Below are 57671 nucleotides of genomic sequence, written 5' to 3' on the forward strand. Positions count from 1 at the left end.
GGATAAGGCGCAGACGGCCCGGCTCAGCCGCTCCAAGCGCCGCGAAGAGCTGCTGCGGGCCGTACTGCATGGCGGTGCGGCAGCGGAAGGCGTGGGACCCGAGGAGCTGGAGGAATTGACCGGAGGTCAGGGCCGTATCTGCGGCATTCTGCTCCTGGCGGTGAGCTCGAGTGCGAGTGCCGGTGCGGGAGGGGCGCCTACGGCGGCGGAAGCTTATGGGACCGCGAAGAGCTGGCTGACGGAGGCGTTCGACACGTGCGGCTGCGGCTTCGTGTTCCCGGCGGAGCCTTACATCGGCCTGCTGCTCTACGAGAACCCGGGCATGCCGAAGGTCCGGCAGCGGCTCTACGATGAGCTGAGCGAGGGACTCGGCGCGCTGGGCCTGACCTTCACGGCAGCGGCCGGTCCGGCGGCAGGCAGCCCGGAGGGCCTGGCGGCCTCCTACGCGGGGGCGTGCCGGCTGCTCGGGCAGCGCTTCCTGCTGGGCGGCGCCGAGATTCATACGCGGCTCGGCGCGGAAGTCGAGGAGCTGCTGGCTGCGGAGGCGGAGCCCGCGGAGAAGGCGGCGGCCGCTGCGGAGAAGAGCGCCGAGAAGCTCTACTTTGCCCTGGACCTCGGGGACAAGGAGGGGGTGAGGGACGCACTGGCCGAGGCCGGGCGCTGGATGCTGCGCCAGGATCCGGCGGAGCAGGCGGTGAAGACCCAATTCGCCCAGCTGATCACGGTGGTGCTCGGCAAGCTGTCCGCCGACGGGACTGCGGGGATGCCCCGCGTCCAGGAGGGCATGCCGGTCGTGACGGGGATCTACGAGCAGCCGAGCTATCAAGACCTGCTCCGCTATGTGGGCAGCGCCTTCGACAAGCTGATCGACGCGGCCGGCAGCACGAGCAGCGAGCCGGTACTGAAGCAGATGCTGCATTTTATCCAGCGGCACTACAGCGAGAACCTGAAGCTCGAGACGCTCGCGGAGCTGTTCAAATACAACAGCGGCTATCTCGGCAAGCTCTTCAAGAACTACACCGGCGACAGCTTCCACACTTATCTCGACAAGGTGCGCATCCGGCGGGCGATCGAGCTGCTCGGCGAAGGGCTCAAGGTGCACCAGGTCGCCCAGCTCGTCGGCTATGCCAATGTCGACTACTTCCACAGCAAGTTCAAGAAGTACGTCGGCATGCCGCCGTCCGCGTACAAGGAGAAGCCGCAGCGCGCCGAAGTGAAGGTTGGCGGAAACGTCTAGGACCTGTCTTTGTCCGGGAGCATCCAATATAAGTAAAAAGGGCCTACTCAATTCTTCCCCTCCATGTTATGTTACTAGGATATCTAAGGGGGAAGAGGCATGAAGAACAAGGGCGTCATCATGGTATTAGCCGCGGCCGTTGCCTGGGGATTGTCGGGCATCGGGGCGCAGCTGTTTTTCTCGCATTTCGATTCGACTCCCGGCTGGCTCGTATCCGTGCGCATGCTGTGCGCCGGAGGGCTGATGATTCTGCTGCATAGTCTGCTGCAGGGAGTGAAGAGCACCTTCTCTGTATGGTCGCATAAGAAGGACCGCCGTTCGCTGCTCGTTTTCGGGCTGGTCGGCATGCTGGGGGTGCAGTATACGTTCTTCGAAGCGATTGACAAGGGCAATGCGGCCACCGCTACCCTGCTCCAGTACCTGGGGCCGGTCTTCATCATCGCTTACGTGTCGGTTCACCGGCGCCGGATGCCCGGCGGCCGGGAGCTGTCGGCCTTCGCGCTGGCGCTGATCGGCATCTTCCTCATGACGACCGGAGGCTCTTTCGGCTCCCTGACCATGTCGGTGGAAGCTTTCGTATGGGGGATCGTGACGGCGCTCGCTGCGGCGTTCTACACGCTCTACCCCGGCCGGCTGATCGCCGCCTGGGGCTCGGTGCCTGTCGTCGGCTGGAGCATGATCATCGGGGGAACGGGACTTTCCATTCTGCATCCCCCCTGGGTATTCGACTGGAGCCAGGCTTCGCTGTACATGGGCGGTCTGCTCGCTTTCATTGTCATCATCGGAACGATTATCCCATTTTTCCTGTTCCTAGAGAGCCTTCGCTATGTGACGGCCGCCAAGGCAAGCATCCTGAGCAGCGCAGAGCCGCTGACTTCCGTGCTGGTCGGTACGCTGTTCCTTCACATCCCGATGGATGCGGTGCAGCTGCTGGGGAGCTTGTGCATTATTCTTACCGTTATCGTCCTGACCCTGCCGTCCCGCCGCAAGGAGGAGGCTGCCGAAGAGCCGGCGGTCACGGGGTAGCGGGAGATGTTTCGGGAATGCAGAGAGCCTCTGCCCAATGGGGCGGAGGCTTTTTGGCGCATGCACGAATGGGTGTCAGGTACGGGCAGCGGCCCGGGTGAGGGCCCCGCCGCCGGCTTTTCTTTTGCGCAGGGAGAAGGAGACGAAGGCGGCGAGCAGGCTGAGCAGGGCCGCCAGACTGCCGATCCAAGGGTTGTAGTGGACGGTGGACGCCCAGTTGACAGCAGCCCCGCCCGCACCGGCACCTGCCGCAAGTCCCAGGTGAATCACGGACAGATTGAGGCTGAGCACAAGATTGCTCGACTGGGGCGCCTGCTGGATGAAGTAGGTCTGAAGGGCCGGCGCACTCATAAAGAGGGAGCTGAACCAGAGCACGACGAGGAGGAGGCCGGCGGTCAGCGAGGCGGTGACCAAAGGGAGCAGCCCGAGAGTGACGGCTGCAAAGGCGATGGTGGAGACGAGCATGAACACGCTGCCCCACCGGTCAACCCCGATCCCGCCCAGCCGCGACCCGAGCATGCCCACCAGCCCAAGGGTCAGCATGACGGCCCCAAGCAGGGAAGCGTCCAGATGAAGAACTTCCTGCAGATAAGGGGTGAGATACGTCAGTAACACCGAATTGCTGCCGTTCTGCAGCAGGGAGATGAGCAGGCCGCTCAGAATGACCGGATTGCCGAGCACCGAGAACCGCTGGCGGAACGGGACGGGCGCATCGCCTTCGATCTGGGGGAGAAGCCGCAGGAGCAGCAGCGTGACGGCGAGACTGACTGCGGCCAGACCGGCGAAGATGGCCTGCCAGCTCCACCACCCGGTGATCGCGATCCCGATGGGCACGCCGAGGGCCATGGCGCTTCCGAAGCCGAGCGCGATCATGGAGATGGCGCCGCCCATCCGCTCCGGGGGCACCAGTTTGGTGACCGAGGAGACCGCGACGACCGTATAGACGCCTGCGCTCAAGCCCAGGATGATCCGGGAGACGAGCATGAGGGCATAGCCAGTGCTGGCCCAGGAGAGAAGAGAGCCGGCGATGAAAACGGCCAGTGAGCCAAGGAGCAGGGATTTGCGGCCGAGACGGGAGGTCAGGGCGATGAGAATGGGGGTTCCGAGGGCAAAAGAGAGGGAATAAGCTGTAATGAACTGGCCGGCGAGTGCGATGGAGACGCCGAGGTCTTCGGCCATGGCGTGCAGGACGCCTCCTACCACAAGTTCAGCCGTTCCCACCAGGAAGGCGCCAAGGGCAAGCATCAGAATAGGCAGTCGGTTCATAAACCATCATCCTTTCGATTTCGGACGTTCCGGCACTGCGGTCCTGCTGGAATCCGATGGATCTCGTTTGATTGACAGTATAATACAGCTGCTATATTCTGGTAAGAAGGCAAAGCTTTTGGACATTGTCCTGTTATTTTGACTAACTATACTTTAGTAAGCGGGTGATGGTATGGAGCAGTCTTGTCCTGAGGTACAGAAGCACTCGAACATCTGCGACGTCCTCCAAATTCTCGGTGCCAAATGGGCGTTCCTCGTGATTGATGAACTGCAGAAGGGACCGCAGCGGTTCAAGCAGCTGCAGCGTAGTGTCGCTGTGGTCAAAACCCAATCCCTGACCGATACGCTGCGCCATCTGGAGCAGACCGGCATCGTCCGGCGCGAGGTGTTTCCGACCGTGCCCGTCACGGTCGAGTACTCGCTGACCGAGAAGGGGCAGGATTTCCATGGGGTGCTGAAGGAGATGGACCGCTGGGCCCTGAAGTGGCGGATCCGCGATAGCCAGGCATAAAATCCAAAAAGCCGCTCCCGAAGGAGCGGCTGACATCATAGCCCGAATGCGGGTATATCAAGGAACCGGAGCTGCCGCTGAAAAGCTGAAAAGCTGAAAAGCGAAAGCCTCTCCGGTTCCTTATTTGTTTGGGTGCCGCAGGCCGGGGTACTGGATGGGCAGGAAGGCTGCCATCCTGAGTGCTGACGGCCTTAGCCCCTGACGGCCACGAGGGCCGAGCGGGGAGCGGTGCTTCCGGGCAGATGCGGCCAGGAGCTGACCTGCGGCGTTCCTTCGCCCGAGGCAGCGCCTGGATGCTGCACGGACAGGAACAGCGTCTGCTCCCCCGGCGTAAACGCCGGCGAAGCAAAGGCCGCTCCGACGGGCGCGGAGGCGAATGGTGTGACCCCGCTGCCGGCCGGTGCCTTCAGATCGAGCACATACAGACCGTTGCTGCCGTACCGGCGGAAGGCGGAGCGCAGCAGGCGGTCCGGCGCCACATCCGCGGCGATCCAGAGCCGGCCGCTGCGGTCGAAGGCGAGATGCCCGGGCGAAGTGAACCCGCTCTGCGGACCGCCGGTAGCCGTGATCTCGAACTCGAATGCGGATGCTCCCGCATCTCCCTGCTCCTCCACGATCCGCAGAATCTGGCCGTGCACGCTGGTGTCCACGAGCGATACGTACAAGCTTCCGTCCAGCGGATGGAGCGCCGCATCGCCCTGGCGGCCAAGCGGTGTCGCCCCCAGCAGGAGGGCCGCCTCGGCCGCATGAACCAGCACGTCCGCCTGCTCCCGGAACAGAGCTTGAAGCTGCTCCTGCGTATACTTGACCGCATGCGGCAGATCCAGGCCCGGGGAGCGCAGCACTTCCTTCACCGCGTCGACTGTGAGCTCGATCCACCGCCCGTTCTCCAGATCCGCCGCATACAGGGCACCGTCCGTCAGCAGATCCGAATTGGCCGTGCCGCGATTCTCATCGAACCGGCCGCGGCTTATGTACTTGAACAGCGGCGACTCGGCGGCCGTGTCGCCCATGTAGACGGCAGCGCGTCCGTCCCGAGTCAGCTTCATCGGTGCGCCGGAGTGGCGGAAGCGCCCGAGCGCGGTATGCTTGCGGAGCTTGAAGGCAGGATCTGCAGGATCGATCTCCGCCGCCCAGCCGTAATGGCTCGGGTCCAGCCCCGCATCGTGGCAGGTGCCGTCCCAGCTGCCCTCGGAGGTCAGCACCGTTCCCCACAAGGTCACGGCGCCCGTACGGTTGCCGAGCGTACCCTGCACTTGGACGGCGCCGCGCACGGCAGCCGCACCGCGGGCGGGTCCGGTCAGCTCGAACGGGTCAAGACCGGTGATGCGTCTTGCCGCAGGGGAAGCGGTGTCCATCCGCCACCGCCCGTCCGCACCGCGGTACACTTCCAGGACGGACGCTCCCTGGTTGTACAAAGAGCTGTTGATCTGCCCTGCCGTGTATACGCCTTCACTGCGGCTGCCGTGCGCCCACTGCGGGCTGGAGGTCTCGTGGTCGACGTACAGAAGACCTTTGACGCGTGACCCGTTCTCCGGCAGGAATACCGCGGAGGTGCTGTCATAGCCGAAGGTATCGCCTTTTGTATTGATGACGTCCCCGTACGCCGCAATGACGTCATACTGGAAGCCTCCGGGAAGCGTCAGCTCGTCGGTGGAGACGGGCTTGCCTGCGAGGGAACCGGAGGTTACTACCGGTGTCTCCTGGTCGAACAGAGAAGAGGCCGCCTTGGCCGTGCCGCTGCCGGTAAGAAGAGAATCGAGCCCTGAAGCTGCCGTGACAAGTGTGGCAGCCCCCGTGCCCAGGTAGGCAAGGAAATGACGTCTGGAAATGGGTTTATTGGTACTCATATGCTCTCCTTTTGTCGATTAATGGTTTATCGTGTCGTATGGTGGAAGATGAAGAAAAATATATAGTAGGATCGGCCTGCTTTCATATATAATAGATTAGCATAAATATCCAACCACAACTAGGACTCATACCATAAAATTATTCGCCCTGATTTCATGCGGCGGAGTTTGATACACGGCGGCTGCCGTATAAGGAGGGGCACTATTGAGGATGGAACCGGTTCGTCCGGAAGACGAGGCCCTGCTGTATTCGCTCTATGCCGGTTCACGGCAGGAGGAGCTGGATACCTGGGGCTGGGAACCGCAGGCAAGGGACCTGTTCCTGAGCATGCAGTACCGGCTTCAGCAGCAGTCTTACCGGTCGCAGTATCCGGAGTCGGACCATCGGATCATCGTTCATGAGGAGCAACGCGTAGGCCATGTGCGGATTGACCGGAGCGGGGACGACCTTAGGCTTGTCGATCTCTCGCTGCTGCCGGCTTGGCGAGGCAGGGGGATCGGAACGCAGCTTCTGCGGGAGCTTCAGATGGAAGCGGGAGCCGCAGGCCGGTGCATCCGTTTGAGCGTGCTGGAGGGCAGCCCAGCGGCCCGGCTGTATGAGCGGCTCGGGTTCGAGACCGTGGGGCAGCCCTCAGTCTATCACCAGATGCGGTGGAAGCCTTAACTGGGCATTCTCTCGGTTAAGCCGGCCACGATGAGCTGCAGGATGTCCATCTTCTGGAGGACCCGGTTGTAAACGCAGTCATCCGATTGCTTTTAAAGGGGATGCCCGGGGACTGGGTTGAAACCCGGAAAGAGGAATAAAAATCAAGATCAGGATGTGATTCCATGTCAGAAGCTTATATTGGCGAGATTCGAATGTTCGGCGGCAATTTTGCTCCGGTTGGCTGGGCCTTTTGTCATGGTCAGCTGCTGCCGATTTCGCAGTATGATGCCCTATTCACATTGATCGGCACTACATACGGAGGCGACGGACAGACGACGTTCGCCCTGCCGGACCTGCGAGGCAGAGCTCCGGTCCACCAGGGTCAGAATCCCATGACGCAGAGCAGCTTTGCCCTTGGGCAGACCAGCGGTGTGGAGAACGTGACGCTCAACCAGGGGAACATTCCGTCGCATACCCACCCGGTGCGGGCACAGAAGGAGCCGGGTACGACCGGCAGTCCTGCAGGCGGTCTGTGGGCGGCCTCCGCAGTCAATCCTTATGCGGTACCCGGCGGTACACCCAGCGGAACCATGCATCCGGCAGCGGTATCCCCTGCGGGCGGGAATCAGCCGCATGACAACATGATGCCGTATCTCGCGGTCAATTTTATCATATCCCTCGAGGGGATTTATCCGTCTCAGAATTAGTACATTGAAGTTTTTTGGCAAAGGAGCATGCGGTAATGAGCGAAGATTTTATAGGCGAGATCAGGGCATTCTCTTTCGGTTATGCCCCCAGAGGATGGATGCCGTGTAACGGTCAGCTGCTGGCGATTAATCTGAACCAGGCCTTGTTCTCCATCCTTGGCACCTATTACGGCGGGAACGGGCAGACCAACTTTGCGCTGCCTGATCTTCGGGGCCGGGTGCCCGTCCACGTGGGCACAGATATCACACTCGGCATGATCGCGGGTGAGGAAGCCCATACGTTGACATTGAACGAATTGCCCTCTCATACGCATCAAATCATGGCGAGTTCTTCCGAAGCTTCGACGAATCAGCCGGCAGGTGCCGTCTGGGCTAAGCAGACGGCGGCAGGCTATGATACGGCGGCTCCGAACACGGTTATGGGTTCCGCCGCACTGTCTTCCGCTGGAAGTTCGCAGCCTCACACCAATATGCAGCCCTACGGAGTAGTTCAATTTTGCATCTGCGTCGAAGGGATATATCCATCCAGAAACTAATAAATTTACCGAGAGAAAGGAGTGGATATCGTTTTGGAACCGTTTCTTGGTGAAATCCGGATGTTTGCGGGGAATTTTCCGCCGAAGAACTGGGCTTTCTGTAACGGACAGCTGATTCCCCTTACCCAGAACACCGCGCTGTTCTCTCTGCTTGGCACGATGTACGGCGGAGACGGCAAGACGACCTTCGCGCTTCCGAACCTTATGGGCCGGGCCCCTATCGGCTTCGGTCAAGGCCCGGGGTTAACGAACCGGACGCAGGGAGAGGCGGGAGGCAGCGCAGCGGTTACGCTGTTGAATTCGCAGATGCCTTATCACACGCACTTGGCGGCAGCCCATTCTTCATCCACGCAGTCCAGCCCGGAAGGAGCGGTCTGGTCGAAGACGGGGGGCCGGCAGGGGCCTGCCGCTTATGCCGCTGCCGCGCCGGACACGCCAATGAGCCCGCAGGCGCTGGGCATTGCGGGAGGCAACCAGCCGCACAACAACCGGCAGCCTTACCTTGGGGTGAATTACATCATCGCCTTGCAGGGCATATTCCCGCAGCGTAGCTAATCCGTTGAGCCAATAGTTGAGATCCCGGTGCCGGATTGAAGGGTGACCGGGAGGACCAGGGAGGTCACACATTTGAATCGGACACTTGCTCCGAATGCCGCATCGGCCGCTTCGGCGGCCTTTCGTCTGATGCGGTGGAGTTTATTTTGTTTATGGGCGGTGCTGGTTTTCCTGGTTGTGCCGGATGAAAGCGCTCAGGCCGCGACTTTTACCGTCAATCATACAGCTGATACCGTTGACGCTGCACCAGGCAACGGGGTGTGCGCCGATGCATCCGATGCGTCCGGGAAATGCACGCTCCGTGCGGCGATTATGGAGTCCAATGCTCTCCCAGGGGCGGATACCATTAACGTGGGTCCGGGCGTATATACGCTTATCTTGGGCGGAACAGGGGAAAATGGAGCAACCACAGGGGATCTGGATATTCTGGGGGATCTCGTGCTTGTAGGTGCGGGTGGCAATGCAGAGGGTGATCCTGCAGCGACGGTGATCCAGGCGGGTGAGAGCAGCAGCACGGGCATTGACCGGGTCATCGATATCAATCCCAATCTCGACCTGAACACGAACGTAACGATTCAGGCGCTGACTGTCCGTTACGGACGTGGGACGGATGAGTATGGCGCCGGGATTGCCGCCGATTCAGGCAGCGGAACGATTCGCATCTATAATTCCGTGATCACGAATAACCATAACGTGGTGGCAGGCGGGAACGGAGCCGGTTTGTATCTGTCGGGCGGCAATCCGGCGGGGAAGCTCCTCGTCGACAAGAGCAGGATCGACGGCAACACCTCATATAACCGCGGGGGCGGGATTTTTGTGGAGGGCGTAACGCCTTTCATCATGACGGACACGACCGTGGAAAACAATACGGCAACGGCCGGGAGCGGGGGCGGCCTCTTCCTTATAGGAGGCGGTCAGCGTACGATCTTTTCCAGCACCATTGCAGGGAACTCTGCAATTGGAACAGCCGGAAGCAGTCTGGACGGTCTCGGCGGAGGTGTCTATTCCATATCCAAGCTGAACCTGGATAATTCCACGGTCAGCGGCAATGCGGCCGTGAAGGGGGGGGGCGGTCTGCAGCTGGCTTACGCGGGGGAAGGCGCCTACCTTGTCCGCAATGCGACGATCTACGGAAACACGGCGGATTCGGACAATAATGCTTCCGGCAGCGGCGGGGGGATCGGGGTCCAGGCCGGCACGGCCGCTCCGCTGCTCCACAATACCATTGTGGCAGGCAACCGTCTCGGCTCCGAGGCGGCAAGCGATATATTCGGATCGGCCGCTGGGGGAAGCAGCTATAACTTAATCGGTACCGGCGGATCCGGCGGGCTCGTCACCGGGGCGGCCGGGAACCAAACCGGTGTCAGCGATCTGCGGCTCGGTGCGCTTGCCGATAACGGCGGTCCGACCAAGACCCACGCGCTGCTGGCCGGCAGCCCTGCGCTCGATGCGGGTACAGCTGCCCAGGCGCCGGGAGCGGCCGACCAGCGGGGTACGGCATTCGCCCGTACAGCCGATGCGGCCGATGCCGACACGGCGTCCGCTGTCGATATCGGGGCGTTCGAAGCACACCCGAGCGTTGAGGATCTGCAGGATGTTTCCATGGCAATGGGCGGCGCCAGGCAGATAGAATTTCACATTGGAGATGCCGATCTCGGTGTGGATACGGTCACCGCAGTCTCGAGCGATCCGCAGCTTATTCCCAATGCAGCGGAGAATCTCGCCGTCTCGGGCAGCGGAGGGGCACGGACACTCACGGTTAAGCCGGCCCCCGGACAAAGCGGGAGTGCGACGATTACCGTCACGGTCAGTCATCCGGTCGGCGGCGCCCTTCGCTCGATGACGGATACGTTCCTGGTCACGGTTGCCCCCCAGCCTGATCTGGCGATCACGAAGACGCATACGGGCAATTTCCGCAAAGGGCAACCCGGCGCGTATACAATCACGGTAACGAACGTGGGCTCGGCATCGACAAGCGGCGGGATTACGATAGAAGATTGGCTCCCGGCGGGACTAACCTTCTTGAGTGTGGAAGCTGCCGGCTGGTCCTGCGAATATGGACAAGAACCGACGAAGTGTACTTCGGGGAAAGCATTGGAACCGGGGGAAAGCTTTGACCCCATCGTGCTGACCGTGAATGTACAGGAGGATGCGGCCTCGACGGTAACGAACCGGGCTGTCGTCTCCGGTGGCGGGGATGTCAACCTGGATAATAATACGGCTTTGGATAGCACGGTCATCAAGTCATCCACGTCGGTTAGCTTGAACACCTCGAAGACACCGTCAGATTACGGCGAAAGAGTCACCTGGACGGCCAACGTTTCCGCCGATACCGGCACGCCGATCGGGACTGTCACGTTCAAGGACGGCTCCGATGTGCTTGGCGTCGCCTCTCTGAGTTCGGGCAAGGCGGTCTACAGCTCTGATTCGTTGGCGGTGGGCTCGCACAGCATTACGGCGGAGTACAACGGTTCGGCCGATTATCTGGGCAGCGTATCCCCAGTTGTGGAACAGGCGGTTCTGTCCTTAGCCACAAAGACAGTGGTTACCGCGCTGCCTACGTCTAGTGTCTTTGGCCAGCCGGTTACGTTCACGGCTGTAGTTACAGCAGCGGCTCCAGCAAGCGGAACTCCTACCGGTACGGTGACCTTCAAGGACGGGGATACCGATCTGGGTACGGCATCGCTGGACGGAGCGGGGGTGGCAACGTTGCCTGTGAACGGGCTGATAGCCGGGACGCACCGTATTACGGCGGTCTATAGCGGCTCGGCGACGTTTGCCGGCAGTGTCTCCGAAGGTCTCGACTATATGGTGGAACGGGCGACTACTACCTTGCTGAAGAGCTCGGTAACGGAATCCGTCTATGGCGAGAAGGTTACTCTGACGGCCGAGGTGAAGTCTGCAGGCGGGACGCCGACAGGAGAGGTTATCCTCCATAGTGGCTCTACAGAGCTCGGGCGCGGCGCCCTTGGGGCGGACGGTACAACCGTAATTAGCCTGATAGAGCTTGTTCCCGGGACTTATGACATCATCGCATCTTATTCGGGCGATGGTCTCCATGCGGGAAGCGTGTCTGCACCAGATCTTACCCTGACCGTAGACCGGGCCGCAACTACGACGTCCGTGTTGTCGGTGAGCGATGCGGTTTACGGAGAGAGCGTCACCTTGACAGCCGAGGTGAGGGTCATAGAACCGGGCGCCGGTAAAGTAGGCGGCACGGTCAGCTTTCTGCGGGACGGCGGGCTTCTGGGCGACGCTCCGCTGGACGCGGGGGGCACTGCTGTTCTTAAGGATATTACCCTGCCGCTGGGAACCTCGGCGATCACGGCAGTGTATGGAGATGGCAGTCCACTGTACAAGGGCAGCATCTCCTCTCCAGTGGAGGTAACGGTAAGGAGCCCGAAGCTGGAGCTCGACAGCTACAACTACACTCTTCGTCTCGGCGAGAACCATACGACGGTAGTCAGAGCCGTCTACGGAGCCGACGATCTCCGGGACGTGACCGGACAATCCTTCTTCTTCAGCTCGAACCCGTCGGTTGCTGAAGTGGATGCGGCGGGCAAGGTAACGGCGGTCGGCTTCGGTACGGCCAACATTACGGTCGTATACGGCAGTGAGCAGGCAGTGGCTCTCGTAACGGTACCGATTCCTAATGCGCTGAACTCGAATACGGCGCTGAAGTCGCTGACCCTGACGGAGGGCATGGCCGTTCTTGTGCCGGGCACCGACACCTACGAAGCGACCGTGGGCAGCGGTGTCGGCAGCATCGGTATCCAAGCGGAGACAGAGGATGCCGAGGCTCTGGTATCGATCAACGGCTCCACAGCCGTAGAGGGAACGGCATCACTGACAGCCGACCTCTCCGAGGGTCTGAATACCTTCGACATCGCTGTCACCGCGCCGGATGGGTCCAAGAAGCAGTACAGCCTGAAGATCACCCGTGAACGTTCCAGCACGGGAGGCGGCGATGGCGGATCGGATAATGGCGGTGGAGGCGATAACGATGGCGGCACGGGCAACAGCGGCAGCGGTCAGCCAGGCGAAACACCGAAGCCGGAAGAACCCGAAACGCCTGAAGTGCCGTGGCTGATTCCCGTACGGCCGGGCGGTACCGTATTCGTGCCTCTCGCGGTTACCGTGAGCCATAATGGCTCGACCACGGTAGTCAGCCTGAGCGATGGAGCCGTCAAGGATAAGCTCGACGGCAAGAAAGGACCGAAGGTGTTCCTGATCGCATTGCCGAAAGGCGCCCAGCGGTCTCAGATCGAGATCAGCAGCGGCATTATGGCTCTGATCCGATCCGGCCATCAGGCCAGCAGTGTGGGTATTGCCGCAGACGGGGCCTCGTTCGATCTGCCGGTGCGTCTCTTCACTCCGGACGCATTGGCTAAGGCGCTGGGGATCAGCGCAGCGGACGCGGAGAAAGCCCGCATCCTGATCACGGTCACCGCCAAGGCAGCGCCTGCCGGCGTGGATGCGGCATCCGCCCGCCTGTATGACTTCTCCATCGTGGTGGAAGCAGGCGGCCGGACCTATCCGTACGATCAGTACAAGGGCAGCTACCTGGCCAAAGCCTTCGGGCTCAAGCCATCGGCTGACGTAAAGAAAGCTGCCGGTATTACCATCACCGGAGAAGCTACGGCGTACCCGGTTCCTTTTGAGAAGGCTGAGGTAGAAGGCTCCCCTGTACTCGTTCTGAAGGCGGATCACAACGGAACTTTCGGCATTATTACGCAGCAGCGAAGCTTTACGGACACCGACGGAACATGGGCCCAAGATGCGATTGAGGGGCTGAGCGGCCGGCTCGTCGTGGATGGTTATCCGGACGGAAGCTTCCGGCCTGAGGTTCCGGTAAGCCGTTCCGAATTCGCAGCGATGCTGGCCCGCGCACTCGGTTGGGTGCCCGATAGCTCGGCATCCGTGCAATACACGGATGTGGATCCTGCAGCGTGGGATGCCGGCTATATTGCTTCGATGTCCGAGAGAGGGCTGATCTCCGGCTATGAAGACGGCTCCTTCCGCGGCAGCCAGCGGATTACCCGCGAAGAGGCTGCCGTACTGCTGACCCGGGCCCTCGCCTATGTGCAGACTGAGGCTCAATCGGCAGGCGCAGGCACGGGTTCAACCGCAGCCTTCGCCGACAGCGGCGAAGTAAGCAGCTACGCACGCGAAGCGATTGCCAAGGCGCAGGCCCAAGGCCTGCTCTCCGGCTACGAGGACGATACGTTCAAGCCGCAGGGCCTGACGAACCGTGCCGAGACGGTCACGCTGATCTCCAAGCTGCTTCAGCTGACCGGCTTGGCCGGAAGCTGAGGCGGGAGAGCTGTAACCGGAAGTGAGTAAGAAGAGGCTGTACCGCCCCAAGATTGGGGGGTACAGCCTCTTTCTTTTGTACCGGGAAGGGTCAGGGATCATGCTGGACTGGGTTCGGTGCCCATGGGGATGGGCAGGCCGATATTCATGCACCTTGTTTTAGATTTGTCGAACATTGGACAGTAAGTCGTATTTCATAAAAATGGTTATAATGTAAAAATATTTATTGACTGCGTAGTCAAGAACCGATACGATAATCCCATGAGCAGACCCAGAGAATTTAACATCGAGTGTGCCCTTCAGCAGTGCATGGAAGTATTCTGGACGAAGGGATTTAAGGCGACCTCCTTCGAGGATCTGACCCGTAGAACGCAGGTCAAGAAGCAGAGCTTGTACTGTGCCTTTGATGACAAGCGGGCCCTGTTCCTGAAGACGCTGGCCTTGTATCGCGAGCAGCATGCCGCGAAGATGGAACAGTTCGTCTCCCAGGAAGGGTCACCCTTGCAGAAATTGGAGAAGATTCGCGATGCTACTTTTACCCCAAGTGCTGAAGGGAGCTGCAGAGGATGTTTCATGGTGAACTCCGCCCTGGAATTCGGAATCAGCGATGAGGAAGTCACCCGTCAGGTTGAGATGATGTTCCGCGAAGTGGAACGGATGATTGAGCAGTTGATCCGAAGTGGTCAAGAACAGCAGATGATTACGAACCGGCATACCGCCGAAGCGCTTGCCGCCCATTTGACCAATTCGCTTCTCGGTGCACGGATGATGGAGAAGTCAGGTGCGTCAAGGGAGCGGATTGAAGCGGTCCTACGAACGTCTTTTGCGCTGATCCTGCCTTGAAAAAAAATGACTTGGAGGCTCTAATGATGAATACGAATGCGTCGGTACAATCTTTGTTCAGGCCTTTTGCTTTCGGGAATGTAACTTTGTCCAGCCGCATCGTGATGGCCCCGATGACCCGCCAGTACTCTCCGGACGGTGTGCCCGGCCCGAATGTCGTTGACTATTACCGCCGCAGGGCGGAGAACGAAGTGGGTCTCATCGTGACGGAGGGCACCGTAGTCCCTCACCCGGATGCATCGAATCAGGCCAACATCCCGCACTTTTTCGGTGAAGCTGCATTGAACGGATGGGCCAAGGTAGTGGCCGCGGTGCACGAAGCGGGCGGTCGGATCATTCCTCAGCTTTGGCACATGGGGGCAAAGGGGAATGTCGGTGAATATACGGAAGAGGAAGTCGCCGCCATCGTGGAGGCCTTCGCTCAGGCTGCATCCGAAGCCAAACGGATCGGTTTCGACGGGATTGAGCTCCACGGAGCACATGGCTACCTGATCGACCAATTCTTCTGGGAGCAGACGAATCCCCGGACGGACCGTTATGGCGGCGATGTGGTCAAACGCACCCGGTTTGCGGTGGAGGTCATCGAGGCCTGCCGCCGTGCCGTCGGACCCGAGTTCCCGATCGTACTCCGCATCTCGCAGTGGAAGCCGACGGACTATTCGGCGAAGCTGGCCGGCACGCCGGCGCTGCTGGAACAATTCCTGGCGCCGTTGTCCGCTGCGGGCGTCGATGTCTTCCACTGCTCAACCCGCCGTTTCTGGGAGCCCGAGTTCGAAGGCTCGGAGCTGAATCTGGCCGGATGGACCAAGAAGCTGACGGGGAAACCGACGATTACGGTTGGATCGGTCGGTCTCGACGGGGATTTTACGAATCTCTTTACCAATGGGGAAGGCGCAGGCAATGCCAAGGTCGACGGCTTGATCGAAAGGCTCGAACGCGAGGAATTCGATCTGGTTGCCGTAGGCAGAGCTCTGCTGGTGGATCCTGCCTGGGCAAGCAAGCTGCGCGACGGCCGGACCGATGAGCTGACTCCCTTTACGCCCGAGGCATTGAAGACACTGGTATAAAACCAGAATCGGCCGGAAGCTTGTTCTTCCGGCCGGTTGATAAATATAACGTTCCAAACGAAAGCAGGCTGCCCCCGGCAGCCTGTTTGTTGTTTACGTATGGCGGCCCGGGTGCCCGCTTCAAACAGATCCAAGCTCCTTATACAGCACGGCATGCTCCTTCGGGATATAGCCGGACCGCACGTAGGTCTTCAGGGCGGCTTCATTGCTCCCGCCGGTGATGACCTTGATGCTCTGAACCCCCTGCCTGCGGAGGTGCTCCTCCAGCAGGAGCAGCAGTTCACGGGCCAGTCCTTGCCCGCGGGCCGTCTCCATGACGAAGAGCTCCGTGATTTCGGCCTGCCGCTCCCGGTAACAGAAGGAAGTGAAGCTTTGGGCACAGGCAAAGCCGCTGAGCACTCCGTCAAGGATCGCCACAGCGACCAGCTCGGGGCCCAGCCGCAGGCTGCGGCTCACTTCTTCTGCCGTGATGTCCACCACTCCGTTGAACTCCCGGTTGAGCCGCACAAGGCCGTCTGCATCCTCGGGACACGCCAGCCTGACAGTTCGCTGCATTTTCGTCGCCTCCGCGTGATCAGCTTTCGAACGCTCCTGTCCTGCTCGCCGATGCGTCCCCGCTTCCCGCTTCCGGATTCCTCGCCACCACCGTCACGAAAATATCCCCGTAATACCGCTCCGTCCTCTTGATCTCCAGCCCGGCCTGCTGCAGGGTGTCCAGCGTGCTGCGGTTCAGGCAGCAGCCGTCGCACAGGCGCTTCCACGCCGGCGTGAGCCAGTCCTGCAGCCGGCCGAGCGCCGCATGTTCGAGGCGGACGTGCTCGAAGAACAGCACGGTCCCTCCGGGTTTGCAGACCCGGCGGATCTCCCGCAGCGCCCGCAGAGGATCGGGGATGGTGCAGAGCACCAGCGTGCCTACGACGGTGTCGAAGGAGGCATCGGCGAAGGGCAGATTCTGCGCATCCCCGCCGACCGGCTCAACTGGGACCGGGGCGATGAGAGCCCGCTTCATCGAAGTGCGGCGCATGACCTCGCTCGGCTCCAGTGCGACCACTTTGTCGCACCCGTGGTACAGCGGGAAGTTCAGCCCGGTCCCCGAGCCGATCTCGAGCACCGTCCCGGAGGCCTCACGCAGCAGGTTCGCCCGGATGCGGGTGAAGCCCCGCTTCTCCAGCCAGCCCATCAGGGCATCGTAATGCCTGGCAAAAAAAGTACCCATGTCTCCCCAGTCCTCTACCTGATTGTCGCGCTTTCCTGCCCAGCTCACATTTCAAAAAACGCATCCCGTTCCACCTTGCTTACCCTCAGCGCGTACCGTTCATACCAGTCCGTGCGGCCTTTCTCCTGCGCCGTTTGATGAAGGGCATGCTCCCGCCACGCGCGGATCGCTTCGAGCGAGCTCCAGTACGACACCGTGATGCCAAGTCCGCCGGCGTCACGGGCGCTCTCCACGCCGAGGAAGCCCGGCTGCTGTGAGGCCAGCTCCACCATAAGATCGGCCATACGGCCGTAGCCCTTGTCGCCTGCAGTCCGTTCCGAGGTGAAGATGACCGCATAATAAGGGGGCTGAGGGGTTTTTGCCAAATCACTCATGACTCCGATTCCTCCTGACAGGAAATTGTGGTTTTGGCTCCACTTTACCACAGGAGGCCCGGGAGTGGGGAGAGGGTTTGATGGCCGTCTCCAATTTGTGACCCTCCTCGACATCCGATTTTGACATGATATCAGGTGGAATCCGGCGTGTGTTCCGGGGGCGGCGGCTCCGGTATCATAGAATTAACGAAAGAACGAAACAAAGGAGGGAGCCTAATGGAACCGCTAACAACAAGGGGTGCTCTCCCCATGGAGAAGCCCCGCCGCTCAGGGGGGTTCTGGCAGACGATGGGCCGCCAGAAGTACCTGTATTTCATGTCCGTGCCGTTCGTGATCTGGCTGATCGTCTTCAGCTACGTGCCGATCTGGGGCTGGCTGATGGCCTTCCAGAAATTCCGGCCGGGCCGCTCGATCTTCGAGCAGAACTGGGTCGGACTCGCCAACTTCGCTGAACTCTTCGCGGACGAGCGCTTCTACCTGGTGCTCCGCAACACGCTGGCGATGAGTGTCATGGGCCTGGTGGTCGGGTTTACGGTACCGATTATTTTTGCCCTGCTCATGAATGAATTGAAAGGACAGTTCTTCAAGCGATCGGTGCAGACGATCTCTTATCTGCCCCACTTCGTGTCCTGGGTTGTCGTAGCGGGACTCGTCACCAAGATGCTGTCCACCGAGGGAGGCGCGGTCAACTCGCTGCTGCTCAGCCTCGGGGTCATTGATGCGCCGGTGCAGTTCATGGCCAAAGGGGAGTGGTTTTGGTCCATTGTAACCGCTTCCGACATGTGGAAGGAGACCGGTTGGAACTCGATCATCTACCTCGCCGCAATGGCGGGCATCGATCCCGAATTGTATGAGGCGGCAACGGTCGACGGGGCGGGGCGCTTCCGCAAAATCTGGCACATTACGCTGCCGGGGATCCGGCCGACCTTCATGGTGCTGCTCATCCTCTCCATCGGACACCTGGTCTCCATCGGGTTCGAGAAGCAGTTCCTGCTCGGCAATCCGCTGGTCATCGACTATTCGGAGGTCGTGGATCTGTACGCGCTGAACTACGGGATCGGGCTCAGCCGGTATTCGTACGGCACGGCGATCGGGATTTTCAACTCCGTGGTGAGCATCGTGCTCGTCCTGACGGCCAACGGCATCTACAAACGGTTAACGAAAGAAAGCATCATCTAGGAGGGCATGCATATGACTTGGGCACGCAAAAGCTTGTCCGACCGGCTGTTCGACTTGGTGCTCTACGCGGCCATGATTTTTACGGTGGTCGTCACCCTGTACCCGTTCCTGAACGTGCTGGCGATCTCGCTCAACGATTCGACGGATACGGTGAGGGGCGGCATCCATATCTGGCCGCGGGAGTTCACACTGAAGAATTATGAGACCATATTCCAGTACTCCGGTCTGATGACGGGCTTCCGCAATTCCGTGATCCGGACGCTGGCGGGCACGCTCATCGGCGTTATCTCCGCCTCGATGGTGGCGTATGTGCTGAGCCGGGAGGAGTTCCAGGCGCGCCGCCTGTTCTCGATGCTGTTCGCGCTGACGATGTACTTCTCCGGCGGGCTGATCCCGGTGTACATGCTGATGCGGGACCTGAGTCTTCTGAACAGCTTCTGGGTGTACCTGATTCCCGGGCTGCTCAGCGTGTGGAACGTATTCATCATCCGCTCTTACATCAATGGCCTGCCTTACGCGCTGCAGGAGTCGGCGAAGATTGACGGGGCGAACGACTTCACGATCTATTGGCGCGTGGTGCTGCCGCTCTGCCAGCCGGTGCTGGCTACGGTAGCCTTGTTCATCGCGGTGGGACAGTGGAACTCCTGGTTCGACACGTACCTCTACAATTCGTCGAACGAGTCGCTGACGACGCTGCAGTACGAGCTGATGAAGGTGCTGCAGAGCACGCAGAACAATGCGGACGCCGCTCGCAATCCGAATATGGCGCAGAACATAGCGGCCGTGTCGCCGGAATCGATCCGGATGGCCATCACGATTGTCGTTACGCTGCCGATCCTGCTTGTGTATCCGTTTTTGCAAAAATATTTTGTGAAGGGCATGACGCTGGGGGCTGTGAAAAGTTAAGCCCCGCAGCAGGCAGCCCGGGAAAATCCGGAAGGCCTGTGTTACGATAACCATGGGAAGAGAAAAGGGAGGATCCGTGAATGATGAGAAGATTGACAAAATGGGTCAGTGTCATGCTGGCGGCCGCGCTTGTAACGGTAACCGGCTGCTCCAAGGAGCCGGCCGCCGAGCCGGGTCAGGCTTCCGGTTCAGGTACGGACCCGATCACCATGTCCGTATTCAGCGCCGACCCCAATCCGGCCTGGAACAATATGCAGGACGAGGTGGGCAAGAAGCTTACCGAGAAAACGGGCGTGACGCTCAAGATGGAATTCCCGGTCGGCTCCTCCGACCAGAAGATACCCCTGATGGTCTCCAGCGGCGAGTATCCTGATATGATTCTGCCCAAAGGGGATCCCGGCAAGCTGGTGGCCGCCGATGCGCTGCTTGACCTGACCGACCTGATCGAACAGCATGGGCCTAATCTGAAGAAGGTCTACGGCAAATATATGAAGCGGCTGCGCTGGAGCACGGAGGACCCGAGCATTTATATCCTCCCGATTTCTCCGGTGGATCAGGAGTATTTTGACGCCGGCGGCGGCTTCGAGCTGCAGCATGCGGTCGTGAAGGAGCTCGGCTATCCGAAGATCCGTACGGTGAAGGATTTTGAGAACGCCATCAAAGCGTACAAGGACAAGTATCCGACCATCGACGGCAAGCCGACGATCGGGCTGTCGCTCAATGCGGATGACTGGCACATCATGATCTCCGTGACGAATCCGGCGTTCCTGACGACGGGCGCTCCGGACGACGGGGAATACTATATCGATCCGAAGACGTACGAAGCCAAATTCCACTATTTCCGTCCGGAAGAGAAGGAGTATTTCCGCTGGCTGAACCATATGAACAATATCGGCCTCATCGATCCGGAGAGCTTCGTGCAGAAGTACGATCAATATAAGGCGAAGATCGCTTCCGGCCGTGTGCTTGGTCTTATCGATCAGGACTGGGACTACCAGGAGGCACAGAATGTGCTGCGCAAAGAGGGCAAGTTCGAGCGGACCTACGGCCACTATCCGGTCACGCTCAACGAGAGCTTCAAGGATCACTCGTTCCAGGATACGGGCTACCTCGCCGGTTACGGGATCGGGATTACGAAGTCCGCGAAGGATCCGGTCCGTGCCATCAAATTCCTCGATTATCTGGCGTCCGACGAAGGCCAAGTGCTCATCAACTGGGGCATCGAGGGCGTGCACTACAAGGTGGAGAACGGCATGCGGGTCATCCCGCCGGATGTTCTTGACAAGAAGGTCAATGATGCCAACAACTTCGCCAAAACGAGCGGGATCGGGCAGTACTATATCTCTGCGCGCTACGGCGACGGTGTGAAGGATCCGACGGGCAGCACGTATACCACAACGACCGTAGAGCAGAAGATTGCTTCTTACTCGGAGGCGGACAAAGAAACGCTGAAAGCTTATGGGGCCACCACCTGGAAGGATTTGTTCCCGAAAAAAGAAGAGTTCCCGGTAAAGCCTTGGGGGGCGGCGTGGTCCATTCCTGTGGAGCCGGACTCCAACGTGAACGTCACCTACAACAAAGCGAAGACGATCGTATGGAAGCGGATTCCGGAAGCGATCCTTGCGAAGCCGGAGCAGTTCGATGCCATCTACGACGGGATGCTGCAGGAGCTGGATAAAGTCGGCGTGAAGAAAATGGAGCAGGAATACACGGAGCTGGTCAAGGAGCGCGTGAAGCTCTTTAACGAGTAGACGCTTAGAATAGGCTGGGTAAGAGTGCTCGGCTGAGAAAAAGGAAAGGTACATCCGGGGCCCGGTTATGGGCCCTTTGGGATGCTTGTCAGCATGCAGTCATCTGTCTGGAGCAGGCCGTGTGTTCAAAGAGGCGGGAGGCAGACAGCAGGCATCGGCCCGAGAGGGCTGCTGCCGGCGGTCCTCCTTCGGCCTGTTCCCCTACATACCATCAGCCGCGGCCGTTGAGCCGCAAGGAGGAGTTCTCTATGAAATTCAGTGACGGCTTTTGGATGACCCGTGAAGGGTATCAGCTGATTCCCGCGGTCCAAGTGTTCTCGGTGACGGCGGAGGAGCGCTCGGTTACCGTACTCGTGGCGCCGCGTGACGTCTCGCGCCGCAGTGGGCAGCTCGATTGTCCGCTGCTCACGATCCGCTACTACTCGCCGCAGCCGGATGTGATCGGAGTGAAGATTGAGCATTTTGCCGGTGTGCAGCAGGCGGGGCCGGATTTCGAGCTGCAGCGCAGCGAGACGCATGAAGTAACGGTGGAGCGCGGAGACGGCGTGGTGACGCTGACGGCGGGCCGCGTATCGGTGAAGGTGCGGGAGGCCGGGGATTGGAGCGCCGTGTTCTACCAGGACGGACGCCGGATTACGGGCAGCGGGTCCAAGGCGGCCGCCCATGTCAGCGGACCGGATGGGGATGTGCATGTGAAGGAGGAGCTGGACCTAGGTGTCGGGGAGCTGATCTACGGTCTTGGCGAGCGGTTCACCCCTTTCGTGAAAAATGGGCAGACCGTCGATATCTGGAACCGGGACGGCGGGACGAGCAGCGAGCAGGCGTACAAGAACGTGCCGTTCTATCTGTCGAACCGCGGATACGGGGTGTTCGTCAACCAGCCGGAGCTGGTGTCCTTCGAGGTCGCTTCGGAGAAGGTATCGAAGGTGCAGTTCTCGGTGCCGGGCGAGTCGCTGGAGTATTATGTGATCGGCGGACCTTCGGGCAAAGAGGTGCTGGAGCGCTACACGACGCTGACCGGCAAACCGGCCCTGCCGCCGGCCTGGTCGTTCGGGCTCTGGCTGACGACTTCCTTCACGACGAACTACGACGAGGAGACGGTGAACTCCTTCGTGGACGGCATGCGCGAACGCGACCTGCCGCTGCATGTGTTCCACTTCGACTGCTTCTGGATGAAGGCGTTCCACTGGACGGACTTCCAGTGGGATCCCGAGGTGTTCCCGGACCCGGCCGGCATGCTTAAGCGGCTGAAGGAGAAGGGGCTGCACATCTGCGTGTGGATCAACCCGTATATCGCGCAGCAGTCGCGCCTCTTCGCCGAAGGCCGGGAGCGGGGCTATCTCATCAAGCGCCCGAACGGCGATGTCTGGCAGTGGGACCGCTGGCAGCCGGGCCAAGGCATTGTGGACTTCACGAATCCGGAGGCCTGCGAGTGGTATGCCGGCTACCTGCGCGAGCTGGTGGACATGGGCGTCGATTCGTTCAAAACGGACTTCGGCGAGCGCATTCCGACGGATGTCGTCTATCACGACGGCTCCGACCCGCAGCGCATGCACAACTACTATACCCACCTGTATAACAAGGTTGTATTCGATGTGCTGGAGGAGAAGCTGGGCCGGGGCCAAGCGGTGCTCTTCGCCCGTTCGGCGACGGCCGGCGGCCAGCAGTTCCCGGTCCACTGGGGCGGCGACTGCTTCGCAAGCTATGAGTCGATGGCGGAGAGCCTCCGCGGCGGCCTCTCACTCGGGCTGTCCGGCTTTGGCTTCTGGAGCCATGATATCGGCGGCTTCGAGAGCACGTCCTCGGCGGACGTGTACAAGCGCTGGACAGCGTTCGGCCTGCTCTCTTCGCACAGCCGCCTGCACGGCAACGTGTCGTACCGCGTGCCGTGGGCGTTCGACGATGAGTCCGTCGACGTCATGCGCTTCTTCACGCAGTGGAAGTGCCGCCTGATGCCGTACCTGTTCGGCGGGGCGGTGGAAGCGTCTCAGAAAGGGCTGCCGCTCATGCGGGCCATGCTGCTGGAGTTCGGCGATGACCCGACCGCAGGCTACCTCGACCGCCAGTATATGCTGGGCGATTCGGTGCTGGTGGCGCCGGTGTTCAACGAAGAGGGCCGCATAAGCTTCTACCTGCCGCAGGGCCGCTGGACGCACCTGTTCACCGGCGAGACGGTGGAAGGCGGCACCTGGCGCGAGGAAGAGCACGGCTACATGAGCCTGCCGATCTACGTGCGGCCGGGCACGCTGCTGCCGGTCGGCGCGGATGCGTCGCGGCCGGATTACGACTACGCCGACGGCGTGGAGCTGCAGCTCTTCGAGCTGGCCGACGGCGCCACGGCGGAGCGGGTCGTGTACAGCACGCAGGCGGCGGAAGTGCTGCGCGTGAGCGTGACGCGCAGCGGCGGCAGCCTGAGCGTGCGTGCCGAAGGCGAGAGCGCCGGCGCGTGGAGCCTGCTGCTGCGCGGCGTGGACAGCGCCGGCGCGGAGGGCGCCGCAGCCGAGCGGACGCCGCTGGGCGTGCGGCTCACGCCGGAGGCGGGCCGCCGCGAGTGGAGCGTGCGGCTGGCGTAGGCGGCCGGCGAGGCAGGCGAGCAGTGACAAAACCCCCAACCGATGAGGTTGGGGGTTTTGTGCTGCGCGCAGGGGCGTGAGCGGGAGCGGCAGCGAATGGAGCATGCGATGCAAAACATCGCATAACCGCCGGCTTGATGCTCAATCGTCCAGCATGTGATAAAAAACATCACATGCTGAGGCCCAGGACGTCATTTGCCGCATTCGCTGCGGTCATACGATGCAAAACATCGCATAACCGCCGGCCTGACGCTCCACAGCCCAGCATGCGATGCAAAACATCGTATGCGGTGTCCCGGAAGGCATTTTCCCGCATTCGCTGCGGTTATACGATGAAAAGCATCGCTTAACCGCCGGCTTGACACTCCACAGCCCAGCATGCGATGAAAAACATCGTATGTGGTGGCCCGGAAGGCATCCAAGAGTCACACAGATGGATGGAACGATGGGTGGAGGCTTCAGACGACCATGCCGGTTGTCCGGCATCTCGACACCGAACCGAACATCGATATTTTTCCGTAGGTAGGAGACTTACGGGTGAGGGGAAATGAGCCCGCTGATTTCTATGGTCCCGATACTATGATCCAAGACTCCGTCAGAGAATGTGGAAGCGCCTACAAGTTTAATGTGACCTTGAGCGTCAAGGGGCGATCCTGCCAAATTACCAAGCGAAGACTTTACGGACCCCGTTGATAAGTTAAATGGGATGGATGAGTCTTCTGTGTAGAATGGGATATCAATACTTTGATCTAAATACAGTTTGATGGGTAAATTCATATTTCCATTGGCAGAGTCGAACGAACCTATACCCCCGCCGGACATCGTAACGGTTGTTATATTGTCCCCAACGGGAGTGTGAAAAGGCGGTGTTTTGAACGGTGGAAAGTTTGTTACTTGAATGATTGTGCATGTCGCATCAAACAAAACGGAGATCGCTGTATTTCCAAAGAAAGGGCCTTTCGCTTAAGGATAGGAAGTCCGCAGGGTGAAGGCGGCATTAAAGGTGGCCTTGAGAGGAAGTTTACCTCCACCTCTCAAAATGCAGCTATTTAGTTCGTTCTTTAATGTGGTTATCTTGTGTTGTAAGGCTGATATCTGTTGTAATAAGGCCCATTTCTGAGCACCTGCCAAACCCGGTAAATCGGCTTGTAATTCTTTTTTCTGTGCATTCAATTCTTGAATCTTGACGTTAATAGACTCGCATTCCTTGGGAATCATGAACTGGCCCCTCTCAAGAATATTTCGTCAGCATCTCGGTTGGCATTAGATAATTATTCCTTGAACGGTAAATTATTACCAGAACATGGGGCGAGATGGTTTTTATATGACATAGGATGGAAGAGTTCCTCTGCTGTAACCATGCAGGGCCTTTAGGCCTAGGTCATATGAAAGTAGTGACCATCTCAATTACCGGTGTCACTACCCGACAGGAAGTCATCCCGTTTACACTGATACACATGTAAATGGTTGATACGTGAGTATTGAGGCGACGGGAGATGCACAGATGAAACGTAAACGAAGCAAGCTATGGAAGAGGGGAACCGCGCTGCTGCTGGCCACGACCATGGTCCTTGGCGATCTGGGAGCAGCGGCGGCCGTAGGGCCCGAGGAGTTCGATCCCGCCAGCGTAATTACGGCGGACACCATCATGGACGCGGTCTACGGACCTGAAGGGGGCATCGCAGTCCCCCCGCCGGTTCCCCCGGCCCCGCAGCCGATTCTGGTTCCACAGCCGGTAGCGGCCGGGGAACCGCTGTCTTGGAATCTGCTTACGAAGGTCGACCGCAGCAAGATTCCGTCGATCTATTTTCCGGAAGATCAGGTTCTGAAGATGAGCGCAGACGGGCGGTATATTGGGTTCAAACGCTTTGAGCTTGTCACCGAGGAGCCTGCCCATGTGAATAAGGTCATTACCGTCTATGACCGCAAGACAGGGGCCATGGACGATATCCAGTCTCCTCCCAATCATTCGCAGAACGATGAAGTTATCTATTTTGACATGAGCAGCGATGCCAGATATGTGGCTTTTTCCTATATGAGCTATACGGAGGACTGGAAGGAAAAGACGAAGGTCTATCTGTTCGACAGGGAAACCCGGAACCTGACGCCCATTACGACGGTGGAAGGCAGCACAGACTCCCATGAGGGGACGGACCGGGTAGCGATCAGTGCGGACGGCCGCTATGTGGCCTTTGATTCCGACGCTCCGGGCATCGTGGCGGAGGATACGGACGACCTGCGGGATGTCTTCGTCTATGACCGGGAGTCGGGAGCGACCCAGCGGATTACGGCGTTTCCCGAGATGGGGGAATACGACTACGGGGACAGCGAAGCTCCGACGATCAGTGCGGACGGACGCTATATTGCTTTCCATAGTGATTCGAAATTTGTAGAAAAGGATACATACGGTCAGACCAATGTTTATGTATACGACCGTGAAGACAGCAATGCAAGGCCGCAGCTGGTCAGCATCGGAGTGGGCGGAGCCGCAGGCGAAGGACACAGCACCCTGCCGTCCATCAGTGCCGACGGCTCGGTCATTGCCTATGAATCCACGGCCGAGAATATGGTATCCGGCGATTTCAACGAAATGAAGGATATTTTTGTATACAACCGCAATACGGCAGTGACCCAGCGGGTTTCCTTGGCGGAGGGCGGAATTCCCTTCAACCGGGACAGCATGAGCCCTTCCATCAGCAGGGACGGCCGCTACGTGGGCTTCCATCTGGACTACGTATGGGTGGAGGATACGGACGACGACCATGATAACGATGACGAGAACGATATTCCGGAGGAGGCTTATGTCGCGGAGGTAGCGTCCCAGACGGCCTACCCGGTGACGGTGCCCCAGGCACCCTACCGGCTCCTGAATCCGAGCCAGTCTCCGATTGTGGGAGATGGGGGCAAGCTCGTTGTCTATCTCTCGGAGTATTTCTACTCCTATACCGGCGGAAGCGAAGGGACTCCGTTCCCGGGAACCTTCATTGCAGAGAAGGGGACGGCCCCGGTATGGCCGGCAGGCAGCAAGCTGGAGCCGTCGAACCGGACGGGTGACAGCGTAACGCTGAGCTGGCCGGATGCCGTGGATGCAACGGGCATTCTCGGGTATCACGTCTACCAGGACGGGAAAAACATCGGTTATGTGGAGTACCGGGGGACGGGCAGCAATACGTTCACCGCAGAGGGACTGCTGCCGGTATACGAGCCTGAGTTTCAGGTGGAAGCGGTGAACTCGGCCTACCGCGAGAGCTACGGCGGTCCGACTTACAAGCTGGGTGCGGGCGGGGGAGAGAATCCTGCCGGCGAGCTGCGGGTTCTGTGGGACGTCGAAGACATGCGCTATAATATGGCATTTCCCGGAAGTATGGTGGGCCTAAGCGCTTACGGCGAACCGGGCAAACAGGTATCCGCGGAACTGACTTATATGGCATGGAAAAATGAAACGGAGCAGGAGACACGTACCGAATCGATCCCACTCACGGAGGGCGCAGCCGGCACCTATAAGGCCCAGTGGAAGATGGAGGAAGGCGTCAGCCAGCTGACATCGCTGAACGTCAAGCTGACGGATCCTGCGAAGCCCGGTACGGTGCTGGAGAAGCCGGCAGCCGGATTCCCGGTGCAGGTGGCGGGGGCCGTGGAGCTCAGCTTCACGAATCCGAGCGGCGCCAGTCTGACAGGCAGTCTGCTGACATCGACCAGCCGCCAGTATGGGCAGCAGATCGCGCTCCTGCCGAATTCGGACGCCTATGTGGTGAACGGACTCTACCCGGGCAAGGATCACAGCTTCACCCTGCGCTCCCCGGATGGGCGCCATACCTGGGGCAGCCTGGAGCAGGTGCAGGTGGAAGGCGGCAAGCGCAGCAAGATCAGCATGAACATCGAGCAGCCGGCCCAGCTCCGGTTCCAGGTGGTGGACCCGACAGGGCAGCCGGTTAGCGGCGTAGGACTGCAGCTGTTCGGCCCAGGCCAAAGCTATATCGATGCCTCCTCCACCTACGGAGATGGCTGGACCTCATGGACCGACTATATGAAGGCGGGCGATTCCGTCACGGCCAAGGTGGATATCGGTGACCGGATGTATGAGCAGCCTGCGAATCAGGAAGTCATCCTCAAGCCGGGCGCCAACGAGCAGGTGATCAAGCTGAGAGCGCCGGGCGAGGGCCTTGTGGAAGGATTCGTCAAGGGACCTGATGGCAAAGGGGTCCGTAACGCCTATATCGCCTCGACTCAAACGTTCAAAGGGCAGCCAGTGGTCCGCCGTACGCGAACGAATCTGGAGGGGGCTTACCGCCTTTCCCTGCTGGAGGGCGAAGCCAAGATCGAGGTCTTTGAAACTTCGTATATGTACGGCACAGACGGACCTGTTACGGTCCTGGTAACGGAGGGCGGGACAACAACGCTGGATCTGCCGGTGAAGCAACCGAGCAAGGGTATAGTGAATACGGAGGTCCGCCTGAAATATCTCGAGGATACCGATTTCGGTCCTCCGGTCAATATGGAGGAAATGACCTTCCTGACGCGCATTGAATCGAAACGCGGATGGATGAGCGGTTACTTCCAGAATGCCCATCAATTCTACGGATTGCCTGGGGATACCGTGTCGGTATGTGTTACGGGCAGTGTTCCGTCCTACATGACCAGCTGTACGGATGTGGTACTGGATCAGGACGGCAATGCGACCGCCAAGCTGTTCCTGGAGGAGAAAGGGGCCCGCATTCAAGGGAAGCTGGCACAGACCCACCACCGCTGGGTCTCCGGCGGACTCTACAAGCTGAAGGATCAGGGATACCGTTCGGCTGCGTCCTATCTCGGGGACAATGATTTTGAGGCGGACGGTTCCTTTAACATTAACGTGCCGGAAGCAGGCACCTATGTCATGGAGCTGAACGGGGCGCTGCCGGGCAGTCCTTTGAAATACGAATATGCCACGGTACAGTTTACCGTATCCGACCGGCAGATTCTGCAGGTGGGAAGCGTCTCCTTCAGCTCCAAGAGCTTCTTCTCCAACTATTACGGCAACTACTATAATGCGCTGAGCTCCCGGATTGCTCCGGGGGGGACGGTTACCATGCGGGCCGGCTATAAAAACAGCAGCGGCGTGGACGCCAGTGAAGCGAAGCTGCTCATCGACATTCCGGAAGGAACGACGCCGGTGAAGGATGCGGCCGGCCGCATTGTGGTCAGCGGTGCCCAGCTGGCAGGTGACCCGGTCCTCGACGGACAGACGCTCATCCTGCCTGTAGGCACTGTAGCGCAGACGCAGTCCGGCACCCTCAGCTTCCAGCTGAAGGTGGACCCGGCATTCAACAAGAGCTCGGCCAAATCGTCGGCCCGTATCCGGGCCAGGATGGGAGTGGAGCAGATCGAGGAATCAATCGGCAGCGTGCTGCTGGATGCCCCGCTGGTCACACTCGAAGCACCGGAGCGGGTCTCCAAGCCGGTGGACAGCAGTGCCCCGGTCATCAAGCTCAGCGGGGTTGCTCCGGCCGGCAGCCAGGTCAACGTGTACGACGGCAAGCTGCTGCTCGGAAGCGCCGCAGCATCGAATACGGGCTTCTGGCTGATGGCGGTTCAGGAGCTGCCGGACCTTGGGGATCCCGGGGTCCACGCGATCCGGGCCGAGGTGGACTCGAACGGTGTGAAGCTGCAGTCCCCTGTCTCTTATGTTCACTATGACAACGTGAAGCCGCAGCTGCTTGAGCTTGCGATGGCGCAGGCGCCGGAGGGCCGGTGGATGACGCTGAATCTGCGCGAGGGCATTCCGAATCAGCCGTATACCGTTGTTCCGGGCAATCCGTTCCAGTTCGAGCTGAAGTTCGATAAGCCGGATGAGGTGGAGAATGTTGAGATTTATCTCGAAGGCCAATCCGGGGAGCCGGTGAAGGCGGTTCGGGAAGGCGGCATCTTCCGTGCTCTGACTCCGACGGATAAAGGCGCACTTGGCGCGATCTATGTGGATTACGACGTGAAGCCGAAGCCGTTCGTACTTGACGACAAGCAGCCGACGCTGGATGAGCTCCGGGAGACCCTTCCGCCGACCATGCGTGATTTTACGGCAGAAGTGACAGCACCATTCGAGCTCAAGGACGGCAAGTATGCAGGTACGGTGGAGCTGACCTTCCCTCAGCTGCCGGGCCTCAAGATTACCGAGAAGCTCAGCATTAGTCCGGACGCCAAATATACGGCTTCCCCGCAGGAAATTGAACTTGCGCAGCGGTCCGGCCTGCCGATGCTGAACGGTTCGGTCAGCGTAACGGAAACGGACGATGGGTTCAAGACGGTTTCCTCCGGCTATATGCCGATGAAGCTGCTGTTCCCAAGTGGCGTGCCCGGAAGTCTGAAGTCCGCTCTGGCCGCCAAGGTCCGTGCCCTGGCTGCAGATGAAGGGCCCGACTTCGGTACACTCGCGGACGTTTCGGTCGAAACGTACGTGCAGTACGGCGAAGGCGGCGAAGATGCCGGGACCGTCTACAAAATCAAGAAGCAGTACGAAGACAGCATGGAATTCGCCGAGAAAATCAACAAAATTGCCTACAAAGTGGAAGTCAGCGGAATGGACTGCATCCAGGAGCTGCCGACCACCGTCAAGCAGGCAGGCAAAGCGCTGGTTGCTGTAGTGGGCGGCGAAATCAGCAAGGTCGCACTCGGCGCATGGACGGGAGCCATGGGGCTTACCGGACCGGGGGCGATTGCAGCCGCAGGTGCGTCGGCCGTCATTGAAGACAAGATCGATAACTATGTTGACGAGCAGATTGACGCCATCGGAACAGGCTACAACCAATGCCGCGACGAAGACGAAGAGAAGAAGCGCAAGCGCAAGAAAATTGCCCGTCTGCGCTGGATCTACGACCCGAGCGGTTATGTGTACGAAGCTGTGCCTGCCAACCGCCTGAGCAGCGTGAAGGCGACGGTTCTGTACCAGGAGCCGGCCAGCAAGGAATGGGTGGTCTGGGATGCAGGCCCGTATGAGCAGGTGAACCCGCACGACACGGACGATCAGGGCAAATACGGCTGGGACGTTCCGGAGGGCAAGTGGAAGGTAGTCTGGGAGAAGGACGGCTACGAGACCCAGTCGAGTGCCGAGCTGGATGTCCCGCCTCCGCATACCGAAGTGAATGCCGGGCTCGTATCCTATGAAGCACCTAAGGTTCAATCGGTCACCGGTGTGACTGCGGCGGCCGGCAGTTATGTGGATGTAGAGCTGACCAAGTATGTCAAAGTGACGGATGCAGCGGCAGCCGCACAAGCCGTAACCGTGACAGGTCCGGACGGCAGCCCGCTGGAAGGCAGTGCTGCCTTCGTGGAACCGGCCGATAATCCGGCGGACGCTGAAGGTGCGGATCTCTCGAGGATTCTCCGTTTCACGTCCAAGACATCGCTGACGCCTGGAACCGGCTACAGTGTGAAGGTGAACGCCGCCTTCCAGAGCTACGCAGGGGTATGGATGGCCGAAGGACACTCGGGTACGTTCGAAGTAGGGACGCGCGACGAAGAGGGGCCGACCGCCGCAGGAGATGAAGTGAATGCGGAAGGCGAAGGCTCCATCCTCCGCGTCAAGTTCAACGAGAAGCTCAGCAGCACGGTGGATGCTGCGAAGTTCACGCTGAACGGCAGCAGTGACAGCATCGTATCTGCCGTAAGAGCGTTGAAGCCGAATCCGGAAGGAGAGCTCACGGCCGTTGATGGGGATTACGAACAAACGGTGGTGCTCACCTTGAGCGAGTCTCTGGCTCCGGGAACGGAAGCCCAGCTCGGCATCCTGGCTGGAGCGGTCTCGGATACGGCGGGTAACGCGGCGGTGCCGAAGACGCTGAAGGTAGTGAGTGCTGCCGGGGAGTCCAGCAATGCGGCCCTCGCTTCCCTTGCCGTAGAGGAAGGTGCTCTGGCACCGGCATTTGATCCATCGGTCCGGTCTTACAAAGTCGAGGTTCCTTCGGCAGCCGAAACGGTCAACCTGACGGCATCCCTGGCCGATGCGTCGGCGCAGCTAGTGATCGACGGAACGATAGCGGCAAGCGGAGTGCGTAAAACGGTACGCATCCCGGATACCGGCATCATCGCGGTCCGGGTCACGGCAGCGGACGGAACCACCGTGCGGGAGTACAGCGTTGAGGTGGTTCGCGGGACAACCGATCCGCTGGGAACCGAGGCGTCCTTGTCGGCGCTGACGGTCACGCCGGGCACCCTGTCGCCGGTGTTTGAACCGGCGGTGGAGACGTATGACGTTGAAGTTGCGGCGAATGTGACGGAGCTGCAGATTGCAGCGACAGCCCAAGATTCGAAGGCGAAGAGCATTACCATCGCCGGGGAAGCCGCGGTAAGCGGCACGGCGAAGACCGTGGCCATCCCGGCGGGAGGCCAGATCGAAGTCGTGGTCACCGCCGAGGACGGTGTAACGAAGCGGACGTACAAGGTTGCGGTGAGCCGGAAGACGGATTCGGGCAGCGGCGGAGATAACAGCGGCGGCGGTTCGGACTCCTCCGGCGGCGGATCGGTGCCTCCAGCCAAGCCGGCGCTGACGCAGCAAGAAGCCTTTACCGGCGCGAGCGGCGGTAAAGGGATTCGCGTCACGCTGCGGCGGAGCGATGCGATTGCATCCGCCCTGCAGACGGGGACGGACGGACAAAAGCAGCTGCTCATCGAAGTGAAGGAGCAGGCAGACGAATTCATGCTGCAGCTCTCGGCAGACACGCTTGCGAAGCTGACGGAGAGCCAGGCCGGCGTACTCTTCAAGACGACACGCCTGCAGGCATCCATCCCATCCGCTCTGCTGGCCTCGGTGCAGCTGCCGGCGGGTGCCCATCTGAGCTTCTCGATGGGTGCCGCTTCGGCGGCCGAGCAGACGGCTGCTTATGAAGCAGCAGCCCTTCAGAGCGATGCACTGAAGCCTTCCGGGCAAGCGGTGTCCGTCAAGTTGGAGATGATCCAGGATCAGAAGGCTTCCCTCCTGACCTTTGGTCATCCTGTGATGGTGGAACTGCCGGTGCAGGGAAGCGGGCAGGAGGCGGTTTACCGGTTTGACCCGGCAGATGCCAAGTGGGCCTTCGTATGGAAGCAGCGTCAGGTATCGGGCAGCAGGTCGGCCATCGAGGCGGATGCCTCCGGTACGTACGCGGTCATGGCTTACGCTGATCCATTTGACGATATGAAAGATCACTGGGCGTCTTCCGATGTTGGCTGGATGGCCCGCCGGCTGCTCGTCAGCGGAGCGGCTCCGGGAGCGTTCCATCCGGATCACTCGGTTAGCCGTGCGGAGTTCGCAGCGCTGCTCGTCCGGGCGCTGGATCTGAAGGCGGTCGCGACCGTAGGCTACCAAGGGTTCAGCGATGTTCCGGAGGAAGCCTGGTATGCGGCTGATGTAAGAAGAGCGGCGGAAGCAGGGCTTCTCCAGGGAGTAGCGGATAACCGGTTTGCTCCTGATGCCCTGATCACCCGGGAGCAGATGGCCGTGCTGATCTGGCGTGCCAATGTGTACCTGCGGGAAGCCGCAGGGGAGCAGGCAGGAGCTGGTCACGCCCTGAAGCAGTTCAAAGACCAGGGAAGCATCTCTTCCTGGGCTGAGGCTGCCGCAGCGGCTGCATTGGAAGCCGGCCTGATCCAGGGAACCGCAGCGGATACCTTTGATCCGCAGGGCTCCGCCACCCGTGCGCAGGCTGCCGTAATGATGAAGCGGCTGCTTCAGCTGGGGAGCGGACAATAACCAAGCAAATAAATGAACTGCTGTGAATAAACAAACGGCCGGGCATGGATGAATCCACTGCCCGGCTGTTTGTTTTTTGCTGGTTGAATTGTGCAGGAACGGCCGGATGGCTGTCCTGGATCGCATTTTCCCGAGCCGAACACGGATTTTCCGTGCTATCGAAGCAGCGGGGCGGGGCGGTCGCTTTTTAACACGGAAAATCCGTGCAGCCCGGCCCGTAAACCTGCCCTTCGCCGCGATGTGCCGTGCCGAACGCGGATTTTCCGTGCTATCGAAGCAGCAGAGCGGGGAGATCGCTTTTTAACACGGAAAATCCGTGCAACCGTGCACGTAAGCCTGCCCTTCGCCGCAATTTCCCGTGCCGAACGCGGATTTTCCGTGCTATTGGAGGCAGCAGAGCGGGGAGATCGCTTTTTAACACGGGGTTACCTGTACCAGCGTTCATACTGCTCCTGCAGGTTCTCGCGGGTCAGCTTTCGCCGGTGGAGGCTGAGGCTGGGCGCCTGGTAATTGAGCTCCGTGATCTGCTTGTTGGCATCGTCCAGGGCTGCGTCGATCTCGGGGCTGCCGGGGTCCTGCTTCAGCAGCTCCATCGCGAGCTCCATGTTCTTGCGGATCTCCGTACGAAGCATCATGAATGGCGGCTGCACCCGGGCCTGCTTCATGATGGAGGCCAGAATGTCGCCGGTCGGCACCTCAATCGGTTTGCCGAAGCCGGGGAGCTTCTCCAGTCCGCCGTTCTTCACGAACTCCTCGTACGCTTCATTGGCCAGCCGGTGCTGTTCCAGCTGGGCGTGCAGAATCACGTCGCGGTCCTCCAGCGTTTCCTTCGGCAGGGGAATGATCGGCCGTTCCGCCGCTTCCTGTTCCCCCTGGTGGCCGTGCCGGCGCCGCTCTTCCCGTTCTCTGTTCAGCATAGGTTCACGTGTCCCCTTTCTGAGCCGTGTCTTTCTCTCAGCGTAAGGGAAGCGGGAAACGGGGTCAAGCCCCGCCATTCCCCAGACCAATCCCATCATCCCATCCAATCTGCCTGCAAAAGTCCAGCAGCGGGGGGACGGCACTCAGGCCGGCGTCCCATGCACCGAGCCGGTGCCGTCTCATCGTGTCCGGGAACGGCCTACAACGGACGATGCCGCAGATTCCCGCGGCTCAGGCGAATACCGGCTCGCCCGCCAGCGGACGCACCGCCTGCGAGACCTCCACGTGCACGAACGCGTCGTAGCGGTCCGGCAGCCGGCTCGGCACATAGTTGCCGCGCTCGTGCGTGGGGCGGTACACGACGCCGATGGCCCGGTGGCCGATGGTCTCGCGCAGCACGGCCGGCGCGTCCTTCAGCAGTAGGACGCAGTCCTCGCCGACGGCATGGTGCAGCAGGTCTTCCCACGACCCGCTGATGCCCTGCGGCACGTCCATCACCTGGGCCGGCGATCCCCAGCTGGTGCCGGCCATCACTTTGCCGCGGTGGGTGCCGAAGCCGATGGCGTACACTTCCCCTGGCGCCATCTGCTCGCGGGCGAGCTGGCCGACGTTGACCATGCCGTCGGTGAACATGTCGGTTGCCCGGGCGTCGCCGATGTGCGTGTTATGCTCCCAGACCACCGCCTTGGCATCGGGGCCATGGAAGTTCAGAATGCGGTGCAGCACCTCGGTCATGTGCCGGTCCCGGATGTTCCAGGACTCCGCGTCGTGGGTGATCATCGCACGGTAATACCGCTCGCCGTCGACGGCCACGAGGGCGTTGATCTCGGCATCCAGTGCTTCTTCCTGCGGGTCCTCCGAGCGGGTACGCTCGGTCCGCAGCTTGGCGAGCAGGGCCACGACTTCGTCTTCGCAGCCTTCCCCGAAGAGGGAAGCCGAGATCCCGTAGGATTGGCCTTCGCCGCCGAAGGGCTCGAAGCATTCGAACGCCGCGCGGGCTTCCTCCACGTTCGGGGAGCCGGTACGCTCCAGATACTGCAGAATCTCGTCCATCGATTCCCAGAGGGAATAGACGTCGAGCCCGTAGAACCCGACTTGGCGCTCGGGGGGAAGCGAGGCGTTGTGTGCTTTGAGCCACTCGACCAGATCGCCGATCTCATGGTTCGCCCACATCCACTCCGGCCACCGGTCGAAGGCGGCCAGGGCCTCGGCGGCACTGCCTGCCGCCCCGGGAAGGCCTTTGATATACCGGTTGACGCTGAAGCAGGAGGGCCAGTCTCCTTCGACGGCGATGATGCGGCAGCCGTGCTCGGTGATCAGGCGCTTGGTCAGCTCGGCCCGCAGCGTGTAGAACTCCGAGGTCCCGTGCGAGGCTTCGCCGAGCAGCACACAGCGGGCGCTGGATGCCGCTTTCACGAGATCGTCCAGGGCGGCCTTTTCTTTCAAGGGAACGGCCAGCTTCCGCAGGGCTTCGATGCGCTCCGTAGATTTGGTCATGAGATAAGATTCCTCCCCCAATTAGGTTTTCTTATAGTATCTTTACCCGCATGGCATTTCATGCCCCCAGCCCCTGCTTTTTCCTGCCCCTGTTCAAAGCTGACCTCCGAAGTAAGGTATTGCCGCTCTTCCCTCCGGAATGATACACTGTTATCCAACTGTTTCCGGGTAGGGGAAGGGGCGGGTGGCCCGCCTGGGGTACAGGGCCGCTTAACCGGGGGACAAGGCCCGAAGAGAGGAGAAGCTGCATGCAGATAGAGGACAAAGAGATCGTAGAGTACCCGAGTACGCTCAAACTGGCCGGGCTGTCCATAGGCGCTGCCATATTCGTGGCCGGGGGAGCGGGATTGTTCGCTTGGGGACAGGAGGAGGAAGACCTGGAATTGGTGGTCGTGGGAGCGGCCGGGGTGCTGTTCTTCGGCGGGGCGCTGTTGTATTTGCTGTACAGGCTGCTTCGAAGAAGGCCGTCACTGATGATCAACGCAGAGGGGATCGTGGACCATTCCTCTTACACGGGGGGAGGGAGAATCCGCTGGGAGCAGATCAAGGATATGACCGTCTATGAGCTGATGGGCCAGCGTTTCATCGGACTCGAGCTGCACGATCCGGAGGCCTTTTTGGCGAAGCAGACTCCGTTCAAAAGAATCCTGCTGCGGATGAACCGGGGCTTGGTGGAGGCTGCCGTCAATATTCCGCAGACCGGTGTCCAGATGCCTTTGGATGAGCTTCATGCGGTCATGATGGAACGCTGGAATGCGGCCTCCCGCAGGAAGGAAGAGGCAGGACTTGAGACTCAATTCGGTGCTGCACGCCGGCAGAGTGATTGAATTTCCAATGGATGAATTGTAAAATCAAGCGGTAAGCTGGAAAAGTAGTCTTTTAATCCCATGTAATGTTATTCCATATAGGCAATAATACATATCCAAATATTTCAAATTGGGACGGACGGATCGTTGTAGGCCAAATCCTGAAACACAACGGCCATTCCCGACGTACTTGATCCCTAAGCCTGCCGCAGTGGTTTCAACATCAGGCGGAGTAAGGCGCATTGAAACGTTTCGTCCCGAACCGGAGGGTCTATGAGCTATCGTATACAGGCAACAGAGAAAACACCGGCCCTGATTCTTTACCTGCTCGACATCAGCCGTTCCATGACGCTGCCCATGGGAGGCAGGCGGAGGCTCGATATCGCGCTGGATTCGCTGACGGCGTCGCTGAAGCAGATGGTATTCCGCTCGACGAAGGGAGGCAGGCTCTCCCCGCGGTACCGGGTGGCGCTCATTGCCTACAGCGATGCGGTCTACGATCTGTTGGGAGGGATCAGGCCGATCGATGAAGTGGCCCGCAAAGGCATACCGGACCTTGTCCCCCAGCGGCTGACGGAGACCGCCGAAGCGTTCGCTTATGCCGAGAAGCTTCTGCTGGCCGAGCTGCCGGGTCTGGACGGCTGTCCCGCTCCGCTCGTGTGCCATATAACGGACGGCACGCCGACAGGGGCCGATCCCGAGCCGGTGGTCCGCCGGATTATGGACATGACGGTTCCCGACGGGGCCGTGCTTGTAGAGAATATTTTTATCTCGGAGCATCTGCTGGCCGAGCCGGTCGGGGATGTCCGCAGCTGGGGCGGCATTCAGGACGATACGCCGTTCCTGGACGAGACGGCCGTACGGCTGAGACGCATGTCCTCGCGGATTCCGGAGAGCTATCTGGAGCTTCTCCACGATTCCGGTTATCCGCTGGCCGCCGGATCGTATATGATGCTGCCGGGCAGCAGCGCGGAGCTGGTGGGGCTCGGATTCCAGATGTCTTCCGCCACGCCGGTGCGCTGATGAATACATACGAATATCGTTTGGATCCGGCGGAGGATGTCCCTCTGACCACGGTGGTGGTCGGTCCCGCCTTATACCGTTTTGCGGCCCGCCGTGCGGACGAAAGCCGGCTTGCGGGGGAGCCGAGCCAGGATGATCTGGTCCTTCGTGCGGATGAGACCGGCGCCTCCTTCTGCATCTGCGACGGGGTCAGCCTGTCCTTCTTCGGCGGGCTGGCCGCCCGGCTGCTCGGAGATGCGCTCCTGGAGTGGTGCGCGAGCGGCATTCCCGCCAAGGCCGGGGAACCGCAGGTCCGCCTTAGCCTCGAACGGCTTCTTGCAGACCTGACGCACACCGCCGGCGAAGCCGTGCGCAGTCATCCGCTGCCGAATTCGGCTGCCGGCCTGCTGCGGGAGGTGCTTGAGGACAAGCGCCGGCTCGGAAGCGAGGCGATGTTCGTCTTCGGCAGGGTGGACTTTCCTTGTACGGCCTATCCTGCGGGAAGACTGGTGCTGGGCCGCATGGGGGACATCCGGATACGGTTTGCAGCGGCTGACGGGCAGTGGGAGTCTTCGCTGACAGGCTTCACGGAGCAGCGGTGGTCTACCCGCCGGGGAGCCGTCGGAGGCCGTCCGGCTGTGCTTATCACCGAACTGCCGGCTGCGAGGAGCGGCCTCACCGTCTATACCGACGGATGGGCTGCTTTTTGCGACGGGGTTACGACTCTGCCGCCGGAGGGTCCGGATCCATGGTGTGCTGCCCGGGACGGAGAGGAGCTTCCGGCGGACGATGATCAGTTATTTTTTCAGATGCAGTGGCAGATGGAGCCGCCGCCGGATCACGAAGAGGAGGCATCATCATGAACCGTATTATGACGCTGAGTATGGATCGTCAGGAGGTGGATGTGGAGGTTCCCGACGACGTGCCGGTGGGCCGGCTGCTTCCTCTTCTGGCGGAGGCGGCGGGTACGGCTGTAACCGGTGGGGAGCGGCTGCTTCTGGAAGCAAGCCAGCCGGGCGAAGCCTGGAGGATACTCTCGCCGGGGCGCACTTTGAGTGACGAGGACATCCGGGACGGGGCCTTCCTCCGCATCAGCCTGACGCCTGCAGCCCCGGAGGACACGTCCGGGCCGGAGAAGGCCGAAGCCGGGCAGGAGGATTCCTCCGGGCTGCCGGTCGCAGGCTGGAAGCCGCTTTTTTCCTGAGCCTCGGGCTGTAACCGCGGACCTCCAAGGTCCCAAGCAACGCAACATCATGTGGAGGTACTTCTATGCAGAGACCCCAGTATTTTCAGCGGTCGCCACGGATCAAAAAAGGAATTCCATACGGGACGGTGGAAGTGCACCGCCCTCCGGCGCCGCCTGCCCCTCCCAAGCTGTCGCTGATCTCCATGCTGCTGCCTGCGGGCATGACGGCGGCCAGCGTCCTGCTGCTGGTGATGCTGAATCCGAACCAGAACAGCTCTTACCTGGTCGTGCAGCTCATCTCGATGTCGACGATGGCCGTATCTTATCTCGTGCCGTTCCTCACGCATCTCTCGAACAAGCGGGAGTACAAGAGGGAGAAGGCGGAGCGGGAGTCCAAATACGAAGCCCAGCTGGAGAGCCACCGCAAGGAGCTGGAGAAGGTGCGCGAGCTGCAAAAATCAGTCATGCTGGACACCGATCCTCCCCCGGAGGAATGCGTGCGCCGCATCCGGGAGTGGAGCGGAGAGGTCTGGAACCGTTCGCCGCAGGAGGAGGACTTCCTGCACCTGCGCCTTGGGGTGGGAGACCAGCCGTTCTGCATCCGGATCAAAGCCCCGGAGCAGGACGGCTACGAGAAGGAGCCGCTGATCGAAGCGTCCCAGAAGCTCGACGACGACTACCGGACGGTCTCCCATGTGCCCGTACAGCTGCCCGTCTTCGAGTCGAAGGTCATCGGAATCGTCGGGGACCGGCAGGCGGCCGAGAACATGGTACGCGTGCTGGCTCTGCAGCTGGCCGCCCATCATGCGCCCGACGAAGTGAAGGTCGGCGCTTTCTTCGGGGAGGAAGAGGCCCGGCGCTGGGAGTGGATGCGCTGGCTGCCCCATACCTGGGATGACGATCGCAAAACGCGCTATCTCGCCAAGGATATGAGCACGACCCGTCAGGCCCTGGACGCCCTGTATCATGTGCTGCACCCCCGCAAGCTTGCATCCTCCCCCGGACGGGAGGCGGAGATGAAGCTGCCGGCCTGGGTGTTCTTTCTCAGCGACATCCGGCCGATGGAGGACGAGCCGCTTGTGCATCTGCTCCTGCGGGAAGCGGAGGCGCTGTCCGCCTGCACGTTCATTCTCTCGGACCGCCGGGAGACCCTGCCGAAGGAATGCGGCATGATTCTGGAGGTCACCCTGGGCGAAGGCAGGCTGCTGGAGACCGCTTCCGGCCAGAGCGGCGTGACGGGCCGGGAACGTTATTTTATCCCCGACCGCATCACGCTGGAGCAGGCCGACGAGGCGGCCCGGCTGCTGGCCCCTTACCGTCTGCGCAAGTCGGCGGCCGGGGAGCTGCCAAGGGTGCTGACGCTGTACGACATGTTCGGCGTGCGGGAGACGGGCGAGCTGTCGGCTGCGGCCCACTGGTCCAAGAACCGGTACCCGGACACGCTGCCGGTTACGGTAGGCGTGCGGGCCGGCGGCAAACCAGTGCAGCTCAATATTCACGATAAGATCGAGCGCCGGGGCCACGGGCCGCACGGCCTCATCGCGGGAACGACGGGGTCGGGCAAAAGTGAAGTGATCCAGTCGCTGATCGCTTCCCTGGCTCTGCAGTTCCACCCGCATGAACTGGCGTTCATGCTCATCGACTATAAGGGCGGCGGGATGTCGAACACCTTCGCCCTCCTTCCGCATCTCATCGCCTCGATCACGAATCTGGAGGGGAAGGGCGTGATGGACCGGGCGCAGGTGTCGCTCAAAGCGGAGCTGGCGCGCCGGCAGCGGATTCTGAATGCGGCGGGCAACCTGCAGCATATTGACGAGTATTACCGGTCCCCTTACCGGGACAAGGAACCTCTGCCGCATCTCGTTATCGTGATCGACGAGTTCGCGGAGCTGAAGAAAGAGCAGCCGGACTTCATGAGCGAGCTCATCTCGATTGCGGCGATCGGCCGGACGCTGGGCGTTCACCTGATCCTGGCGACCCAGAAGCCGGCAGGCGTGGTCGACGACAAAATCTGGAGCAACGCCCGCTTCCGGATCTGCCTGCGCGTGCAGGACGAGGCGGACAGCCGGGACATGCTCCGTGTGCCGGATGCGGCACGGATCAGCAACCCGGGCCGGGGCTACTTCCAGGTGGGCAGCAACGAGGTCTTCGAGCTCGTGCAGTTCGCCTGGAGCGGCGCCCCATACCGGCCGGAAGCGGCAGCCGCCGCCGTGGAGGCGGAAGCTTACACGGTTGCGCTGAACGGTACACGCCACCGCTGTGCAGCACCGGCGGCCGCCTCGAGGGCCGGGGACCGGCTCGATGAACGCAAGCAGCTGCAGGTGTTCATCGACTACCTGGCCGAGACCGCCCGGGCCGAAGGCATCGAGCCCCTGCCGGGGCCGTGGACGCCGCCGCTTCCGGCGGAGCTGTTCCTCGGGGACCTGCGCGACGGGTCTTCCGGCTGGAACGGCGCCGGCTGGCAGCCGGCGGAAGGCTGGCTGCAGCCGGCCCTCGGCCTGATCGACGACCTGGCGAACCAGGTCCAGCGTCCGCTGTGCTTTCCGCTCGAGGAGGGGCATCTGCTCATCTATGGCATGCCGGGAACCGGCAAGACTACGATGCTGCAGACCCTGCTCCTGGGGCTGGCGTCCGAGCACCATCCGGAGGATGTCCAGTTCTATGTGCTGGACTTCGGGCGGATGCTGAAGGACTTCGACCCGCTGCCGCATACCGGTGCGGTCATCCAGCAGGAGGAGGCGGAGAAGGTCCGCCGCCTGTTCCGGTTCCTCGCCGGGCAGCTCGATCAGCGCAAGCAGCTCTTCTCGGAAGCGGGCGTTAAGTCGCTCGAGACGTACCGAAAGGTGACGGGCAGCGCGATGCCGGCCCTGTTCACCGTCATGGACGGGTACCTCAGCTTCAAGGACTCCTATCCGGACGAGCATGACCGCTGGGAGGCTCTCCTGCGGGAAGGGGCCAGCCTCGGGCTCTACTTCGTGGTGACGGCGAACCGGGTATCGGACATGTTCGATAAGATCCGGAGCAACTTCCCGCTAGCCTTCAGCTTCGAGCTGGCGGACCCGAGCGACTATTACTTTGCCGTGGGACGGCCGGTGCGGCCGCTCAGCCAGGCGCCTGAAGGGCGCGGTCTCCTGAAGGGAGCGGTGCCTCCGCTGGAAGGACAGATCGCCCTGCCGGCAGGCGGGGCCGACGAATTCGAGCGCACCCGGGCGATCCGGGAGACCGTGAAGCGGATGAGCGAAGCCTGGAACGGCCCGCGGGCCTTCCGGATTCCGGTGCTGCCGGAGATCGTTTCCCTGGGTGCTCTGCTGGACGGAGAGTACGGGGGGGCGGCGGACGGCGGTGCCGCAGACCGGCCGGGGGCCAAGGAAGCGGTGCTGCGCGTTCCGGTGGGCCTCGAGACCGAGGAGCTGACGCTGTTCTGCCCGGATCTGCGCGACGGGCCGGTCTTCGTGGTCGGCTCCCGCATGGAAGGCGGCAAAACCGCGCTGCTCAGCTCCTGGGTGCTTGCTTTGGCGGGAGCCAATCGGCCGGAGGCGCTGCAGCTCGTGCTGGCGGACTTCCGACGCACCCCGAGCGGCCTGTATGCGCTGAGGCAGCTTCCCCACGTCACCGGCTGCGCGGTCGACGAGGACAGCCTGCTGACGCTGCTCGGACCCCTCCGGGAAGAGCTCGAGCGCCGCAAATTCCTCCTGCAGTCGGAAGGGGACGGAGCCGTGGGCGCAAGCTTCCCGGCGATCGTGCTGGCGATCGACGATGGAGAGGCCGTGGCCCGGCAGATCGGCATGTCGTATGAGCTGCAGGGCCACCTGGAGTGGATTCTGAAGCAGGCCAGGGGACTTGGCGTCTACATCCTCTTCGGCTGCATCCCGGCGGAGATCGGGAACTGCTTCGACAGCTGGACCGGCCCAGTTAAGAGCGCACAGACCGGATTCCTCCTCGGTACGACGGAGAGTGCGGATCTGAATCTGTTCAACCTCAAGCTGCCGTACGCCGAAACCGGCAAATCCCTTCCTTCGGGGGAAGGGTTCTATGTCCGGCGCAGGCATGCCCCGTTCAAGGGAGCCCTTCCTTTTACCGGGGGAGCGGGTCCTGAGGAGTGGGTGAGACGTATTACTGAATCGGTCGGCCCTATGACAGGCCGCATGAGCTAAAGGAGGATCAGCTTTGAGAATTCGAGTCAGTCCCGAACAGCTCGGGCAGGTCGCCCTGCAGTTCCAGCAGGCCCAGCATCAGAGCCAGACTTCGATCGCCCGCATGCGCGGGGCGATCGGCCGGCTGGAATCGCAGTGGAGCGGCGTGACCCGGGAGGAGTTCTACCAATCCTTCCAACGGGCCAGCCAGATCATGAACCGGTATCTGGAGACGCTGCAGAAGATTGAAGGCGACCTCAAACAAATCAGCCAAAGATTTGCAGATACGGACAAAAAGGAAGACTCTTCCTCCGAATTGTTAAAGAAAGCCATAATTTCGGGCCTGTCCACGGCAGGCAAGCTTGGGTTTGTCGCGAGTGCGCTGAAGGTATCCGCCAATGCCAAGCGGGCCGACCTGGTGGACATAGCCGTGAGAGATTGGGTGAAGAACGGAAAAGTAGCGGAAGTCTGGAGCAAGCTGCTTCCGGTGAAGAGTGTCAATACGCCACAAAAGATGGCGGCCAAGCTGGGTAATATCGATCACACGCTGCCTGGCAGCAGCATTAAAGCAACGAATATGGCGAAGCATATCCGCGGGCAGCTCAAGCCGTTCGGTTTGGTCGGTGTCGCTCTGACATCGGTCGGTGAAGTTAAGCCGCTGGTTTCGTCAATCCAAAGCGATATCGCCAAGTACGACGGCCTGGAAGCTGCAGGGCATGTCGCGACGGACGTTGCCTATTCCACCACCAAAGTGGCCGCCACGGTGGGCGCTTCGTATGCGGGAGCGGTCGGCGGGGCCCAAGCGGGCGCATTCTTGGGCTCCTTCGTCCTTCCGCCGATTGGTACGGCGGTAGGCGGCATCGCGGGCGCCATCATCGGTTCTTCCTTGGGGGGAGCTGTAGTTAGCGAAACCATCGAGAACCTGGTGCCCAGGGAACGGTTTAAGTCCGGGGTCCAAAAGCTAAAGGGCCTGCTTGGCTTGTAACGTACATAACAGGAGGAGGACAAGACTGCCCCGTGCGCAGGGGTGGTTTCGGATACATGAGTGCATCTACGATAAAAGTGTCTTTAGAGGAATTAGCTCTGCTTCTTCACCTGAATGATCGCGACGAGGAATCAAAATTAATGCTCGGGATCGCATATGAGGAGCTCACACCCAAAGAAGTAGAGAACATCTTCGTTACCGCATCCCATTCACTTCTGGTTCGCGACCTGCTGCTGATGGCCGGGGATGGGGAGAAGCTGTGTATCGCTTCCACGCTCAAGGAGGCCTTGGATGTCACGGGCGCTCCGGAGGGTACGCTGTTCTTCCAACGTGTGGATACCGGGCTGCAGACCTCTTATACCGGACATCTGCACCGCAAAGGAAGCTCCTATGTCTCTTATCAGAGCTTGGACGGGATTGTTCATACGTTCAAGGATATGGGGAGCCGTGAAGGCCTTGCGGAAGAAGGGATGTCTCTGCTGGGCTTAAGGATCAAGGGCGATGCGGAGAACGGCGGCCCCCTCGCTGAACTTCCTGCTAGGTTGGTGAATAACTTGGCGGGCCTGACCTCAGAGCAGGCAGCAGAAAGCAGGGAAGCCCTCGTGTCGGGTGGATTCACCACCGAGCTGGCAGACCGCTTCCTGGAGGATGCGCAGCATGCGGCTTCCATCTACAGCGTCATGAAGCTGGAGGAGGGGGAGACGCACGAGCTCCGGGCAGACCGCGGTCTGATTGTCATCGAGTCCGAACAGACCCAGTGGCTGCTGTATCCGAATGGGCAGGGGAATGGCTTCACGGTTTCGAAGCTGTCGGATGCCCTCTTCAGGGCTCAAATACAAGGATTGGACTTATAGCGGCAAAGGCGGGTTGAAGATGTCCAAAAAATCCGATGGAGATTTTTTTGAATCAGGTTTCGGGAAGTTTTTGATCGGGGTCGCTGCTGCCATTGGAGCCATCTACACGTTCCTCCTGGCTGCCTCCAAGTATTTTATGATCACCGTTATGGTTTGTATGGCGGGTGGAGTCGTATATCTGCTCTTCCTGAAAGAGGTCTTTTATGCGCTGATGCTGCTGGTACCCCTGCTCATCTGGTATGCCATGTACCGCCACTTCACCAGTAAGTAAGAAGACCTAGGAAAAGGAAGTCCAACCTGCATTAATTTACATTTAATTACTTTTATTTCTGTTGAATTCCATATATTTTCCTAATTCAACTTCTATTTATTGACCTAATGTCAATTAAAAATAAGTCTAAATCCATTGTATTCCTGCTTTGGATATAGTACGATAGAAACGGATATAATCCCCACATTTACTACATATTGTCGCAGGAGGATGACACCATGGCAAAAATTTTGGTCTCACCGGAGACACTCCAGCAAGCATCCAATACCTTCAAGCAGGGCGGAGCTGAGAGCCAGGCTCAAGTCCAGAAGCTGAAAGCCACGATCAACGGGCTTCAGGGACAATGGGAAGGGATGACGCAGCAGAAGTTCTTCGCGGACTTCCAGCAGGCGGAATCGATGATGAAGAACTATGTGGAACTGCTGCATAACATCTCGACACAACTGGATACCATCGCGCAGCGCTTCCGTCAGGCGGACGGCCAAGGGTAATGATACCCGATCAGAGAAGACCAAGCCCGAGTGCGCTTGGTCTTTTTGTTGCCCATCCGGGGAAGATATGAGTCCTCAGAACCAGGAACCGATCGCGATTCATCGCGTTGCAGGAATACATAGATCATTACAAAGGAAGGGATTTCCTTGTCGTTTCAACCCGAAGCGGGAGAAGAGCTTCGTACAGCCCATAGCCGGTATATCATTGCGGAGCATCCGGCCGCTCCCGGTCTGCCGTACGGGCAGGAAGGCCGGCAGGGCACGGTCTACCGGCTCGATGATCCGGAAGGCGGGCCGTCCCGGGCGCTGAAAGTATTCCGCCCGCGGTTCCGGCAGCCGTTCATCGCAGAACAGGCCCACCGGCTGGCACCTTACGCCTCCATGCCGGGGCTGTCGGTCTGCGGCAGAACCGTATGGGTGCCGGGCGACTCAGAAGGCCCGCCGGGACAACCGGGACTGGACTACGCCGTGCTCATGCCCTGGATCGACGGCCCGACGTGGACGGATGTGCTGCTGGACAGGCAGGAGCTCGCGCAGGAGACATGCCTCCAGCTGGCGCTCGCGCTCTCGAAGATTCTCTTCGATCTCGAACGCAGCGGGATGGCTCACGGGGATCTCTCCTCCGCGAATTTACTGCTTCCGGCTCTCCTGGGCACAGCGCCTTCCCGCAGCGGATATCCCGTCGAGCTGATCGACGTGGATACAATGTACCACCCCGACGCGGCCCGGCCGGAGGTGCTGCCGCAGGGGACACCGGGCTATGCCAGGAGCGGAGCGCAGCAGACGGGGGCCTGGTCCCCGGAGGCGGACCGGTTCGCGGGCGGCGTCCTGCTGGCCGAGATGCTGGCATGGGCCGACCCCTCCGTGCGGAGGGAAGCCTATGGGGACAGCTACTTTGACCCCGTGGAGATCGGAACGCCCTGCCGCCGTGCCGAACTGCTCGAAGATGCGGTCCGGGCCCTGTGGGGGGAAGAAGCCGCAGCGCTGTGGAGCCGGGTATGGCACAGCAGCCGGGAAGAGGAGGCGCCGGGCTTCAAAGCCTGGTACCTGCTGCTCAACCGGATTCACAAGGAGCCTGCAGCCCGTATGGAGCCCGTCAGGCAGGAGGAACAGCCAATGGAAGAGATGATTATCATCGGCGGGGAGCCGGATGAAGGGCTTCAGACCCGCCTTGAGGCCCATAACCTGGGGAAGGCTGCGGTGTATCCGGAACTGGGGGCATTTCTCTCGGATATCGAGCAAGGGAGAGGGCCGCTCCGTTCCTGCCGTTTGATCGTGCTGCATGCCTCGTCCGATCAAGGCCGGAAGGAAGCCGAACGGCTGCAGCAGACTCTGCTGCAGTCGGGCGGGACCGGCAGCAGCCGGCCGGCTCTGTATCTGGTCATCAGCCGGATGAGCTTGTATGAGCAGTTCATCGAGCTGGACGAGCTGCTGGCCTATGACAATGCCTGCGCGGTCTTCCTTCCCGGCATGGACGGCGGTCAGCTTGTGCGTCTGCTGTCGGGTGAATATGACCGGGACGGCATACGGCATCCCCGTTTCAGCGGACCGCCGCAGGCAGCCGGCGGCGGCTTAGGCCGGCCGGCGGAGGCGGGGCGGCGTCAGCCGTTGGCCGATACGCCAATGCGCACGGCAGACCCGCAGCCGCCTGACGCCGGCAGGCCGCCGGAGGGGCAGGCGGCCGCCCGTTCCGGTCCGCAGGCGCCGGATGCAGCCCAGGTGCAGCCGTCCTCCGGCCGCTGGGGCGCACCGGAGGAGCGGGAGCTCTCCCGGGCGGCACAGCCGCAGGCGGCCCCGGAAGCCGAACGCACCCGCAGGGAGCCTTTGCCTGAGCAGCCCCGGGAGCCTGAGGCTCCGCCGGAACCTCCGAAGGAGACCAAGCGGGGCGGCCTCTGGGGCCTGAAGGACAAGCTCAGCATCCGGTTCGACGCGGATGAGCGGGGCCGGGGCCCCCAGGCGGCACCGGAGAAGGAACGCCTTTCGGGCAAGTCGTTCCTGTGGAGCCGGGAGAAGAAGGTCAAACTGCCGAAGCACGGCAGCATTCTCGTTACCGGCGACCGGGGCAGCGGCGTCACCTCGACGGCCGTGAATCTGGCCCATCTGCTGTCCGGCTACGGCACGGTGGCTCTGCTTGATTTTGACTATAAGCGCAAAGGGGTCTCCTACCTCTTCCCGGACACGGTGAAGCGGCAGACCGACGAGCGGCAGAGCTTCGGGCTCTATGCGCTGCTGAACAACCCAAGGCTGTTCGAGGATGTCATGTTCGTGGAGCACGAGCAGCTCTCCTTCGTCACGATGACCGAGCCTTATGTGCTCGAGCTCTACGGCGACCGCCGGTTCGAGAGGACGATCGGGGAGAAGCCGAGGGAGGAGCTGCTGCAGGACCGGCGCTTCTATGCGGCAGTGAACTACGTCAAGACGCTGGTCGACTGGGTCGTCATTGACCTGCCGGCCGAGACGATGAAGATCGCGGAAGACCTGTCGATCTACTCCGACTACGTGCTGTTCACCTCGCACAATTCGGAGCTGGCGCTGTCCAACCTGCTTTTCGTGGAGCTCGGTTCGCTGTACAAGACCAATGAGCTGGCGTTCACCAATTACCTCGCCAAGGGCTCGATCGTGCTCACCCGCTACGAGAAGGAGAGCCTGCTGGACCGCAGGGAGCTCACCGGAGCGCTGGCCGAGAAGCTGATCCGGCGGCAGGGTGATCCGTGGAACCTCAAGGTGGTCGGGGCGATTCCCTACACGCCGGGTTATGCGGGCCAATACAGCACCGGACGGATGCTGAGCCTCGGTGAGCTGCGGGAGCCTTTTCTCCAGATCATCGAGAATATGTAGCCGAATGCGGGCCCAGCGTGATACATCAGTTGCAAGTTAATCGTGTGAGTCAAGGAAGGAAGGCGTCATAGCGTGTTTAAAAGGGGCAGCAGCGATACACGGGTGCTAGTCAACAAGCTCAAATCCATCGGCGTGTACTTGCTCGCGCTCGGGGTGTTCCTGGCCTCCCTGGTCATGATTCTGAACAACACCTCGAAATACAAGCGGGATGTTGCCGTAGCCGAATTCAGGGAGGACGTCGGGAGCGGGACGCTGATCAAGAAGGACATGATCCAGAAGCGCACCCTCGCCGAGCGGGACTACGACAGCAAGACCATGGTGCCTTATGATCAGGCGGCAAGTCTGATCGAGGGCAAGTATACGGGCATTTACATACCGAAGGGCGTTACGCTCCAGAAGACCTGGTTCACGGACAAGAAGAAGGAGCGACTGAAGTATCTCAAGGACATGAAGGAGAATCAGGAGTTCGTGACAATTCCGTACGACTCCCGGTACAGCGGGGGGCGGGTGCTTCTGCCCGGCGATTACGTGAAGCTGTACGCGGTCTACCAGGGGACGGACCCGGCCACAGGGCAGCTGAACAAGCTGGCGGATGTCGACGTCATTTTCAAAAAAATCAAGGTCACCGACCTGCTCAACGCCGAGGAGGAATCCGTGCTCGGGTACCTCGAGGATGCGCAGATGCTCTCCCGGGAGCAGCAGGAGGCGCTCATGAAGCGCAAGGAATTCCAGGACAGCCTTACGCCCAAATTCATGGGACTGGTGCTTACGAACGAGGAGGCCGAAGCCCTGCAGAAGTTCCTCGGCAACGGGAAGATCCAGATCAAGGCGGATATTCTCACCCGCGATGAGAACGTGGAGAACAGCAACAAGATCGGGTCGCTGCTCTCGCAGCTGCAGGGCGGCACGGCAGCACCGGCGCCGCAGGCGGACGGGGCAGCTCAGCCATAGGGGGCATAGAATACAATGGATTTTCTGAACCGCACCAAGAAGATCATCGAATACAACGTCGAGAAAATTCAAAGCGAAAGCTACTTCTGCTCGAACTTCGGGTTCGTCTCCCTGCTCAACGGGGCCGGGACTTCGACGCTGGCCGCCAATACGGCCTCATTGCTCTCCAAGCAGGAGAAGAAGGTGCTGCTGCTCGACGCGAACTTCCACCAGCCGAACCTGTTCTATTTCTTCGACGGGCTGGAAGTGCCGGAGAATCAGTCGCTCAGCATGTATTTTGCGAACAAGATCGAAGAGAAGGAGCTCAATATCCGGGTGCCCGGCCATGAGAACCTGTGGCTGATCTCCACCTCCCCGAAGGACCGCGTGGACAAAATCCTGCAGGCGAACGAGGACAATCTCGGCCGGCTGATGGAGTACGTCTCGGAGACGTTCGACTTCGTCATCGCGGACATTCCGTTCCTGCCGATGAGCGAGTGGTTCATTGAGATTCTCGAACGGATGGACAAGTCCATCATCGTCTGGGACGAGCAGAACGACTGCGGCTACAAGACGGTGCAGATGCTCGAGTTCCTCGACAGCCACAGCGACTGCGTCAACATGGTGAAGAACGTGGTGATCAACAAGCGGACGAAGCGGGCGTACGAGCTCGACAAGATCAAGAAGGAGTTCAACTGCAACTACGTCTGCTCCCTTCCCCACATTGACGATATGGACGAACTGAAGGCCGCCGGGGAGCTGATCATCGATTCGGGCAAAATGTCCCGTGCCTACGGCAAGGAGTTCTATCATATGGTGGACTACCTGCTGAGCAACCACAAGACAGGAAGCAGCGGAGGTGAGGGCTGATGCTGACACCGGAGAAGCTGAAGCAGCGCCGGGCGAGGTACGGGCGGGCTTCCCTTTATACCAAGGAAGAGATTTCGTTCACGAAGATCGTCGAACAGTGCAGCCGCTACCTGCACCGTCTGAACCGGGAGATGAACCTGAGCGCACTCAAAGCGAAGCAGAGGACCCGGGATAACATCGACCGGTTCGTCAACGACCTCGAAGTGAAGGTCGAAGGCTACGAGAACCCGGACCAGCTGCGCAAGGCGCTGAAGGACGAGATGATCCACTACGGCATCATCTCGGAGCTCATGGAAGATCCGGCGGTCAACGAAATCCGTATCAATGGCTATGACCGGATCTTCTATGAGGCGGGCGGGATGACGAAGCGGTACGACAAGGCCTTCTCGAGTCCCGAAGATGCCCGCAGGGTCATCGAGCGTCTGCTCGGCGAAGTGCGGATCACGGAGAACGAGCCGTTCAAGAACGCCCGGACGCTTGAGGAAGGCTGGCGGATCAACGCCATCCACGGCGAGATCTCCCATCTGGGAGAGTACGGTGTGGTCATCCGGAAATTCCGGGAGAATACGTTCCGTGATGAGGATTTCCTCGAGAATGGCGTAATGACACAGGACATGCTGAACTTCCTGCAGTTCATGCCGCAGATCTACGTGAATTGGTGGACTGTCGGGCCCACGGGCTCCGGCAAGACCGCACTGAACGAGGCGATCCTGAAGAAAATGAACCCGTCGGACCGGACGATCATCGTCGAGAATCCGACGGAGATCCGCTTCGAGCAGAGAGATGAACGGACGGGGCAGACGGTCAACGACTTCCTGCAGCTCGTCGCGAAGAATCCCGATCCGGAGAATGAGAAGAACCCGAACTGGCCGACGATGAACAACCTGCTGACCAATGCGCTTCGCCAGACGCCGAAGTACCTTGGGGCGGGGGAGATCCGTACGCCGGAGGAGTTCAAGACGATGCTGGTCGCGGCCCAGACCGGTCACCAGACGTTCGCCACCTTCCACGCCGATGCGGCGGACAAGGCGCTGCAGCGGTACCTGACGACCTACCTGATGGTGTCGCCGAACGAGCCGCCGGAGCTCGTCATGAGCAATCTCTGCGATACGATCGACCTGATCGTCTGCGTGAAGCTCTTCCCGAAGACAGGCAAACGGCGGGTGACCTCGATTGCCGAGGTGATCGGCTCCGAAGGCATGAAGCCGCTGATCAACATCATCTACGAATACGAGATTGAGCATGTCGACGATGACGGCGTCGTGAAGAGCTCCTTCGTCCGGCGCAATGCCATCAGCGACAAGCTCGTTGCTAAGTTCAAGGATGCGCATATTCCGTTCAGCCGGTATGCGAAGTGGACCCAGCCTCCGGCAGGAGGCCGGGAGGTGGAGGCGACTTACTACGAGGGTACTCAGAAGGAGGCTGTCCTGCTGTGATTCGCGAGCTGAAGCTGTTCCTGTTCAGCAGGGACATTTTCCCTGTCCTTCTGGCGCTCCTCTCCCTGTTCCTGTTCACCGTGAAGTACTGGAAGATCGATCTGCAGAACAAATCGAAGGAGATGGGCTCCCGGACCTTCACTAAGCTGCTCGCTTGGGGGGTGGAGAATAACCGGAAGCGGGTACAGAAGGAGCGGATCGGCCTCAAGCAGCGGAAGGTCGTGAAGCTGTACCAGCGGATTCTCGGCAGTGTCATCGAGGCCTACGAGATCAAGATCACCGTGGAGAACTTCACGGTCTTCTTCATCGTGCTGTGGTTCGTGCTGGTCGCCGTGCTCTATTGGACGATCGAGAACCTGCTGATGGCGGTGCTGATCGCCACGCCGGCGGTAGCCGCTGTCTTCGCTGCCATCGTCACTTCCTCGAAATCCAGGATCAAGGCACGGGATACGGCCGTGATGGACTTCCTGGATATCATCTGTCCGCTGATCGGGCGCGGGGTCACGGCGACTTTCGAGCGAAATATCGCCGCAGCCGATCCCCGGATCCGGGGACATATCCAGACGTACATCAACCAGCGGAAGTTCAGCACGATTGCGGTTGAACGTGCGATGGATGAACTGGCGGAGAAGCTCGGACCCCGGTTCCACGAATTTGCGAGGAAAGCCAAGAACTACGAATACAACGCCCGGGAAGGCGATGCCGAAGCATTCATGGACGTCGTCGAGATGAACAAGCTCATCCGGATGTTCGAGGTCCGGTCCGAAGCGCTGTTCGAACGCAAGAACCAGGACATGCTGGCGCGGATTCTCATCATCATCCTGCTGGCGCTGTATGCCAACTACGTCGGCGTATCCGCCGAGTTCATGCAGGGCTCGGGTATCGCGCATATCATCAACTCGGTTGTCGTCTGCTTCTGCCTGGTCATCTTCGCCGGCAATCAGCTCGTGCAGATTACCGCACGGGTGAACGACGATGAATTCACGGAAGAAGCGTAATGAGGAAGCGTAAGGCAGAAGCGTAAGGCAGAAGCGTAAGGCAGAAGCGTAAGGATAAGAAAGGGGATGCCCTGTGGCATCGATATTATTTTTTGCGGTGATCGGCTCGCTGGCCCTGGGCTGGCTCGGTTTTGCGCTCGGGAAGGCGATTTTCCGGCCGGTGGCCAAGAAGAAGGCCGTCCGCTTCCGGGTGAAGCAGGAGAAGAAGAAGGACTGGGACCCCGACAGCGTGTTCCAGCTCCTGAAGCTGGATCTCAAGGAAGTGTTCCTGTCGGAGACGGCCGAGCAGGAGCTGAACGCCAAGCTGCGGCGGCTGGGGCTCGCCAAGAGCGCCCGGGACGTGCGCAAGGAGCAGATCGTACTGTCCGGTGTATCGCTGCTTGTGGGGCTGTTCTCTTATTGGGCCTTTGCACCGGTCCTTGGACTTCTCGGGCTGGCGATTGCCGCCGCCGGGTGGATCTATCCTGTGGAGACCATCAACCGCGAGATCCGGCAGATGAACGAGATCGTCTACAAGAAGTTCCCATCCTTCTACCGGCGCAATTATTACTCTTACAAAAAGAACATCAACACCTCGCTGTCCCGCGTGGTCGAATCCCATATGCGGGTATGCCACCCGGCGTTTCAGCGGGAGCTGAAGGTATTCCTCGAGGACATCGAGTCAGTAGGGGAGTTCGAGGCCATCCAGCGGTGGAAGAACCGCCTACCGCTTCCTTATATCATCCGCTATGCGGAGATTATCGAGAGCCGGCTCCGGGGGGAAGACAACACCCCGGTTATGGAGAACTTCAAGCTGGAGCTTGATAAGATGCGGGAGGTGCAGGTCGACAAGGACCTGCTCAAGCTGGAGAGCCGGATCAATGGCGTACTAGGCCTCATGTATGTGCCGTTCTTCCTGCTCCTCATCATTTATTTCCTGGCCCAGATGCAGGGCTCGGGACTTGTTCAATTCTTCAAGCAGCTGCAGTAGCAGCTGCGACAACCAATTTTCGGGAGGGTTTCATTATGGTGAAATTTGCGCAAATGGCTGCGGCCATCTTCATTATCGGAGTTGTGATTGCGGTACTGAATGACAATATGGAGGGCTGGATTAACGAGGTGTGGACACACGTTTGGGGCCTGTTCAAAGGCTGGATGGGTCCTGGTACGGCATAATTTACATACTTTATCGGAAGTGGGAGAGGAAGCATGCATCATTTTTTCTGGCTGATCGTCCGGTTCTCCATGCTGATCCTCGGGGTTCTCTGCCTGTTCTCCTTCCTGACCTTCTTCCCTTACCTGATGGATGTGAAGGCGATGGCCAACCAGATCTCGCTTCAAGTGATGAATGACGGCTATCTGGATCGGAAGGACGTGGACAAGCGGCTCGCCGAATTCCGGACGGAGCGGGGCTTCCTCTCGAGTGCCACGCTGGTACCGGGGGAGGCCGATGCCGGGTATCTGCTTCCCGGCTTAGGTTCACCGGATGAGGTGAGCATCAAGGCTGAGTACAGTCCGGGCGAGGGCCAGGCGGAGCGGGAGCTGCTGCCGATCTGGAAGGAAGAGAAGGCGGCCCGGGTGACGGCTGCCGAATCAAGCGGTACGGCGCCTGTGGGTGTGTTGGACCGTGACGTGCCGATTCGCGTGGAGATCCGGACCAATTACAAAGTCGAGACGATTGCCTTCGGCAAACGGCTGGTGATGTACCTGCCCTTCAGTGTAAGCTCGGCGGCCATCACGATTGCGGACTACAAGTGGTAGCGCCATGGTCAGATTCGGAACCTTCGTAATCAAGATGATGCTGCTCCTGTTTGCCCTGCTGGTCGTGACGGATCTCATGAGGTATTTCCTGCTCCACTCGGAGGTGGAAGCGGAATCGAGTAAAGGCTTGAAGTATATGCTCTCGGCACTAGGTACGGGTGAAGGCTCGAATGTAATGGGCACACTTGAGGAGGTCAAGCAGCGGACAAGGGATGCTTTCGACCGCTATATTGCCACCCAATATCCGGACTCGGCCTATGTGAAGGAGTCAGGCGAGGATGGCACCTATTACTTCTATAACATCACGCCCCGGCCTGACCGGCTGCAGAATACCAAGCTCAGGATACTCTCCGGGCGTATTACCGTGCAGTTGAAGCTCCCTGCGGAGGTCGAGAAATCGGACAGCTCTGCAGACCTTGTGCCTACATATGAGGTGGGGCTGGGCTACCGCCGGTTCCTGATGTCCTCGCTCAATCTGCACCCGGGCGTGGATACCGTATGGGAAGAACGTTCGATGATGCGGTTTCCGGTGAGCCATGTAGAGCTGGCGGAGTTCCGAATCGGAGTGAGCTCCGGAACGATTGCCGTGCCGTCACCCATACCAACACCCTGAAGAAATGGAGGTTATTCGTATGAACAAGAAGGCAATCGGCATGGCGGCCCTACTGACGGCTGCGTCGCTGCTGGTCGTATCCTCGGTTTATGGCCGGACCATTATCACCTACGTATCGGAGTTCTTTGAACCGACTCCGGCTACCGCCGATTACGGTACTGTGAAGAAGCTCACCGGCGACTTCCGGCAGCAGGAGATCTCGGACAGCCAGACGGAGGCCGTTTGGACCCAAGGCAGTGTGACGATCAAGAGGCCGGACGGAACCACGGTGAAGGGCGAAATTCCGGTCGGCGGCTTCGAAGTGGAGACGAAGAAGTGGCCGCAGATTCCGGGCGTGCCGGATCTTGAGTACAAGACCTTCGGCAGCGATACGGCGGCACCATAATAGGTGACGAGGCGAACATAAGGGGAATACATATGAAACGAGTTTTAAAAACAGCATGGGCGGCTTCACTGCTGTTCTCGGCTTTCGGCGGCTTCGGCGGAGGCAGCACATCAGTGATAGCGGCGGGTTTCAATGATATCGAGAACCATTGGGCAAAAGAAACGATCACCTGGGGACAGCAGGAAGGCTTGATCAGCGGTTATCCGGACGGCACGTTCAAGCCGAACGCGCAGGTCACGGAGGCCGAATTCGTCAAGATGATGGTGGCATCGTTCAAGACGGAAGTCAGCGAGGTGCAATCTCCGAAGCACTGGGCGGATGCTTATTACTATTTTGCGGAGTCGAAGAACTATCCCTTGAAGGGTTATCAGGAACTTGCTGACCGCGATAAGCCGATTACACGGGAACGGGTAGCGGAATTTGTAGTCGGGACCGTCGGTAAGAACTACAGCGGGGACCAGGCGATCCAGTATCTCATCGGATTTAAGCTGGCAACAGGTAAAGTTGAGGGCGAGATGACTATCGCCTCCTTCAAGGGCCAGGATACGCTAACCCGTGGGGAAGCGGCCCAATTCATCCGAAACTTGAAGATCAACAATGTGAACTATTTCCGAACCAGGCCTTATGAACCTTCGCCAGCCAGTGGGCTGCCACTCATGCCAAGCCCGACCCAGGTGGGATTGAACCAGATCATGTACGTGCTGAATACACACGTCATGACCAAGTTTCCGGGGTACAGTGTCCGCAGCGCGAATCATGACGGTCATTTCGATACTAGTACGGTTACGGTGATTGACGGAAAGAACCGAAACATACTGGTAACGCAGATTGAATATGATCCAAAAACCAAATCGATTGTCTTATTCCACCTGCTGGAATCCGAAAAAGAAGGAAATGTGGAAATGACAGCTGCGTCGGTGAAGGCGCTGGGGTATCCGGTGCCGGACAATTTCGCTGATACTCTTCATACCGTGCTAAAGGAGCATAAAGATCAGCGAGTGCGGGCAGGACAGTGGACCCTTTATCTGAAACCGGATGAGAATCTCATGACTCGAATGCAAATCATCGTAGAATAAAGCTATTTAAACAATTCTAAGGGGGATACATAATGAAAGGCCGGTTAAAAACAGCCTTGGCAGCCTCGCTGTTGTTCTCGGCTTTCGGCGGCTTCGGCGGAGGCGGTACAGCTGTGCTGGCGGCGGGTTTTAACGATATCGAGAATCATTGGGCGAAAGAAACGATCACCTGGGGGCAGCAGGAAGGGCTGATCAGCGGTTATCCGGACGGTACGTTCAAGCCGAACGCGCAGGTCACGGAAGCGGAGTTCGTCAAGATGATGGTAGCTTCCTTCAAGACGGAGGTCAGCGAGGTGCAGTCTCCGAAGCACTGGGCGGATGCTTATTACTATTTTGCGGAGTCCAAGAACTACCCCCTGAAGGGATATCAGGAGCTTGCCCAGCGTGATAAACCGATTACCCGGGAAAGAGTGGCGGAATTTGTAGTCGGGACTGTGGGTAAGAACTACAGCGGGGACCAGGCGATCCAGTATCTCATTGGCTATAAGCTGGCCAGCGGGAAGGTGGAGGGTGATATGTCCATCGCATCCTTTAAAGGCCAGGATACATTGACCCGCGGGGAGGCAGCGCAGTTTATCCGGAATCTAAAGCTGAGTAATGTAAACTACTTCCGAACCCGGCCTTTTGAACCTTCACCGGTAAGTGAGCTGCCCCAGCTTCCGGGGCCTACCCAGCAGGGATTGAACCAGATTATGTATACTTTGAATGACAAAGTAATTACTAAGTTTCCCGCCTATGGAGTGCGTCCAGTCAATCATGACGGTCACTTTGATACGAGCTTCGTTGTGGTGTACTACGGGGAGAATAAACACGCAATGGTATTGAATATAGAGTACGACCCCAAAACAAAATCCATTATTCGATTCAACTTTATTGACGGAGAGAAAGAGGGCAGTGTGGAGATGTTTGCCGCTGCAGTGCAAGCTCTTGGATTTCCAGTGCCGAATGACTTTAGCAGCACCCTTCGTGCCGTGATGAGTGAGAATAAAGCTCAGCGGGTGAATGCAGGCCAGCGAACATTGCTCCTTAAGCCAAACGAATTGGTTGTAACCCGGATGGAAATATTCGTTGAGTAGAGGGGAATGCAGATGAAAAGGTGGACAGCTTGGTTTTGCATTGTTGTCCTGCTGCTGCCCCTTTGGCCGGCAGGGAATAGGGTGGAAGCAGAAAGTAATTCTTCTCTTATAGCACGCTTCCAGTCCTTTATGAAAGATAAGGATATTAACGGGGGCTATACGGCTGAGGATTTCAGAAGGGACAATGGAAGGTTGAAGGAAGAAATAGACCGATACTTTGATTCCCTTGATATTCCTAGATTTATAAATGGCAGACAGGGGCGTGTTGAAATTAACTACCCTCTTGCTGCCCGAAAGAAGATTATCGTCT

At 59.8% G+C, this 57671-nt stretch carries 45 protein-coding genes (2 of these 45 cut by a window edge); 37 read left to right on the forward strand and 8 right to left on the reverse strand.

All coding sequences use genetic code 11. The annotated features are described in order from the left end of the window. Together PM3016_RS01720 and PM3016_RS01725 are read left to right on the forward strand one after the other, a co-directional pair. Positions 1-1237 carry the 3' portion of a response regulator transcription factor gene (locus PM3016_RS01720; protein WP_014368226.1) on the forward strand. 371 nt of this gene lie to the left of the window's left edge, so the window shows 1237 of its 1608 coding nt (coding positions 372-1608); its start codon lies off the left edge, out of view; the stop codon is at positions 1235-1237. 99 nt (positions 1238-1336) lie between these two features. Next, on the forward strand, positions 1337-2263 hold the full coding sequence (locus PM3016_RS01725; protein ID WP_013914162.1) for an EamA family transporter: 927 nt from the start codon (positions 1337-1339) through the stop codon (positions 2261-2263). Between the two features lie 75 nt (positions 2264-2338). Here PM3016_RS01725 and PM3016_RS01730 read toward each other — a convergent pair whose 3' ends face one another. Then, positions 2339-3529: an MFS transporter gene (locus PM3016_RS01730; RefSeq protein WP_013914163.1), complete on the reverse strand. Its 1191-nt coding sequence runs from the start codon at positions 3527-3529 to the stop codon at positions 2339-2341. Between the two features lie 172 nt (positions 3530-3701). Between PM3016_RS01730 and PM3016_RS01735 the strand changes: the two genes are divergently transcribed. Next, positions 3702-4040, forward strand: a complete 339-nt coding sequence (locus PM3016_RS01735) for a winged helix-turn-helix transcriptional regulator (RefSeq protein WP_013914164.1) — start codon at positions 3702-3704, stop codon at positions 4038-4040. Between the two features lie 191 nt (positions 4041-4231). On the opposite strand, the gene PM3016_RS01740 is transcribed toward PM3016_RS01735, so the two are convergent. Then, on the reverse strand, positions 4232-5890 hold the full coding sequence (locus PM3016_RS01740; protein WP_014368227.1) for a PhoX family protein: 1659 nt from the start codon (positions 5888-5890) through the stop codon (positions 4232-4234). Between the two features lie 211 nt (positions 5891-6101). On the opposite strand from PM3016_RS01740, the gene PM3016_RS01745 reads away from it, so the two are divergent. The 7 genes from PM3016_RS01745 (at position 6102) to PM3016_RS01775 (ending at position 15557) form a co-directional block, all read left to right on the forward strand. Beyond that, positions 6102-6554 carry a GNAT family N-acetyltransferase gene (locus PM3016_RS01745; RefSeq protein WP_041616459.1) on the forward strand — a complete coding sequence of 151 codons (453 nt, stop codon included), beginning with the start codon at positions 6102-6104 and terminating at the stop codon, positions 6552-6554. A 164-nt stretch (positions 6555-6718) separates the two neighbouring features. Next, positions 6719-7243, forward strand: coding sequence for a phage tail protein (locus PM3016_RS01750; RefSeq protein WP_013914167.1), 525 nt, complete (start codon positions 6719-6721; stop codon positions 7241-7243). 35 nt (positions 7244-7278) lie between these two features. Beyond that, complete coding sequence (locus PM3016_RS01755; RefSeq protein WP_013914168.1) at positions 7279-7779, forward strand: phage tail protein; 501 nt, start codon at positions 7279-7281, stop codon at positions 7777-7779. A 33-nt stretch (positions 7780-7812) separates the two neighbouring features. Continuing rightward, positions 7813-8334, forward strand: a complete 522-nt coding sequence (locus PM3016_RS01760) for a phage tail protein (RefSeq protein ID WP_014368228.1) — start codon at positions 7813-7815, stop codon at positions 8332-8334. A gap of 72 nt (positions 8335-8406) precedes the next feature. Further along, a complete protein-coding gene (locus PM3016_RS01765; protein ID WP_014368229.1) occupies positions 8407-13647 on the forward strand; it encodes an Ig-like domain repeat protein in 5241 nt (1746 codons plus the stop codon). Positions 13648-13908: 261 nt separating this feature from the next. Next, a complete protein-coding gene (locus PM3016_RS01770; protein WP_014368230.1) occupies positions 13909-14490 on the forward strand; it encodes a TetR/AcrR family transcriptional regulator in 582 nt (193 codons plus the stop codon). A gap of 26 nt (positions 14491-14516) precedes the next feature. After that, on the forward strand, positions 14517-15557 hold the full coding sequence (locus tag PM3016_RS01775) for an NADH:flavin oxidoreductase (protein ID WP_187296716.1): 1041 nt from the start codon (positions 14517-14519) through the stop codon (positions 15555-15557). A gap of 120 nt (positions 15558-15677) precedes the next feature. Here PM3016_RS01775 and PM3016_RS01780 read toward each other — a convergent pair whose 3' ends face one another. Genes PM3016_RS01780 through PM3016_RS01790 form a run of 3 tightly spaced genes read right to left on the reverse strand, consistent with a single transcriptional unit; the run spans position 15678 to position 17147 of the window. Beyond that, positions 15678-16112: a GNAT family N-acetyltransferase gene (locus PM3016_RS01780; protein WP_014368231.1), complete on the reverse strand. Its 435-nt coding sequence runs from the start codon at positions 16110-16112 to the stop codon at positions 15678-15680. Positions 16113-16131: 19 nt separating this feature from the next. Next, positions 16132-16773, reverse strand: coding sequence for a class I SAM-dependent methyltransferase (locus tag PM3016_RS01785; RefSeq protein ID WP_014368232.1), 642 nt, complete (start codon positions 16771-16773; stop codon positions 16132-16134). Positions 16774-16817: 44 nt separating this feature from the next. Continuing rightward, positions 16818-17147, reverse strand: a complete 330-nt coding sequence (locus PM3016_RS01790; RefSeq protein WP_013914175.1) for an antibiotic biosynthesis monooxygenase family protein — start codon at positions 17145-17147, stop codon at positions 16818-16820. Positions 17148-17363: 216 nt separating this feature from the next. Here PM3016_RS01790 and PM3016_RS01795 point away from each other — a divergent pair, with 216 nt between their 5' ends. From PM3016_RS01795 to yicI, 4 genes are all read left to right on the forward strand, one after another. Continuing rightward, entirely contained in the window at positions 17364-18326 is a 963-nt protein-coding gene (locus PM3016_RS01795) for an ABC transporter permease (protein WP_013914176.1), read from the forward strand. 12 nt (positions 18327-18338) lie between these two features. Then, a complete protein-coding gene (locus PM3016_RS01800; protein ID WP_014368233.1) occupies positions 18339-19232 on the forward strand; it encodes a carbohydrate ABC transporter permease in 894 nt (297 codons plus the stop codon). Between the two features lie 80 nt (positions 19233-19312). After that, the gene (locus tag PM3016_RS01805) at positions 19313-20983 is read left to right on the forward strand and encodes an ABC transporter substrate-binding protein (protein WP_014368234.1); all 1671 of its coding nucleotides are present in this window, start codon (positions 19313-19315) and stop codon (positions 20981-20983) included. A 248-nt stretch (positions 20984-21231) separates the two neighbouring features. Further along, entirely contained in the window at positions 21232-23556 is a 2325-nt protein-coding gene (yicI, locus tag PM3016_RS01810; RefSeq protein WP_014368235.1) for an alpha-xylosidase, read from the forward strand. A 963-nt stretch (positions 23557-24519) separates the two neighbouring features. On the opposite strand, the gene PM3016_RS01815 is transcribed toward yicI, so the two are convergent. Then, positions 24520-24774, reverse strand: a complete 255-nt coding sequence (locus PM3016_RS01815; RefSeq protein ID WP_041616462.1) for a hypothetical protein — start codon at positions 24772-24774, stop codon at positions 24520-24522. Positions 24775-25060: 286 nt separating this feature from the next. On the opposite strand from PM3016_RS01815, the gene PM3016_RS01820 reads away from it, so the two are divergent. Further along, the gene (locus PM3016_RS01820; protein WP_014368236.1) at positions 25061-33256 is read left to right on the forward strand and encodes an S-layer homology domain-containing protein; all 8196 of its coding nucleotides are present in this window, start codon (positions 25061-25063) and stop codon (positions 33254-33256) included. Positions 33257-33681: 425 nt separating this feature from the next. Here PM3016_RS01820 and PM3016_RS01830 read toward each other — a convergent pair whose 3' ends face one another. Continuing rightward, positions 33682-34173, reverse strand: coding sequence for a DnaJ family domain-containing protein (locus PM3016_RS01830; RefSeq protein WP_014368237.1), 492 nt, complete (start codon positions 34171-34173; stop codon positions 33682-33684). A 232-nt stretch (positions 34174-34405) separates the two neighbouring features. Further along, complete coding sequence (locus tag PM3016_RS01835; RefSeq protein WP_014368238.1) at positions 34406-35671, reverse strand: erythromycin esterase family protein; 1266 nt, start codon at positions 35669-35671, stop codon at positions 34406-34408. A gap of 248 nt (positions 35672-35919) precedes the next feature. Between PM3016_RS01835 and PM3016_RS01840 the strand changes: the two genes are divergently transcribed. The 22 genes from PM3016_RS01840 to PM3016_RS01940 form a co-directional block, all read left to right on the forward strand. After that, on the forward strand, positions 35920-36498 hold the full coding sequence (locus PM3016_RS01840; protein ID WP_014368239.1) for an STM3941 family protein: 579 nt from the start codon (positions 35920-35922) through the stop codon (positions 36496-36498). Positions 36499-36750: 252 nt separating this feature from the next. After that, entirely contained in the window at positions 36751-37500 is a 750-nt protein-coding gene (locus PM3016_RS01845; RefSeq protein ID WP_014368240.1) for a vWA domain-containing protein, read from the forward strand. After that, positions 37500-38342, forward strand: coding sequence for a hypothetical protein (locus PM3016_RS01850; RefSeq protein ID WP_014368241.1), 843 nt, complete (start codon positions 37500-37502; stop codon positions 38340-38342). Before PM3016_RS01845 ends, PM3016_RS01850 begins: the two co-directional genes overlap by 1 nt. Then, positions 38339-38683 carry an EsaB/YukD family protein gene (locus PM3016_RS01855; RefSeq protein ID WP_014368242.1) on the forward strand — a complete coding sequence of 115 codons (345 nt, stop codon included), beginning with the start codon at positions 38339-38341 and terminating at the stop codon, positions 38681-38683. The genes PM3016_RS01850 and PM3016_RS01855 overlap by 4 nt, the downstream gene beginning before the upstream one ends. Before the next feature lie 65 nt (positions 38684-38748). Then, positions 38749-42819 (forward strand): type VII secretion protein EssC, encoded by a 4071-nt coding sequence (essC, locus tag PM3016_RS01860; RefSeq protein ID WP_014368243.1) that lies wholly within the window; start codon positions 38749-38751, stop codon positions 42817-42819. A gap of 13 nt (positions 42820-42832) precedes the next feature. Then, positions 42833-43783: a WXG100 family type VII secretion target gene (locus PM3016_RS01865; protein ID WP_013914191.1), complete on the forward strand. Its 951-nt coding sequence runs from the start codon at positions 42833-42835 to the stop codon at positions 43781-43783. 140 nt (positions 43784-43923) lie between these two features. Then, positions 43924-44637: a hypothetical protein gene (locus tag PM3016_RS01870; protein WP_236628610.1), complete on the forward strand. Its 714-nt coding sequence runs from the start codon at positions 43924-43926 to the stop codon at positions 44635-44637. Positions 44638-44656: 19 nt separating this feature from the next. Next, a complete protein-coding gene (locus PM3016_RS01875; RefSeq protein ID WP_013914193.1) occupies positions 44657-44908 on the forward strand; it encodes a hypothetical protein in 252 nt (83 codons plus the stop codon). Between the two features lie 218 nt (positions 44909-45126). Then, entirely contained in the window at positions 45127-45399 is a 273-nt protein-coding gene (locus PM3016_RS01880; protein ID WP_013914194.1) for a WXG100 family type VII secretion target, read from the forward strand. A gap of 147 nt (positions 45400-45546) precedes the next feature. Continuing rightward, positions 45547-48237 (forward strand): hypothetical protein, encoded by a 2691-nt coding sequence (locus PM3016_RS01885; protein WP_014368244.1) that lies wholly within the window; start codon positions 45547-45549, stop codon positions 48235-48237. A 72-nt stretch (positions 48238-48309) separates the two neighbouring features. Continuing rightward, positions 48310-49188, forward strand: coding sequence for a CpaB family protein (locus PM3016_RS01890; RefSeq protein ID WP_014368245.1), 879 nt, complete (start codon positions 48310-48312; stop codon positions 49186-49188). Between the two features lie 15 nt (positions 49189-49203). After that, on the forward strand, positions 49204-50037 hold the full coding sequence (locus tag PM3016_RS01895; RefSeq protein WP_013914197.1) for an AAA family ATPase: 834 nt from the start codon (positions 49204-49206) through the stop codon (positions 50035-50037). Continuing rightward, positions 50037-51473 (forward strand): ATPase, T2SS/T4P/T4SS family, encoded by a 1437-nt coding sequence (locus PM3016_RS01900; RefSeq protein WP_014368246.1) that lies wholly within the window; start codon positions 50037-50039, stop codon positions 51471-51473. Before PM3016_RS01895 ends, PM3016_RS01900 begins: the two co-directional genes overlap by 1 nt. Beyond that, positions 51470-52471, forward strand: a complete 1002-nt coding sequence (locus PM3016_RS01905) for a hypothetical protein (protein ID WP_014368247.1) — start codon at positions 51470-51472, stop codon at positions 52469-52471. The genes PM3016_RS01900 and PM3016_RS01905 overlap by 4 nt, the downstream gene beginning before the upstream one ends. A 73-nt stretch (positions 52472-52544) precedes the next feature. Continuing rightward, complete coding sequence (locus PM3016_RS01910; protein ID WP_014368248.1) at positions 52545-53441, forward strand: hypothetical protein; 897 nt, start codon at positions 52545-52547, stop codon at positions 53439-53441. 35 nt (positions 53442-53476) lie between these two features. Next, positions 53477-53626, forward strand: coding sequence for a hypothetical protein (locus tag PM3016_RS38375; RefSeq protein WP_013914201.1), 150 nt, complete (start codon positions 53477-53479; stop codon positions 53624-53626). A gap of 33 nt (positions 53627-53659) precedes the next feature. After that, entirely contained in the window at positions 53660-54211 is a 552-nt protein-coding gene (locus PM3016_RS01915) for a hypothetical protein (protein ID WP_014368249.1), read from the forward strand. A 4-nt stretch (positions 54212-54215) separates the two neighbouring features. Further along, entirely contained in the window at positions 54216-54824 is a 609-nt protein-coding gene (locus tag PM3016_RS01920) for a hypothetical protein (RefSeq protein WP_041619014.1), read from the forward strand. A gap of 19 nt (positions 54825-54843) precedes the next feature. Next, on the forward strand, positions 54844-55209 hold the full coding sequence (locus PM3016_RS01925; protein ID WP_014368251.1) for a hypothetical protein: 366 nt from the start codon (positions 54844-54846) through the stop codon (positions 55207-55209). A 32-nt stretch (positions 55210-55241) separates the two neighbouring features. Further along, on the forward strand, positions 55242-56285 hold the full coding sequence (locus PM3016_RS01930) for an S-layer homology domain-containing protein (RefSeq protein WP_014368252.1): 1044 nt from the start codon (positions 55242-55244) through the stop codon (positions 56283-56285). A gap of 32 nt (positions 56286-56317) precedes the next feature. Then, positions 56318-57361 carry an S-layer homology domain-containing protein gene (locus tag PM3016_RS01935; protein ID WP_014368253.1) on the forward strand — a complete coding sequence of 348 codons (1044 nt, stop codon included), beginning with the start codon at positions 56318-56320 and terminating at the stop codon, positions 57359-57361. A 12-nt stretch (positions 57362-57373) separates the two neighbouring features. Next, positions 57374-57671: the 5' portion of an Athe_2463 domain-containing protein gene (locus PM3016_RS01940; protein ID WP_014368254.1), read on the forward strand. The gene runs 2996 nt beyond the window's last position; only the first 298 of its 3294 coding nucleotides appear in the window; its start codon is at positions 57374-57376; its stop codon lies beyond the right edge, outside the window.

It is taken from the genome of Paenibacillus mucilaginosus 3016 (genome assembly GCF_000250655.1).
In the GTDB taxonomy this organism is placed as follows: Bacteria; Bacillota; Bacilli; order Paenibacillales; family NBRC-103111; genus Paenibacillus_G; species Paenibacillus_G mucilaginosus.

Coding starts and splice junctions, on each gene's coding strand:
- PM3016_RS01875 (WP_013914193.1), top strand. CDS start 44,657: ATGTCCAAAAAATCCGATGGAGATTTTTTTGAATCAGGTTTCGGGAAG.
- PM3016_RS01895 (WP_013914197.1), top strand. CDS start 49,204: ATGGATTTTCTGAACCGCACCAAGAAGATCATCGAATACAACGTCGAG.
- PM3016_RS01785 (WP_014368232.1), bottom strand. CDS start 16,773: ATGGGTACTTTTTTTGCCAGGCATTACGATGCCCTGATGGGCTGGCTG.
- PM3016_RS01820 (WP_014368236.1), top strand. CDS start 25,061: ATGAAACGTAAACGAAGCAAGCTATGGAAGAGGGGAACCGCGCTGCTG.
- PM3016_RS01900 (WP_014368246.1), top strand. CDS start 50,037: ATGCTGACACCGGAGAAGCTGAAGCAGCGCCGGGCGAGGTACGGGCGG.
- PM3016_RS01750 (WP_013914167.1), top strand. CDS start 6,719: ATGTCAGAAGCTTATATTGGCGAGATTCGAATGTTCGGCGGCAATTTT.
- PM3016_RS01920 (WP_041619014.1), top strand. CDS start 54,216: ATGGTCAGATTCGGAACCTTCGTAATCAAGATGATGCTGCTCCTGTTT.
- PM3016_RS01740 (WP_014368227.1), bottom strand. CDS start 5,890: ATGAGTACCAATAAACCCATTTCCAGACGTCATTTCCTTGCCTACCTG.
- PM3016_RS01830 (WP_014368237.1), bottom strand. CDS start 34,173: ATGCTGAACAGAGAACGGGAAGAGCGGCGCCGGCACGGCCACCAGGGG.
- PM3016_RS01805 (WP_014368234.1), top strand. CDS start 19,313: ATGATGAGAAGATTGACAAAATGGGTCAGTGTCATGCTGGCGGCCGCG.
- PM3016_RS01775 (WP_187296716.1), top strand. CDS start 14,517: ATGAATACGAATGCGTCGGTACAATCTTTGTTCAGGCCTTTTGCTTTC.
- PM3016_RS01935 (WP_014368253.1), top strand. CDS start 56,318: ATGAAAGGCCGGTTAAAAACAGCCTTGGCAGCCTCGCTGTTGTTCTCG.
- PM3016_RS01815 (WP_041616462.1), bottom strand. CDS start 24,774: ATGATTCCCAAGGAATGCGAGTCTATTAACGTCAAGATTCAAGAATTG.
- PM3016_RS01745 (WP_041616459.1), top strand. CDS start 6,102: ATGGAACCGGTTCGTCCGGAAGACGAGGCCCTGCTGTATTCGCTCTAT.
- PM3016_RS01735 (WP_013914164.1), top strand. CDS start 3,702: ATGGAGCAGTCTTGTCCTGAGGTACAGAAGCACTCGAACATCTGCGAC.
- PM3016_RS01725 (WP_013914162.1), top strand. CDS start 1,337: ATGAAGAACAAGGGCGTCATCATGGTATTAGCCGCGGCCGTTGCCTGG.
- PM3016_RS01880 (WP_013914194.1), top strand. CDS start 45,127: ATGGCAAAAATTTTGGTCTCACCGGAGACACTCCAGCAAGCATCCAAT.
- PM3016_RS01925 (WP_014368251.1), top strand. CDS start 54,844: ATGAACAAGAAGGCAATCGGCATGGCGGCCCTACTGACGGCTGCGTCG.
- PM3016_RS01930 (WP_014368252.1), top strand. CDS start 55,242: ATGAAACGAGTTTTAAAAACAGCATGGGCGGCTTCACTGCTGTTCTCG.
- yicI (WP_014368235.1), top strand. CDS start 21,232: ATGAAATTCAGTGACGGCTTTTGGATGACCCGTGAAGGGTATCAGCTG.
- PM3016_RS01855 (WP_014368242.1), top strand. CDS start 38,339: ATGAACCGTATTATGACGCTGAGTATGGATCGTCAGGAGGTGGATGTG.
- PM3016_RS01800 (WP_014368233.1), top strand. CDS start 18,339: ATGACTTGGGCACGCAAAAGCTTGTCCGACCGGCTGTTCGACTTGGTG.
- essC (WP_014368243.1), top strand. CDS start 38,749: ATGCAGAGACCCCAGTATTTTCAGCGGTCGCCACGGATCAAAAAAGGA.
- PM3016_RS01845 (WP_014368240.1), top strand. CDS start 36,751: ATGAGCTATCGTATACAGGCAACAGAGAAAACACCGGCCCTGATTCTT.
- PM3016_RS01840 (WP_014368239.1), top strand. CDS start 35,920: ATGCAGATAGAGGACAAAGAGATCGTAGAGTACCCGAGTACGCTCAAA.
- PM3016_RS01770 (WP_014368230.1), top strand. CDS start 13,909: ATGAGCAGACCCAGAGAATTTAACATCGAGTGTGCCCTTCAGCAGTGC.
- PM3016_RS38375 (WP_013914201.1), top strand. CDS start 53,477: ATGGTGAAATTTGCGCAAATGGCTGCGGCCATCTTCATTATCGGAGTT.
- PM3016_RS01795 (WP_013914176.1), top strand. CDS start 17,364: ATGGAACCGCTAACAACAAGGGGTGCTCTCCCCATGGAGAAGCCCCGC.
- PM3016_RS01780 (WP_014368231.1), bottom strand. CDS start 16,112: ATGCAGCGAACTGTCAGGCTGGCGTGTCCCGAGGATGCAGACGGCCTT.
- PM3016_RS01870 (WP_236628610.1), top strand. CDS start 43,924: ATGCTCGGGATCGCATATGAGGAGCTCACACCCAAAGAAGTAGAGAAC.
- PM3016_RS01755 (WP_013914168.1), top strand. CDS start 7,279: ATGAGCGAAGATTTTATAGGCGAGATCAGGGCATTCTCTTTCGGTTAT.
- PM3016_RS01915 (WP_014368249.1), top strand. CDS start 53,660: ATGCATCATTTTTTCTGGCTGATCGTCCGGTTCTCCATGCTGATCCTC.
- PM3016_RS01850 (WP_014368241.1), top strand. CDS start 37,500: ATGAATACATACGAATATCGTTTGGATCCGGCGGAGGATGTCCCTCTG.
- PM3016_RS01730 (WP_013914163.1), bottom strand. CDS start 3,529: ATGAACCGACTGCCTATTCTGATGCTTGCCCTTGGCGCCTTCCTGGTG.
- PM3016_RS01835 (WP_014368238.1), bottom strand. CDS start 35,671: ATGACCAAATCTACGGAGCGCATCGAAGCCCTGCGGAAGCTGGCCGTT.
- PM3016_RS01790 (WP_013914175.1), bottom strand. CDS start 17,147: ATGAGTGATTTGGCAAAAACCCCTCAGCCCCCTTATTATGCGGTCATC.